Raw genomic sequence first — 57,671 nt, 5'->3', positions numbered from 1 at the left:
GTCGTCAAATGTACGGATTTCCGACTGGCGGCGATGGCGGTGAGCAGGGACTCATAGATGGCTGGATTGCCGTCGCGTGGCGATCCATCAATTGCCTGCACCCTCTCGTTTCCCACCGGCGCCACAGCGGGCTCGACCACTGGCAGCGGTGCGGGCCCTTTCTGCTCCTGCCATGTCTTCAGGAATAATCGTTCGAAGAGCTGCACCACAGGGCCGTCTATTTGGACGTCCGTATCCCGCCACGGTAGTTCGTCCGGCTTAGATGCGGTGATCCCACCGGGCCTCCGCCGGTTTTCATAGACGGGCGACACATTTACACCGCCGACGATCGCCGTTTTTCCATCGATGATCAGCATCTTCCGGTGATCTCGTTTGTTTAAATCCAGAGACGTCATTTTTAGTGGATCGAACGGACTGTATTCGAGAACGTGTACACCTGCCTTTCTCAATTCGCTAAATAGGCTTGCCGGCGTGTCCATCGCGCCCCAAGCGTCATAGATTAGAAATACCTGTACGCCTTGCGCTTGCTTCTGCAGAAGCAACGCACTGAATTGCCGAGCGGCTGCACCATTGAATTCATAGCTTTCCATCTCGATGCGATCCCGCGCCGTTTCGATCGCATTTTGCATTGCCAAGAAGCTTTGAGGACCGTTGATCAGAAGCTGAACCCTGTTCCCAGGTACGAATGACGTTCCTGTCAGAGTGACATTCTCTTTCTCCATGACGGAGAGGGCTGCCGGTTCGCTCGACGTGGGAATAGTGCAAGCTCGATCTGGATCAACATGCGGCAGTGAGACGCATCCCGTAAAACCGACCAACACCGCAACGGGCGCCCATTTCCTAAGCACTTCATTATCCCTTGCCGTAAGCTTGGGGACGTTTGCATGATAGCCGGCGGTTAATTATCGAGGCGCCAAGCTGGACTGCTGTCAAACCCCTCAAAGAAGAGTTAGCGCATGACGGTGCAGACTATGCGCTTGATAAACTGCTGTTCGATCTGAAGGCTGGCAAGGTGGTACTGCGGCATGGCGGTCACGTCAATCGTCGGTTTGCTTTGTGAGGTCAAAATCTCGACCTGGCGAAGCTTCGCAATGATCTCTTCGGGCTTATAAATCTTCCGCGGCATTCAACACCTCCACCTAAACAACTACGTCAAGGATGGCGTGCTTCTAAGGGGGCAGGCCACCACAACCGCAATGAGGGGTTCCGTACACGTGTGCGATCTCCGGTGCAGGAGGATGGTTATTCTCGCCTTCCCAATTGTCTACGGCATCTGCACATATGTTCCGGGCGCGTCGGCGAGCGGTGGCAATCCGGCATCCGGCTGGCCGATCGATGGGGGTGAAACTTGTGCAACGGCGCTTTCAGCGACCAGCCATCGTTGCCACTCGGACCACCAGGAGCCTGCCCGTCGGGATGCCTGAGCATACCAGCTGTAGGGGTCGATGTAACGTTCTCCTTCCTGCCTCGTTTGGATCCGGCAAGAGCCCTGATCTCGATCAGGTGGATTGACGATGCCGACATTATGTCCGCCGGTTGTCAGCGCGAAAGTCAGTGCGGTATCTGTGAAGAGGGCGATCTTGTAAACGGACCACCATGGCGCGATGTGGTCGCGCTCGGTTGCGACGACAAAGATCGGTATGCGGATGTCCCGCAACGCGATCACGCGCCCCTCGACCGCGAATCTCCCCGCGGTAAGACGGTTTTCTAGGAACAACCCGCGGAGGTATTCACTGTGCATTCGGGCTGGCATGCGTGTCTGGTCGCTATTCCAGGCCATGAGGTCGGTCATCTTTTCTCGGTCTCCAAGAATGTAGTCGCGCACCAGCCGAGACCAAACAAGCTCATTCGAGCGCAGAGCCTGGAACGCCGCCGCCATCTGGCGTGTGCTGAGGTACCCCTGATCCCACATCAGATCCTCAAGAACGCTGACCTGTCGCTCGTTGAGGAACAGCATCAGCTCGCCAGCCTCGGCAAAATCCGTCTGCGCCGCGAGCAACGTCATGCTGGCCAGTCGCTCATCATGATCACGTGCCATCGTCGCCGCAGCGATCGCGAGTATCGTGCCGCCGAGACAATAGCCGCAAGCGTGCACCCTCGCGTCTGGCACGATCTTGGTAACGGCGTTTAACGCGGCCATCACGCCGTCACGCCGATAATCGTCGAGGCCGATATTGCGGTCGCGCGCGTCCGGATTTTTCCACGAGATCATGAAAACCGTGTGGCCGTGCGCGACGAGCCAGCGTACCAGCGAGTCATCCCGGCTGAGGTCAAGGATGTAGTATTTCATGATCCATGCGGGAACGATCAGGACGGGCTCGGGAAATACCATCGTGGTTGTCGGCAGATACTGAATCAGCTCCATGAGGTCGTTGCGATAGACGACCTTGCCTGGCGTAATGGCCACGTCTCGGGCGATCTCGAATGCCTCGGCGCCGGCGGGTGGCGCACCGGCCAATTGCCGGCCGATATCTTCTCGCCAATTCTTCGCACCGCGAACAAGGTTGAACCCGCCTTCGCGCCCCGTCTGCAGGATGACCGTTGGGTTGAGCCAGGGTATATTCGCAGGTGAGATGCAATCGGCGGCCTGCCGCATCAAAAACCGCATCTCCTCCTCATTTCGTCGCGTCAGACCGGGCACATCGTGCACGGCCTCGAGCCACCACGCCTCGGTCATCACATGAAAGCGGGCGAACATGTTGAACGGCCAAATGGACCATGCAGGATCAGAAAAACGGCGATCTTCCGACGGCTCGCTCAGGCGGGGATCGGAGGAACCTCCCATTGACGCCGGAAATGAAAGGCAGAAACGAGCCGCCTCAAGCCAGGCGAGGATTGCAAGTTCAAGCTGTTTCCCAGGTGCTATTCCCAGTTGAGCGGCCCATTGCGACCACGCCTCGAAGATGACGCGCATGGAAATGCCTTGAGTGGCCCTCGCCGCGATTGCCCGAAGGATACGGTCGAAGGTTCGGAATTCGGGATGGCCAGGAGGTACGACAGTGGCCTGCGCGGGGGAAAAGGGGGGCGCAGATCGAGGAGGATTTTCGATTGGTGCCATTAATCCTCCATTTATGACGTTGGATCGCATCCGAGGCGTGCAGCGGAGCCCAATTCATACCAAGCCAGCCCACGGCCAAAAATGATCTCGGTCAACGCAGGCGCCCAACGCCCCCGGAAGCCGCGGTGCTTGGTCCCACGCTTCCCACTGGCACCAACCGCAGTCAGGCGACGCTGGAAGTCCGCGTTAAACCCCCGCACCCAGATCGCGGATCTTCACCTTGCGCGCGCGCGCTCGTGTGTGGTGACAAAAAAGCTTACTCCTGATGGCGCAATAAGACATTGAAATTTCTATGGAAGAAGAGTTCGGTTCAGAAATTAGTTTGCTCCTGAGGTGAACGAGAAGGGCCTATCGAGACTCTCATTCGTACAAAAATGTTTGCTCCTATCTTGGAGCCTGAAATATCACGCATTACGAATGAGAGCTAAAAGAGCCGCCAGGTTGCCTATGCTGGAAGGCGCAATGTCAGTAGCGGGCCCCTCAAGTCCAGGACCAGAAGCGAAAGCGCAGATGCGTCTCGGTGAAATTTCCCGCTCCAGGCGTATTGGTGTGGAAGGCTCCGCCTTCGTGTAGCATATTGTTTCCTAACGTTTTGCTGTTGGTGCCGTAGTTGACTTTTGCTGTCCAATACTGGCCGCCCCGCAGCGCCGGGATATTAGTTTGCGGGCTGTGGAAGCGCACTTCGAAATTGGTCGCTGATCCCGGCACCGATCGCGGGACACCGTTGGACCTGTACCCCAGGCCAAAGTTTATATTTGGCGTCGTTTTAAAGCGATTGGGTGTTCCTCGCGGTGCGAGTTGCATCACATCGCGCCATGTGACGAACGAGTTGGTCTGAATGGGCGTACCTGCGCCTGTGGGGGCCCGCGGACTCCTGACCATGCTGCCGGCGTTCATGAATTTGGCAGCGTATCGATCACCCCCCGCCTGATTGCCGACGCCCGGGCCGCGTGGCCCTGGAAAGTAGAATGCCGATGTGGCTCCGCCAAACAACGCGCCGATCCCGGCCCCTGCAAGCACGCTCCAGCCGACATTCTTGAACAGGTCGTCTTTTCCACGGATTGCATTATCGACCACTTGGCCCGAGGCGCCAGCAGCGGCCCCGCTGATGGCGCCACTGGCCACGCCGACGGCGATCCGTCCGGCCGTAGTTGCGGCAAAAGTCGCGACACGTCCGCCGACGGCAGCGGCAGCGGTGACGAGACCTGCGGTCGCCGCTCCGCCGGTCAGAACGCTGATGGGCCCCGTGACAAAACCGACGGCAGCGCCGATCCCGACTTCTTTCCAGAATCCTCCCCAATCCTTGACTTTCCAGTCGTTTTGCGCGGCATAGGTGAGCGCACTGACGCCGCCGCCCAAGACAGCGCCGACAACGGCGCCGATCGCAAGCGCCAAGAGAAATGCGATGAGCCCGGTTGGGTCGCTGGCTTGGAAGGGGATGTTGGAAACGTAGGGGTAGGGGCTCGCCGTTGAACGCAGCGGATCGGGCGAAAGAAAGCGTCGCGTGACCGGGTCGTAAAGTCGCGCATTGAGGTTGTAGAGTCCGGTCTCCGGATCGTATTCCTGGCCAATGAAGAGATAGCGCACGCGATCCGCCCACGGCCCTACTGGTGCTTGCGCCATGCTACCGAAGGGATCGTAAGCATAACCCGCGAGCAGTTTGCCGTCCTCCGCCATGACGAGGCGTGTCGAGTTCTGGCGGTCTCTAATGACGAAGCCTGGCGTTAGTTGGGGGTCGAGCACCGCGACAAAGCCGAACGGCCCCGGAATGTAGATCATGTTGCCGATATCTGAGCGAGTTTCGGCGAGGACTTTGCCGTCAGCTGAATGAAGATAATGCGTGTCAGCCCCGGGCGCGGTTCCCGCCGTGAACTGCGTTGTACGGACACGCTCGTCGCCCGTCCCATAGTCGATGGTAGAACGGGAGCCATCCGCTTTGAGGCTCTCGCTCACTAAACCGTCGACGAGATTGTAGGAGAGGGTTTCGTTGCGGCGGCCGGTGGCCGCTATCAGGTTGCCGCCAGGACTATACTGATAAGTCTCCTCTTCCGTCGCCGTCTTCATGCCGACTAGCTGATTGGTGCCAGGCTTGATGGTGAAGAGCCGCGTCTCGCCGCGCTCGGTGAGGGCGAGCATGTTATCATTGGCGTCGTAGCTAATCGGTGATCCGACGCTGCCCATCGAGCGCAGGGCGCCATCCTTATGGACCACTGCCGAGATATTACCGGCGGCGTCGTAGGCATTAGACCAATCATCCGTTGTGAGGCCGGCCGCGCTTGCTACGGGTCCCGGCGTGAAAACGGCCCTGGCAACCTGACCCTCGAAATATGTCGCGCCGTCTACCCCCGGTTTTTCCCAATAGCTTAGCGCTTCGGAAAAAGCCGCGCTCTCCGTTTCGGTCAAAAGATCGAGCGAATTATAGGAAAAGCGCCGTCGCAACGGCGCTTGGCCCGAGACGTTGAGTGTCTCCTCCGCCGGGAGTGCGGTGGCCGTGTAGCTGTAGGTTGCCCAGCGTGCGGGATCGTTGGCGTCGCCGACCGCGACCACTTTCCCCTGGAGGTTTCTCCGGTAGGTCACGACCACCGGCTGGGTGTCGGTCTCGAAAGTCAGGTTGGCGAGTTCACCCATGGCGTTGACGGCATAATGTTGGGTACGACGACGCTCCCCGACTCTCTGGGAGATGCTGATGATGTTGCCATCGGCGTCGTAGGCGTTCTGCTGCGTCCACACCGTTTCATCGATCTGCTGACGGCGGAACTCGACAGTGCGGCCGATCGTGTTCGTGGGATCGGTGCTCCAAGGTGGGATTGTCGCGAAGCAATCCCATGTGATGCGGGCCTCCCAGCGACCGTCAGTAGGCCAGTCGGTGTCAGCGAGCCGCTTTAGCAGGACGGGATCCCAGACGTGGTCGATCGTGCCCGATTCGAAAACGCGGCCGAGCGGGTCGTATCGCATATAGACGAGGCGATCGGCGCCATTGGCCCCTTTGCCGACGCCATCAGCGACAAGCGTGAAACGGGCGCGGCCAAGGCTATCGTAGATGCTTCGTATCTCGCCACAATCTGAGGAGTATGTGCGCAAGATGTTGCCGAGAGGATCGGCGGAGCGAGTCTGCGCATAGGCAGCATCTCCGGTCGTGAGGGCCATCGGCGGCAGCATCGTGGTAAGCTGCCCCCGCGCATTGAACCGGCGCGCGCTGTGACGCTCAGAAGGCCCGAAGCGAAGGGGCGCAATAAAGCGCCGATGAAACTCAGACAGGCGATCATCCATGAAGGCACGCGTACGCGAGCCGTCAGCATCACGTGTCTCGTTACCGATGAAAATTGCGGGTGGGACGCTCTCGCCAAGATCGTTGGGCAGGTTGGTAATGGTCGGCGTCTCGGTGAAATGCGCCGCTCCAGGGTAGATCGCATGAATGAGACCGGCCTGCCCCATGGCGCGCTGACGGTCGATCGGCGACATTTCGAGTAGCACACGCGTATAGGGGTATTCTTGGTCGTTGGATCGACCGTCGCGACCGTCATAATAGCGCGCGATCTCGCCGCTCATCGCGCCGCTTGACCAATCGAAGCCCGCAACGAGACCGGTGCGCAGTCCCGGAACGCCGTCGTCATAGCGCATTGGTTTGGTGGTGACCACTTGCCGCCCGAGGACGTCCTTGAGTGTAGCCTGCGCTGTCGCGCCGTTTTCGTCGAAGCTTTGACTTTGGAACGTCGTCGCAAGGCCATCACTGAAATCGAGGGTGATCGCCGTGGCGAGCAGAACGGCGGGACCGCTGAGGCTGAGCCCGGCGGCTGCGTCGCAGAAAAATTCAATCGGTCCCGGGGCGCTGCCGAGCACTGCCGCGATGATCGGTTGCCCGTCGAGGAACAGAGCAAGCGTCGTTCCGGTGCGCGTGAGGAGCCATTCCGCGGCTTCAAGTTTGGTCTGGGTGGTTCTTGCACGTTCAGCGCCGCCCACATCGAGGATGCGCCAGACACCTGCTGTGGGATCCCATTCGACGGCGCCGACGCCGGCGATGCGCAGGCCCGCGTGAGCACGCCAACCGGCAGAAGGTGGGGTAACCCGTAGGCGACAGACGATGCCGTTGGCAGCGATGCCGTTCGCCCAGGTGAGACTCGCCGGCCCGTCGGTGAGAAGCATGAGGCGGCCGCTCAGGGCTGTGGCAGGCTCAAGAGTCCACGCCGCAGCTGGCAGAGGCGTCCAGTTCTGGCGCCAACTGTTATCCTTAAGTGTATCGAAGGTCCCCCCGGTCGCTGAAGTGACGACCAGCGACGTGTTCGGGCGCGCCGGGTCGAAGGCACTACCGGCCGTAATCTGCCGCGAGTAGCCGCCGCTTGCCAGCTGAATCACCTGGCCGCGGGCATTGGTAGAAGCAAGCGCATGGTGACTTTCGTCGTAATAGGACAGGGTGGTCGCGGCATTGGCGTCGAGCTGCGCGGTGATGAGCAAGGTGTCGGCATCATAGACCCACGCCTCGGCGCTGCCGGGCAGTGGCAGAACCATGAGATCGTCGAGATATGCCGGGCTTTGCGCCCCGGCATTCGATACTTCGATGGTTAGGCTGCTCTCGCCTGCGGGCACCATTACGGTGCATTGGAAACGCTGCCAGCCGTCGCCAGTCGTATCGAACGGAATCTCGTGGGTCGCTCCGCCGGTGAAACGGATGATGAACCCACTCGAAGATCTCGTGCTGGAGTCATTCAAGAGCCAATAGTTGAGCGCAATTTGCTGTGTACCCGGCTGGATCGAAAGGCTCGCTCGGATGCCCAGCGCATTAAAGGAGGATGACAACTTCAGAGAGGCGCGGCCAGTATGCGCCCGTTCAGTCGTGATCAAACGCGTGATCGTCCCGCCATCGCCCGCCCGCCAGGGGCCATGTCTTTCATAATCCTCAAAGCCGACATAGGAGCATTCCGGATCTACGAGGTTGCCGTCGTTGCGCAGGCCAATATCGGCGTTCTGAAAGGTCGCGATTTGACGTACGCCGGAGACATCAAGGATCTGGCTCGTGGGAACGCCGAGCGCATCGCGCGAGACGCAGGCGATCCCGCTCGCTGCGCGACTGACCACCTCCGTGCTACGGACCCATTGCGTATTGGCGGAAGGATCGGCGAAGTTGAAGGCTGGCGCCAATTCACCCGCACCGTTCCAGGCATATTCGGCAATGGCATCGAAGGGCGCGCCGGGTGCGCCCCACTCATTACCCCAGGTAGTGATGCTTGAGGCGATCGTCGTGGCGTGCGTGACGTTGGTAAGCCTGGTTTCGGCCACGGCACCGAACTGCCGCGTCTGGAGCATCCCGGCATATTGCGGCAGCGTCCATGCGTAAGTGAGGCGACTTGTGATCGTCTCTGTCTTGCCGTCTGTGGTGCGATTTGTCGTGGACTGCTCGATCAGCGCTCCGGTTTGATCGTCATAGGCCTGGTCTCGCCGGCGCGACAGCTCGCTGGTGAGTTCGATGGCGCCGAGCGGCGTGAAGCGCGCAGCATAGACGTAATCGCCCGAGAAGATGCGCCAGGAGATGCTGGGCCGCACGACCGCCACCGTGGCACTTGGTTCAAGCGGCAATCCGGCCGCGGCGAACTCGGCCGCCACTGACGGCGGAATCCGCCCAACATCGAATGCCGCCGCGACAGAAGCCTCAATTGTGAACAGTCTGAGGAGGCCATTGGTCGCGACTACGGCGCGAATAACCGGCATCGCCGCCGGGAAAGGCACCCCAACCTTCGAGGCATCGCCATGCGCCAAGCTGAGCCCGCGCCACTCGGTCCTGCGGCGAAAAATCATCAACCCCTCAGCGGTAAATACGCTCACGCCGTATTCACGGCCTGTCATCAGGCTGTGATAATCGTTGAGGTCTGAGTTATCGGCGATGGGCAGGCCATTATAGTAGGTCGCCTCCGTCCATCCACCGACGGGGTTACCCCCAGCATCAACGAGGAACTCGGTAACGTGTGGATACTGCACCACTTGGCCCGTTGGGTCGAACAGCGCCGAGACCGTGTCGTAATCATAGGCCATATAGGTCTTCTGATAACCGTCATCGGTTGTCACAGTGCCGATAACATCATCGGTCTGGCTCTCTGCCAGACTGTTATCGAGGATTCGGTGAAGAACGAGCGAGGACGGTGCAAGCGGCGAGACATTCTTGGGATAAGTGGCGAAAGCGCGTAGGCCGGCGCAGGCAGCCGCCGAGAACCACTCTGCCCCACCGCCGAATTTCTGGTCGCCGAAACGGACTGTTTCGACCTTTTGTGCATCACCGAGCAGCAGAACGACGACCTGCTTGGCACCGTTTGGTAGGTTCTCGCCGTAGATCACGAAGTTGCCACGGTTCACCAGCGTTGCCGGGTCGCCCGAGGTCGAGAGGTCGGCGATATGCTGCCAGGTCTCGTCGGGTTGGCGCCGGTAGACCTTGGTGCCGCAAGTCATGACGTTACCTGCCAGCGTCGGCGGGAAGAGAGCGGCATTGGCGCCGGCGAGACCCTCGCCGATCCATGAGCCGTTCGTCGGCTGGTAACGGATCAGGGTGACCGCAGGCGCGCCAACCGGCATTGTGCGTAGCGCAAAATCTTCTCCGATCGCATAGGATGCCTCGGGACTCTCCGCGAATGTGAAGGCCTTCCAGGCGCCGGCGTCATAGCGGAAGACGCGCGGGCCATTCATGACCACCGACTGCGAAATGGAGGTATAGGCGGACGTTGCCGGATGCGTGCGCTCGCCAGCGAACTGGCCCGCAGCATTCCATTCGAGGAGCGTCAGCTTTCCGCCGGTGCCGTCGACGTAGGTAACCGCGGCAAAGTGCGGGCCGCAATTAAGCAAACTGCCGACATAATTATCGTTCCAGGCGACGCCGGGCTTGCTGATCGGGTCAGCGGTACGTGACCAGGAGCGATCGAGAGCACGAGAGTAGAGTGAGATCGAAAGACTTCTACTCGGTGCGGTGAACGCGCCAATCACGAGCCGGCTGCCATCGGTCGCCACGACCACGTTCTCGCCACCGGGAGTGAAACTCGTCTTTTTCCAGGTTAGTGCCGCCGGATCAAAGTCGAAGATGTGGAAATCGCCTTGGCCGGCGATCGCGAGAGCGATGAAATTATCGCCCGCGACCAAGCTGGCGCGGGCCTGGTCAACATTCGTCCTCAAACGAATGTTGATCTGCTCCATGCGCCAGGCATTGAGCTGGTAGGGATCACGCCGTAGAAGCAGTAAGAGCGCGGTTCCCACAGCGGTACCGGAGAGAGGCGGAACAAACAGTGCCAACAGATTCTGGGTCTGGGCATAGACAATGCCGTCGGCGTCGAAAGCCCCCTTGATTGGCTGTGATGGCATCCACGGCGCGCTCCAGGCACCGCCAAAGTTGTAGATCTGAAGTGCGAGCGTGCCGCGCACTTTGTCGAGCCACGTGAGCGCCATGTAAGAGTCAGATGGCATCACATAGGGCCGCGCACCTTGAAAGCCAACCGGCGGCTCGATCGTCAGTGATTTGTTGAAGTAGGCGTTATTGGACGAGTTGAGCGCAATCCTTTTGTATTGGTAGCGGAATTTCGCGCCGGCAGGATTGAGAATTTCGGCGAGGGCGCCGGGCGCTGCCGCATTGGCATCGGTGTTGTAGGCGAAGAGCGTCGGAGGTCCGTTGGCTATCCCATTGCTTGCCGAGTGGGCGGCTACCAGAAGGCGTTTTCTGTAGAATTTTTGGGCGGGATCGACAAAATTGACGAAGGCGTAATCAAACGTCAGCGTGCGTGCGATCGTGCGGGAAGCCCAGCTGCTGTATTCAACCACATGATCGAGGAATTTCGTTTCATAGCGGTCCTGATAGGCGGCGTCGGGTTGGCCGCCGTGGAGATGCGGGCACACCCACTCGTAATTTTCCTTATCGGCGTAGTGCAGCTCCACCGCTTGGCCGAGGTCGTCAATGATACTCGAGAGATAGGTGGCCCGCGTGTAGAAGCCGCTCGTGCCGACCGGCAGCGTGTCGGCGACATAGCCGTAGGCAAGTCCCACGCCCCAGGAATTTTCAATTCGCACCAGATTCCATGCCACAGCATAGGGGGCAGCATTGGGCGCCGTGCTGGCACCGATCCAGCCGTTCCAGGATAGCCCCCATTCGCAGGCTCCAGCGACCAGGCGCTCACCATAGCGGCGCCGGCCGCCATCCGGCATAGTAATTGTCCAAGTCTCGTTGCCTGGCTCATAGAGGAATTGCCATAATGGCAGGGCATTTGTGGCGAATAGGTAGGTCTCGCCCCGGTTCTCGATCAGGATCAGGGGAAAGAGCTTGCCGCTGTTCTCGACGCAGTAACTGCCACTCGCAATGTCGAGAGAGCGCTTGCCGAGCGCCAGGATGCGCTCTCTTGGAAGTGACCAACCTAAGCCGAGGATGGAAGCGGGCGCCTCCGCATTGTCGAGCTTCGCCGCGCGGAAGATGTTACTTTCATTGACTGCGGTTATAGTGATCGCGACATCCTGAAATCCGGGAAGACTCGCGATTGTTAGCGGCGCCATCACGTCACCGCGAAACATATTGACCGACGCGCCGCTGGCGTTGCTGCCGCCGATCTGTCCTTCAAGGCGATCAGGTTGGAGTAACGATCCCGTTTCGGTAACTGGATTCATGGTCATGTGTCGAACTCGCTGAAACGCTAAGCCCGCAGGGCATTTCCGATGATTTTTGGCCGACTGGGTGGACCTCAAGGGGGACCGCTACGGTCCCCCTAAGGACGTAGGCTGTTAGTCTTTTTCAACCGCAGCAACGCTACCGATGCCGGTGGCGATGAAAGAAAAATTGCGATCTTTGGCATTGCCATTGCTATCGCCGGTCTTGAGATAGAGCTCGCTAGGGGTTAACCGGATGATAACAACGTTGTCACGTGTGTTCCCGTCATCCGGAAAAATTTGCGTCGCAGACGCGCCGGAGACTTGTGCAAAGCCTGGACGAAAGGCGATAACATAGTGTCCTTCTGTGGTCCGGCTAACGCTGAACTCGCTCCCGTATTTGATGGTGCCGTCGCTATTGACCGTGCCGCCGATGATACGATCAGCCATGGTTATCTCCCTCTGGTTGAATATAACCGGATCGTATCAACTTTAAGTCGATTTGCAACCGTTGCAATTTTTTTGCCTATCAGCAAACATTTTGGTGATTATCCCCTTGACACACGTAAGCGGTTTGTTCTACTAATGGCGTATGGCAAGCAAACTCACAGTCCGTCAGTTCTTCGAAAAGTTCCCTTCGGATGACGCTTGCCTAGAGCACGTCATGAGCGTGCGTTACGGCCTTCGCCACGTCTGCCGGAAGTGCAACCAGGACGCCACGTTCCACCGCCTGGAAGGCCGCAAGGCTTATTCCTGCGCCCGTTGTGGTGACCATCTGTACCCATGCGCGGGTACTATCTTTCAGGATAGCCGTACCTCCCTGCAACTGTGGTTCTACGCGATGTATCTGTTCATCGCTACGCGTCACGGCGTGAGCGGAAAAGAGCTGGAGCGTACGCTGGGCGTCACCTACAAAACCGCCTACCGGATGGGCCAGCAAATTCGTGACCTGATGGCAAAGGCCAACGGCATCGAAATGCTCCAAGGCCATGTTGAAATTGATGAAGCCTATGTTGGCGGCTATCGCCCCGGCAAGCGTGGCCGTGGCGCTGCTGGCAAAACCATCGTGATGGGTCTGAAAGAGCGTGGCGGCAAGATGATTGCCGAGGTCATCCCAAACACTCAGACTACGACGCTGCGGAATGTGGTTCTGCGTAATGTTGAGGAAGGCTCGACCGTTTCGACAGATGAGCTGATCTCTTACAACTTACTGAAAGGCGCCGGATACACACACGGCGCTGTGAAGCACGGCGCGAAGCAGTGGGCAAAAACTGAGGATGGGGTGAAGTTCTCGACTAATTCGGTTGAAGGCTTCTGGCGGCTGTTCAAAGCCTCTGTTCGTTCGACCCATATCCACATTTCGGGCAAGCACATGGAACGCTACCTTGGCGAATTTACTTTCCGGTCGAACCATCGCCATATGGAGAATGCGATGCTTGATCTTCTGATAGGGGTGCTTTGAGTAATTGCTAGTCGGTCTTATTTCCCGCCAGCAATGGCGCGGCCTTGCTCGTAACCATCCTGATATGTTGCGTTTGGACTGATGTGGTGTGATGCAATGGCGATTTGGCGGTCGGTCGGTTTTTCCTGCGTGATCGCCAGCCATCCGTCAATGAAGCCGTCGATGTAGGTCTTCGGAGGCGCGGCAACCATCTTCACTAATTGGTCAAACTGATAGTGATCGGCTGGGCCTATCCCGCGCGCCTCTTCCTGAGCGATAAAGTCAGGCAATCGTCCGGCCACTAAAGCCTCACTCAGCGTCATTCTTTGCATCTTTAGCCTCCTTGGCGATGTACTTTTGACCTGGATGCTTCACCATTTCAGGATACAAATGAACGAGAACTCCGTCTCTCACCATTGAGTAGAGATATTTACTTGAGACGTAATTTGCCGTCTTCCCCAATACCGAGGCAATTTCTTCTGCCGATAATGGCTTCCAATGGCACAAATCAATAATAAACGCTTTCATATCCTCTGGTAGAACTCGCTTTCCAAACCTGCTCAATTTCAACCTAAGGGGGGCAGGTAAATCTGACGGCCCTAAAAGTCGGCGCTTTAATTCGCTAGTGATGATGTTGGCATCCATGTTAACATCATCACTAGCCGGTATGGAATGAAGTACGCCACCCGGAACATAATACGTGCGAGAGCCGCTGCCTTTGTCTTCTAAAATGTTCAGCTCACGTAGATGGCGCAAACTCTTGCTTGCGGATAACGTGTCTGCTTGCGTAACGCTCCTGTAGGACGAGTTATCAATAGCCCCCACTTCTCGAACAAAAATGAGGGCGCGCATTTGGTCTTCGGTTAGGCTGTAGCTCTTAAAGTGAGCCAGCCACTCCCAGTCCTTTTCTGACAAAAAGTGGTGGAAGAGGAAAATAGCAGAAAATTCATCTCCATCTCGATTGGAGCTAAATGTTGGTGCAGACAAGCCATGCTGCGCCATCACCTCCCTCATCACCTTTAAGCCGCTACCTTTTGTCTCGGCAAAGCGAGTTTCGTGAAGAATTTCAGCAATGTGAGGGTTGCGCAAAGCAGACCCTGGCTCACTAAAGCGTTCTTGTGATTTAAGGGAATAGCCCGGGTTTCTGATCTCAAGGCGGTTAGAATATCTAAGTATTTGAATGGGTTGTGCCGTTTGGTAGTTTCTGTGCATGACAGCGTTTACTACCGCCTCACGAATTACGCGGAGCGGAAGGACCGGCATGTCCGTTCTCATTCCTGATCTATCCTCTACGCGGAAGGTTTTCGGCAGATCATCCAGAATGGTAGCCATAATTCTCGGGATGAGAGAAACCAACGGCCCTCGTAGATCAAGGGAATCAAAGCGGTGCTCTGTATTAGAGACCCATTCTTTCCCCTGAACCCTGATGTAATCAACTCGATGGGCGGGGCTAATTCTCCTGAGAGCCGAGCTTTTCCCGAAAACTAACAAGCCTGTTTCGGTAACTTGATAGCCATCCGAGCGCTTGGCAACAGCACCCAGAGCATGAAGCATTTCGTCGTCAGGCCAGTTTAACTCTTCAGCAACAGGATTCGCTTCGGCCCTGGCCCGTCGATATGCAGAAAGCGCTTCTTGATCCATGTCTTCCAGAGAAGCCGAATCAATGATGGACGAATCGTACGAATCTTGCGCTTTAGATTGGAAGAAAGCAACGAGATCGTCGTCCGTGCAACGTTGGTCAGTCGGTCCAATCCGACGAAACGCGCCGCGTGGTAAACCTTGCCCCTTGAAATAAAGAGGCTTTTGGCTCGGGTTTAGCTCCGGGACATCTACTCTGACAACAATCTTGCTGCCTATTTTTTCCCTAGAGATATCGACACGAACCGGAATGTTGAACTTGGTGGCACATCCGCTCGCCAGATCAGAACTGACTTTGTCGGGATCATCACCAACACCCACCACGACATATTGAGGGAACAAGTTCATTTGTTCGCGTTCGACGCCAAGCAGAATGGTCCCGCCTTCTAACCCCGGCTCGTTGCTTAAGGCGCATACGGTCTCATAGACGGACGCCCCCAGGGTGCCAGACTCTATGCTTTTAGCCTCCAAATGCTCCGTTTCATCACCATCGTTTAGTTCGGCAATAAGGGAAGCAACCGGTTTGCTACTGATCATGCTTATGCCGATAGCATGGATGCTATCGATTTTCTAGAAAGTTATACTGCAAACCATCTGTAAAATTGCTTACCTGCGTCAAGGGGATAATCACCAACATTTTTATCTGCGAACAGCTCGACGCCGCGGCGCCCGTTCACTCCACGGTGACGGATTTGGCGAGGTTGCGCGGCTGGTCCACGTCCGTGCCCTTCAGCACCGCCACATGGTAAGCGAGCATCTGCACCGGGATGGCATAGAGGATCGGCGCGGCGAACGGATCGATTTCCGGCAGGATGATCGTCTCCGCGGCGATATTTTGCAGCTTGGCCGCGCCGGCCTGATCCGAGAACACCACGATCTGCCCGCCGCGCGCCGCCGCCTCCTGCAGGTTGGAGGCGGTTTTCTCGAAAAGCGGCCCTGAGGGGCAGATGGCGATGACCGGCACTGCCTTGTCGATCAGCGCGATCGGCCCGTGCTTCAGCTCGCCGGCGGCATAGCCCTCGGCATGGATGTAGCTGATCTCCTTCAGTTTGAGCGCGCCCTCGAGTGCGATGGGATAGCAGGTGCCGCGGCCCAGATATAAAACGTCCCGCGCCTCGGCGATGCGCATCGCCAGCCGCCGGATCGGCGCGTCATCGGCGAGAATTTCCGCCGCCTTGGCGGGAATTTCCAGCAGCACGCCGCACAGCCGGGCGATTTCCGCCTCGGGCAGTGCGCGGCGCGCCAGCGCCATTTTCAGCGCGAACACGGCCAGCACGGTGAGCTGCGCGGTGAACGCCTTGGTGCTGGCGACGCCGATTTCCGGCCCGGCGATGGTGTCCAGCACGGTGTCGCTCTCGCGTGCCATGGTGCTTTCCGGCACGTTGAGCACGGAGAGGATCTTTTGCCCCTCGGCGCGCATAAAGCGCAGCGCCGCCAGCGTGTCGGCGGTCTCGCCGGACTGGCTCACAAGCAGGCCGAGCCCGCCCTGGGTGAGCGGCGGCGCGCGGTAGCGGAATTCGCTCGCCACGTCCGCGTCCACCGGCAGCCGGGCCAGGCTTTCCAGCCAGAATTTGCCGGTCAGGCCGGCGTAATAGGCGGAGCCGCAGGCGCTCATGGTCAGGCGCGGCACGGCGGCAAGGTCGAAGGGCAGGTCGGGCAGCACCGGCAGTCGCGTGCCGGCGTCGATCATGCGGTGCACCACATCGCCGATCACCACCGGGTGCTCGTGCAGCTCCTTTTCCATGAAATGGCGGAAATTGCCCTTGCCGATCGAGGCGCCGGTGAGGTTGGTCAGCTTCACCGCGCGTTCCACGGCCGCATTGTCGCGGGTGAAGAAGGCAGCGCTCTCCCGCGTCACCACCACCCAGTCGCCGTCTTCGAGATAGGCGATCTTGCGGGTGAGGGGGGCGAGCGCCAGCGCGTCGGAGCCGAGATACATCGCCGCCTCGCCAAACCCCACCGCAAGCGGCGCGCCGCGCTGCGCGCCGATCATCAGCTCGGGGTGCCCGGTGAAAATCAGCGCCAGGGCATAGGCGCCCTCCAGCCGCGCGAAAGCGGCCTTGGCGGCGTCGACCGGGGCGAGCCCTTGGCTCAGCAGCAGGTCCAGCAGCTGGGCCACGGTCTCGGTGTCGGTTTCGGTCGAGAAAATCTGGCCGGCCGCCTCCAGCTCGGCGCGCAGCTCGGCATGGTTCTCGATGATGCCGTTATGCACCACGGCGACACGGGCGGTGCCGTGCGGATGCGCGTTCGATTCGGTGGGGGCGCCATGGGTGGCCCAGCGCGTATGGCCGATGCCGGTCACGCCCGGCAGCGGCCGCGTCTCCAGCGCCTCGGCCAGGTTGGCGAGCTTGCCCTCGGCGCGGCGGCGCTCGATATGGCCATTGACCAGCGTGGCGATGCCGGCGCTGTCGTAACCGCGATATTCCAACCGCCTGAGACCGTCGAGAAGCAGCGGCGCCGCCGGTCCGTTCCCCACCACGCCCACGATACCGCACATGGATTTGTACCCTCTCAATTGCGATCCGCCGGTAGCGTCCGGCGCCGCTCCGTGTCAAAGCCTAGAGCAACATCCGATCGCGTGGAGGTCGGATAAAGTTGCTCGTTTAAACAAAGACCTGGAGCAGGTTCCGTGAGCCAAAGCGAACCTGCTTTAGCAAATCAATTGATATGACGGAGTATTTCATGCGCGCTGTGGTGTTCGACCTGGATGGCACTCTCATCGATTCCGACCCGGACATAAGGGCCGCGCTCAACCGCGTGCTGGCCGCGGAAGGGCTGGAGAAGCTGAGCGTGGCCGATGTGCGGCGCATGATCGGCGACGGCGCCAAGGTGCTGGTGGAACGCGGCTTCGCGGCCCGGGGCCGCGTGGCGGAGGCCGTGCACGTCGCCGCCTTCATCGCCGATTACGAGGAGAATGTTGTGGTCGAGACGGCGCCCTATCCCGGCATCGTCGAGGCCCTGGAGGCGCTGAAGGATGCCGGCCATCCGCTCGCCGTGTGCACCAACAAGCCGGTGGTGGCCGCCCGCAACGTGCTGGCGCTGCTGGGGCTGGAGCCGTATTTCCGCGTCGTTGTGGGCGGCGATTCCACGCCCTACCGCAAGCCGGACCCCAAGCACCTGGAAGCGGTGCTGCAGGCGCTGGGCGCCACGCCGGAGCGCGCGGTCATGGTCGGGGACCACGCCAACGACATCGCCGCCGCCGCCGGGCTCGGCGTGCCGAGCGTGTTCGTGAGCTGGGGGTATGGGAAAGCGCAAGGCAGCCATACCATCGATAAAGCGGTTGAATTGCCGGGTCTGGTCGCGCAAATGGGTTGACGTTCCGAGGGCGGTGGCCCATTTGACAATCGGGACCAAACAGGTCCTGTATCGGAGCGCATATGCTGAGATTGTCCCGTCTGACCGATTATGCCGTGGTCGTCCTGGTACGGCTGAACGCCGTGCAAGGCGTCGCGACGTCGCCGGTGATCGCGGCGTCGGTGGGCATTCCCGAGCCGACCGTCGCCAAGGTGCTGAAAGCGTTGGCGGGGCAGGGGCTCGTCACCTCGATTCGCGGCGCGCATGGCGGCTACCGCCTGGGGCGTCCGCTGAACGAGATCGCCATTTCCGAGGTGATCGTGGCGGTCGACGGACCGATCGCGCTTACCTCCTGCGTCGACGGCGCGGTGGGCTGCGACAGCCTCGCGCTGTGCCCGATGGCCGGCCGCTGGGACCCGGTGAACGACGCGGTGCGCAATGCACTCGCGAACACCAGCCTTGCCGACATGGCCGCCGCGGTGCGCCGCGCGCCGCGCCCGCCCGTAACTGCATCCTTCAATGAGGTCGCCTGATGCCTGCTGTTGCCGAAACCCGTGAAACCGTCGAGGCGTTGACCGCCTCGAAATATAAATACGGTTTCACCACCGAAATCGCCATGGAAGAGTTCCCCAAGGGGCTCAACGAAGAGATTGTCCGGCTGATTTCTGCGAAGAAGCAGGAACCGGAATGGATGCTCGCCTGGCGCCTGAAGGCCTACGAGACCTGGAAGAGCATGGAGGAGCCGGTCTGGGCGCGCGTCTCCTACCCGAAGATCAACTATGACGATCTTTATTATTATGCCGCCCCGTCCGGGCCGGCACCGAAATCGCTCGACGAGGTCGATCCCGACCTGATCGCGATGTACGAGAAGCTCGGCATTCCGCTCAATGAGCGCGCGGCTTTGGCCGGCGTGGCGGTGGACGCGGTGTTCGACTCCGTGTCGGTCGCCACCACCTTCCGCGAGAGCCTGGCGAAAGCCGGCGTGATCTTCTGCCCGATCTCCGAGGCGGTGCGCGAGCATCCTGAACTGGTGCGCAAATATCTCGGCTCGGTGGTCCCGGTCGGCGACAATTTCTTCTCGGCGCTGAACTCCGCGGTGTTCTCTGACGGCAGCTTCGTGTTCATCCCCAAGGGGGTGCGGTGCCCGATGGAGCTATCCACCTATTTCCGCATCAATGCGCGCAATACCGGCCAGTTCGAGCGCACGCTGATCATCGCCGAGGAAGGTGCGAGTGTTTCCTATCTGGAAGGCTGCACCGCGCCGATGCGCGATGAGAACCAGTTGCATGCTGCCGTGGTCGAACTGGTGGCGCTGGATGACGCCAAGATCAAATATTCCACCGTGCAGAACTGGTATCCCGGCGATGCCGAGGGCAAAGGCGGGATCTATAATTTCGTGACCAAACGCGGCGCGTGCCGCGGCAAGAATTCGAAAATCTCCTGGACGCAGGTGGAAACCGGCTCCGCCGTCACCTGGAAATACCCGTCCTGCATCCTGCAGGGCGATGGCTCGGTGGGCGAGTTCTATTCGGTGGCGCTGACGCATAATCATCAGCAGGCCGATACCGGCACGAAGATGATCCATATCGGCAAGAACACCAGCTCGACGATCATCTCCAAGGGCATCTCGGCGGGCCATTCGAACAACACCTATCGCGGCCTGGTGAAGATCATGCCCGGCGCCACGAACGCGCGCAATTTCACGCAGTGCGACTCGCTACTGATCGGCGACCAGTGCGGCGCGCATACGGTGCCTTATATCGAAAACCGGAACCCCTCGGCGAAGGTTGAGCACGAGGCGACGACCTCGAAGATCGCCGACGACCAGCTCTTCTATTGCCGTTCGCGCGGCCTCTCGGAAGAAGATTCGGTGGGGCTGATCGTGAACGGGTTCTGCAAGGATGTATTGAAGGAATTGCCAATGGAATTTGCCGTCGAAGCACAGAAGCTTCTGGCAGTTTCGCTGGAAGGTTCCGTTGGCTAAAAAAATGCCGGCGCAGAAATTGCTGGCAGTATCGTTGGAAGGCTCGGTGGGCTAAAAATGCTTGAAATTAGAAATTTGACGGCGCGGATTGAAGACAAGGAAATTCTGCGCGGCGTGAATCTGGTGGTTCCCGATGGCGAGATCCACGCCATCATGGGCCCGAACGGCGCGGGTAAATCCACGCTGTCCTACGTGCTTTCGGGCCGCGAAGGTTATGAGGTCACGGGCGGCGAGGTGTTTTATAACGGCCAGGATCTGCTGGCCATGGAGCCGGAAGAGCGCGCTGCCGCCGGCGTGTTTCTCGCCTTCCAATATCCGGTGGAACTGCCCGGCGTGGGCAATGCCAACTTCATCCGCACCGCGCTGAACGCCGTGCGCCGCGCCCGTGGCGAGGACGAGCTGGACGCCGTGGCGTTCCTCAAACTCGCGCGCGCCGCGGTGAAATCGCTCTCGATGCCGGACGACATGCTCAAGCGCAACGTCAATGTCGGCTTCTCCGGCGGCGAGAAAAAGCGCAACGAGGTGCTACAGATGGCCCTGCTGCAGCCGGGCCTGGCGATCCTCGACGAGACCGATTCCGGCCTCGATATCGACGCGCTGAAGATCGTCGCCGATGGCGTGAACGCGCTGCGCGGGCCGAAATTCTCCGCGCTGGTCATCACCCATTACCAGCGCCTGCTCGACCATATCGTGCCCGACCATGTGCATGTGCTGGCGGCTGGCCGCATCGTGCGCTCCGGCGGCCCGGAGCTGGCGAAGGAGCTCGAGGCCCGCGGCTATGCCGGGCTGGAAGAAGCGGCCTGATCATGACCGCCCTTCCGACCCGTAAGCTGGAGGCGTTCCGCTATACCGATCTGCGGCCGCTTTCGGCCATTTCCTTCGCGCCTGCCGTGCCGTTCGCCGGTGTGGCGGCACTGCCGGAGCTCGGCCTGCCGCGCCTGGTGTTTCTGAACGGCGCGTTCAGCGCGGCGCATTCCTCCAGTTTTCCCTACATGCAGCCTTTCGCCGCCTTCGCGGAGGAGTCGGCCTTGCCGCTGCCGCAGATCAATGCGGCGCATGCGACGGACGGCGTTACGCTGACGGTGCCGGCCGGGGTTGATGCCGGCGCGGTCGTCCTGGTGTCCTACGCGTCCGGCGCGCAGCCTTTCGCGTTCCATCCGCGTCACCGCATCACGCTCGGTGCCGGGGCCAGGCTCACGATCATCGAGATCAACAAAGGCGAGGGCGTGTACTGGCACAATCCGGTCACCGACATCGTCGTGGGCGAGGGCGCCACGCTCGCGCATTTCCGCTTGCAGGCGGAGGGCACCGAGGCCTTCCACCTCGCCACCATGCGCGCCGAGATCGCCGGGAACGGCGCTTATGAGGCGTTCACCGCGGTGATCGGCGCGAAAATCTCGCGCGCGGAATTCCACGCCACCTTGACCGGGGTTCAGGCGCATACGCATCTCAACGCGGCGCAGCTGCTGCGCGGCACCCAGCACGGCGATTTCACGTCTGTGGTGCAGCACAGGGCGCCCAACTGCACCTCCCGCCAGACCGTCAAATCGGTGCTCGACGGGTCCGCGCGCGGCGTCTTCCAGGGCCGCATCGAAGTGGACCGGGTGGCGCAGAAGACCGACGGCTACCAGATGAACCAGGCGCTGCTGCTCTCGCCCACGGCGGAAATGGACATCAAGCCGGAGCTGCAGATTTTCGCCGACGACGTGAAATGCAGCCACGGCGCGACCATCGGCGCGCTCGATCCGGAGCAGATTTTCTATCTGCGTTCGCGCGGCATCGATGAAGCGGAAGCGCGTTCGATGCTGATCCGTGCCTTCCTGACCGAAGCGCTCGAGCCGGTCACGCATGACGTGGCGCTGGCGATGTTCGAGGCCGCGATTGATGAATGGTGGACCGTATGAGCGCTGCGCTGAAATCCATGCCCTTCGACATCGCGAAAATCCGCAAGGATTTTCCGATCCTCGACGCGCAGGTCCATGGCAAGAAACTGGTGTTTCTGGACTCGGCCGCCTCGGCGCAAAAGCCGCGCGCGGTGATCGACGCCATGACGCATGTGATGGAAGCGCAATACGCCAACGTGCATCGCGGTCTTCACTTCATGTCGGAGAAAACCTCCGACGCCTATGAGGCGGTGCGCGACAAGGTCGCTGCTTTGCTCAACGCCGCCTCGCGGGACGAAATCGTCTTCACGCGCAACGCCACGGAGGCGATCAATCTCGTCGCCTACAGCTATGGCCGCAGCGCCTTGCGGCCGGGCGATGCGATCGTGATCTCCGAGATGGAACACCATGCCAATCTGGTGCCGTGGCAGATCCTGCGGGACCAGCATGGCGTGGAGTTGCGCGTCGCGAAAATCACCGATGACGGCGAGCTGGATTTCGCGTCTCTGGAAGAGCAATTCGCCGACGGCAAAGTGAAGTTGCTGGCGATCACGCAGATGTCGAACGTGCTCGGCAGCTACACGCCGGCCGGACGGCTCGCGGCGTTCGCCCATGAACGCGGCGCCAAAATCCTGCTCGACGGCGCGCAGGCGGTGGTGCATCGCCGCATCGACGTGCAGGCCATCGACGCGGATTTCTACGTGTTCTCCGGGCATAAGCTTTACGGCCCCACAGGCATCGGCGTGCTCTACGCCAAGGCCGAGCTGCTGGAGGCGATGCCGCCTTTCCTGGCCGGTGGCGACATGATTTCCAGCGTCTCCTACGCGAGTTCGACGTGGGCGAGGCCGCCCGCGCGGTTCGAGGCCGGCACGCCGGCGATCATCGAGACCATCGGCCTGGGTGCTGCGATCGATTATGTGCAGGCGATCGGGTTCGATGCCATCTCCGAACATGAGCGCCGCCTCACCGATCACGCGCTGGCGGTGCTGTCGGACATCGAGGGCTTGAAAATTCTCGGCCAGGCGCAGGACCGGGGCGGCGTGATCTCCTTCACCATGGCCCAGGCGCATGCGCACGACATTGCCACGCTGCTGGACCGCCAGGGCATCGCCGTGCGCGCCGGACACCATTGCGCCGAGCCGCTGATGGGCCGCCTGGGCGTCAGCAGCACCGCGCGCGCGTCCTTCGGATTGTACACGCTGCCCGAGGAGATCGACGCGCTGGCGGCCGGGCTCAACCGCATCAAACAGGTATTTGGCGGATGACGGACCTCGCCGAACTTTATCAGAGCCTGATCATGGACCGCGCGCGCAAGCCGCGCTTTGCCGGGCGGCTCGAGACGTTCGATGCGGAGGCCACGGGCGACAACCCGATGTGCGGGGACCGCATCCATCTTTTTTTGCAGCGGGATGGCACGAAAGTGCTGCATGAATCGCGCGGTTGCGCCATCATGACCGCGAGCGCGGACCTGATGGCCGAAGCGGTGGCGAACAAAAGTGCGGCGGAAATCGAGCGGATGCGCGCCGCGTTTGAAGAGATGGTCAAAACCGGCAAGGCCGACCCGACCCTGGGAGACTTGAACGCGCTTTCCGGCGTGTCAGAATATCGCTCGCGCATACGCTGCGCGACATTGCCCTGGTCGGCTTTGGCCGATGCCGTGAAGGAGGAGCAGCCAACAAATGGATGACCAGAAACTGGTCCCGACCACGACCTGGACACCGGAAGGCGAAACCCAGCCTGCGGTGACCGAAGAGGCTGTGATCAACGCGATCTGCACGGTGTATGACCCGGAAATCCCGGTGAATATTTTCGAGCTGGGTCTGATCTACGCGATCGAGATCGCCGAAAGCGGCGACGTGAAGGTGGAGATGACCCTCACGGCGCCGGCCTGTCCCTCGGCGCAGGAACTGCCGGAGATGGTGCGTTCCGCCATCGCCGCCCTGAATGGTGTCGGAACCGTCACCGTTGACACGGTCTGGGACCCGCCATGGGACCCGACTCGCATGAGCGAAGAGGCGCGCCTCGCGCTGAACATGTTTCAGGATAGCTGAAATGAGCACAAGCACGACCCCGATGACCGCCAAACCCCGCCGCGAATTGCCGCCGCTGATGCAGCTGACGGAAGCCGCGGCCGACCGCCTGCGCAGCCTCTATGAAGGCGGTGAAGCCGGCAAGCTGCTGCGCATCTCGGTTTCGACCAAAGGCTGCTCGGGCATGTCCTACGACATGAACTGGGTCGCGGAAGCCGGCCCGCAGGATGAAACGGTGAAAAGCCACGGCCTGACCGTTCTGGTCGACCGCAAGGCCTCGTTGTTCCTGATCGGCACGACCATGGACTACAAGACCGATAAGCTCACCTCGGGTTTCACCTTCGAAAACCCGAACGAAAAGGGCCGCTGTGGCTGCGGCGAGAGTTTTCACGTTTAGGCAAGGCAAGCAAAAGTAAGGAAGTGCTACTTTTTGTGAACAAAAAGTAGCAAAAAAACTTTGTTTACTTTGGGCCCGTGCCGTTTCAACGTCTCAGGCCCAGTTTCAAGAAAGTTTTTGCGCCGCTTTTTTCAAAAAGCGGCTGCTTTCTTTCTTACTCTGCCGCCGCCCGCAGCGCTGCGCCGGCGCCCAGGGGCGCCAGCGGCAGCGCCAGGATGAGCATTGCCGCCAACATATAAAGAGGTGCCGCCGGGTGCGGCGAGGTCACGGCGGCGGTGCCGAAGATCAGCGTCGGGATCATCAGCGGCAAAGTGATCAGCGGCATCAGCGCCGCGGCGCGGCGCGCGCCCAGCGTCACCGAAGCCGCCAGCGTGCCGAGCAGCGAGAGCAGCATCGTGCCGGGCAGCAGCGTAAGTAACAAAAGTGGGATATGTCCCGCCGGCAGGCGCAGCATCACTGCCAGCGGCCCGGCGATCAGCAGCAGCGGCAGGCCGGTGGTCAGCCAGTGCACAACCGCCTTGGCGGCGGCCACCGCAGAGGCCGGCAAGCCGGAGAGCAGCAGCAGGTCCAGCGTGCCGTCCTCGAAATCCGCGCCGAACAGCCGGTCCAGCGGCAGCAGGGCGGCTAGCAGGGCGCAGACCCACACCACCCCGGCGGCGATCGCCACCAACACCGCCGGGTCCGGCCCCACGGAGAAGGCGAACAAAGTCCCCGCGATCACGAAAAACAGCAGTGCCGCCGCAGTGTCGGCGGCGTGGCGCAGCGCGAGCGTCAGCTCTCTCAGAATCAGGGCTCTCATAAATCCAACACCGCCGGGTCCTGCAAATCGAGCTTCATATGCGTGCTCGCGACGATCATCCCGCCTTGGGCGCGGTGCGTCTCGCACAGGCCGCAGAACTGCGCGACGGAGCGCGCATCCAGGCCCGTGGTCGGCTCGTCCAGCAGCCAAAGCGGTTTGTCCGCCGCCACCACGCGGGCGATCGCCAGCCGCCGCTTTTGCCCCGCCGAAAGCAGCCGTGCCGAAATCTCGGCATAGGCCCCGAGTCCCACCGCTTCGAGCGCGCGAAGCGGCACATGCTCGCCGGCGGTGAGCGCCGGTTTCACGGCATCCAGGTGGCCCAGCCAGCCAATCCGTTTTGCATGGCTGGGTAGATCTTCTAGCGCATCCTCGTCGCCCCAGCGCAGCGTCCCTGCGGCCAGCGGCGTGAGGCCGGCGAGGGCGCGCAGCAGCGAAGACTTTCCGGCCCCGTTGGCGCCTCGAAGAATCAGAATTTCGCTCGGGCGAAGGGTAAAGCTGATGTCGGAAAAGACCAGCCTGTCTCCCCTGAAGACCGACAGTTTGGACGCCGTGAACAGTGTTTTGGTATCCTATGACTGAATAGACGGGGCCTTATGGCTATGGTTTAACCCGTCGCAAATCACAAGCGGTCCAAAAGAAAGGGTTCCAACATGACAGCCGTTGGCCAAGATAGTCTGAAAACGCTGAAGTCCCTGTCGGTGGACGGCAAAGAGTATAAATATTACTCGCTCGCCGAAGCTGCCAAGACCCTGGGTGACATTTCCAAGCTGCCGAAAACCCTGAAAGTCCTCCTGGAAAACGTGCTGCGCTTTGAAAATGGCAGCAGCTACAAGGTTGAGGACGCCAAGGCCATCGCCGGCTGGCTGGAAAAAGCTTCGTCCACTAAGGAAGTGCCGTTCAGGCCCGCGCGCATTCTGATGCAGGACTTCACCGGCGTCCCCGGCGTGGTGGACCTGGCCGCGATGCGCGACGGCATCGTGCAATTGGGCGGCAAGCCCGAGAAGGTGAACCCGCTGGTTCCGGTCGACCTGGTCATCGACCATTCCGTGATGGTCGATTATTTCGGCACGTCGAGCGCGCTCGAGAAGAACATCGAGATGGAGTTCGACCGCAATGGCGAGCGCTATCGCTTCCTGCGCTGGGGCCAGGAAGCCTTCGACAATTTCCGCGTCGTTCCGCCCGATACCGGCATCTGCCACCAGGTGAACCTGGAATATCTCGCCCAGGTCGCCTGGACCTCGGGGAATGGCGGCGCCACTTACGTGTATCCCGACACGCTGTACGGCACTGACAGCCACACCACCATGGTGAACGGCCTGGGCGTGCTGGGCTGGGGCGTCGGCGGCATCGAGGCAGAGGCCGCCATGCTCGGCCAGCCGATCGCCATGCTCATCCCCGACGTGATCGGGTTCAAGCTCACCGGCAAGCTGCCGGAAGGTGCGACCGCCACCGACCTCGTGCTCACCGTCACGCAGATGCTGCGCGCCAAGAAGGTTGTGGGCAAGTTCGTCGAATTCTACGGCTCCGGCCTCGCCGAGATGGCGCTGGCCGACCGTGCCACCATCGCCAACATGGCCCCGGAATACGGCGCCACCTGCGGCTTCTTCCCGGTCGACAACGTCACGCTGGATTATCTGCGCCTGTCCGGCCGCGACGAATCGCGCATCAAGCTGGTCGAGGCCTATGCCAAGGCGCAGGGCCTGTGGGGCACGGACGCCGATACGGCGTTCACCGACACGCTGGAACTTGATCTCTCCACCGTGCAGCCTTCGCTCGCCGGTCCGAAGCGCCCGCAGGACCGCGTGCTGCTGAAGGACGCCGCCGGCGCCTTCAATGCCGAGCTCACCAAGGGGCTGGGCGTGCCGGCTTCTGACGCCGGCACCAAGGCCAAAGTGGCGGGCAAGGATTACGAGATCGGCCATGGCGACGTCGTCATCGCCGCCATCACCTCCTGCACCAACACCTCAAACCCCTATGTGCTGGTCGCCGCCGGCCTGGTCGCCCGCAAGGCCCACGCCCTCGGCCTGACGCCGAAGCCTTGGGTGAAGACCTCACTGGCCCCCGGTTCGCAGGTCGTCACCGAGTATCTGGACAAGTCCAAGCTGTCGGCGGATCTGAACGCCCTCGGCTTCCAGACGGTCGGCTATGGCTGCACCACCTGCATCGGCAATTCCGGCCCGCTGGACGATGCCATCGCCGAGACGATCGAGACCAACAAGCTGGTCGCCGTGTCGGTGCTCTCCGGCAACCGCAACTTCGAAGGCCGCGTGCATCCGAACGTGCGCGCCAACTACCTCGCCAGCCCGCCGCTGGTGGTCGCCTATTCGCTGCTCGGCAATATGCGCGAAGACATCACCACCGCCGTGATCGGCACGTCGAAGGACGGCAAGCCGGTTTATCTCAAGGATATCTGGCCGACCAACAAGGAGATCGGCGACATCGTCGGCTCCGTGGTCACCCGCGAGATGTTCCTCGATCGCTATGGCGACGTGTTCAAGGGGCCGAAGCAGTGGCAGGCGATCCAGGTCACCGGCGGCACCGACCGCTACACCTGGCCCGCTGGCTCCACCTACGTGAAGAACCCGCCTTATTTCGAAGGCATGACCATGGAGCCGAAGCCGGTCGCTGACATCAAGGGCGCGCGCATCCTGGCGCTGCTGGGTGACTCCATCACCACCGACCACATCTCTCCGGCCGGCAACATCAAGAAGTCCGGCCCGGCGGGCGAATTCCTCAGCCAGCACCAGGTGCTGCAGAAGGATTTCAACTCCTACGGCGCCCGCCGCGGCAATGACGACGTGATGGTGCGCGGCACGTTCGCCAACATCCGCATCAAGAACGAGATGCTGAGCGGTGTGGAAGGCGGCCTCACCAGGCATTTCCCGTCCGGCGACCAGCTTTCGATCTACGACGCGGCGATGCGCTACAAGAAGGAAGGCGTGCCGCTGGTCGTGTTCGGCGGCAAGGAATACGGCACCGGCTCCTCCCGTGACTGGGCGGCCAAGGGCACGTATCTGCTGGGCGTGAAGGCGGTCATCACCGAGAGCTTCGAGCGCATCCATCGCTCCAACCTGGTCGGCATGGGCGTGCTTCCGCTCACCTTCAAGGAAGGCATGGACCGCAAGACCCTCGGCCTGAAGGGCGACGAGATGATCGACATTCTCGGCCTGGAAAACCTCGCGCCGCGCATGGACATGAAGCTGGTGATCAAGCGCGCCAACGGCACCACCGACACGGTGGACGTGCTCTGCCGCGTCGATACCGCCGACGAGGTGAATTACTACCGCCACGGCGGCATCCTGCAGTACGTGCTGCGCGGCATGGCCAAGGCGGCTTAATACACGGAAAGTAAGGGCAGGGCTCTGCCCTGCACCCGCTGGGGCCGTAAGCCCTCCAGGGCCTTTCCATCGATGTTGTCACATCGATGGAACCTTGGGCCCTTCCGCCCCAGACCCCGGAATTTGAAACGGCGCCTTTTGGGCGCCGTTTCATTTTGCGAAGACAAACGGCGGTCGCCAGCCTTGGCTAGGGCACCGGTGTTTTCGGCACGACGACACCCGAATCAGATACGAACGCTAAGGCAGCGCCATACAGGCTGCCTGCAGAATTGGCCCTACAATAATTATCAACCCAGTCAAAAACACCGGCACTATCTGTGTTGATGGAATAAGGAACTCCTTTAGAGTTTGCTAACAGAACCTCTTCTCCGGTGACAAAGCCGGAAACAAACTCTTCGTCTTCCTGCGCAGAAAAACTGCTTTCCCCCTGGGCACGGTCGTGGATCCAGGTTCCACAACTGCTAAGCCCGGCCCCCATAACAAGTATTGTCCCTTGGCTGTATGCGGCCAGTGGTAGAGCCGCAAGACATAGGGCTAAAGCCAACCCCTTGATCAGAGGATAACGCACGGAGCTGACTCCTGTTTGTTGGACGATAGATTTTCTAACAGGAGTAAATTTAATTCGACAAGATAATCTGTGCGGATGGATTAAATGTAAAAAAGAATACGATCGATCAGCATCGGCGGTTTCCGATGCTGTCCTACAAAGAACAGAAAGAGAACAAATGGCGGGCGGCAAAACGATCCCGCCATTGGCAACGCCAGATCGTATATTTTGATTGTCGAACGGTTCAGGGCAATTCCAGCCCGCCTTTGGATTCTTAGGCTTGGATCCAGACCGAAGCGAAGCGGCTCAAGGGTGGGCCGGCGCGGTTCTCACGGCAGAGGGCGCAGATGGCACAACCTTGTGATCGTCGCGCCGGGGGCCTGAAAAGATGCCGGTAGCCCTTGCTACCCCTATGCTCCCCATTTTCAGAAACGGGGCATGGCAGGCTGACCTGATTTAGCCGCTAATCTATTGATTGAATTGGTGGGCGCGACAGGGATTGAACCTGTGACCCTTCGCGTGTGAAGCGAATGCTCTACCGCTGAGCTACGCGCCCGGTGAGGGACCCGATAAGGGGGGCGACGCGGGCTGTCAATTGGTTGTCATGTATTTTTTCAGGCGCGGCGCCCCCGGCGCGACCGGCTCCGCGGGCCGGTGCGATTTCGGCCGGGGCTTGCTTCCGGCGCACGCAGGAGGCTGCTAAACGACGGCAATGGCTGGACATTCCCAATTTAAGAACATCATGCATCGCAAGGGCGCGCAGGACGCGAAGCGCGCGCGCATTTTTGCGAAAATCATCCGTGAAATCACCGTTTCCGCCCGCGAGGGCCTGCCGGACCCTGCGGCCAATCCGCGTCTGCGTGCGGCCATCGCGGCGGCGCTGAAGGCCAACATGACGCGCGACACGATCGAGCGGGCGATCAAGAAGGCGACCGGTGCCGCCGGCGGGGAGAATTACGAGGCGGTACGCTATGAGGGCTACGGCCCGGCGGGCGTTGCCGTCATCGTCGAGGCGTTGACCGACAACCGCAACCGCACCGCCTCGGTGATTCGCTCCGCCTTCAACAAATATGGCGGGGCGCTCGGCGAAACCAACTCGGTTTCCTTCATGTTCAACCGCTTAGGCGCCGTGCGCTACCCCGCCTCCGCGGCCGATGCCGAGGCGATGCTGGAGGCGGCGATCGAGGCCGGGGCCGATGACGTGGCCAGCGACGCGGAATCGCACGAAGTGACTGTCGGCATCGAGGGGTTCTTCGCCGTGCGCGACGCATTGGAGCAGAAATTCGGCCAGCCGGCGGAGGCGCGCATCGAATGGCGCCCGAACATGACCGTCGCGCTGGACGAGGACAAGGCGGCGTCTGTGCTCAAGCTGCTGGACGTGCTGGAGGATGATGACGACGTCCAGAACGTCTATGCGAATTTCGAGATCTCGGAAGACATCATGCAGAAGCTCTCCGCCTGATGCCGTCCGGCGGGGCAGGGGCCGTTGCCACGACCGTCGATCGCCCGGCGCCGCCGGCGCCGGGCGCGGTGCGGCTGCTCGGCATCGATCCCGGCCTGCGCTTCACCGGCTGGGGCGTCGTGGATTCGGCGGGCAATCGGCTGCGCCATGTCGCCGACGGCGTGATTTCCACCGCGGACCTCTCCGATGTGCCGCTGCGCCTGAAACATCTGGACGATGCCCTGGCGGAGATATTGCTGCGCTACGCGCCCGATGAGGCGGCGGTGGAGGAAACCTATGTGAACCGCAACGCCACGGCGACGCTGAAACTGGGCTATGCGCGCGGCGTGGCGCTGCTGGCCCCGGCGCGGCACGGCATTCCGGTGTTCGAATATGGCGCGAAAACCGTGAAACTCGCGGTGGTCGGCACCGGCGGGGCCGACAAGGAGCAGGTCGGGCTGATGGTCCGCCGCCTGCTGCCAGGCGCCGTGCAAAAGCGTGCCGATGCGGCCGATGCCCTCGCCGTGGCCATCTGCCATGCGCACCACCGCGCCAGCCGCGCGGCTTGGACGGCCGGCGCATGATCGGCCGCCTGCGCGGTGCGGTGGACGCGATCGAGGACGGCAAATGCCTGATCGATGTGTCCGGCGTCGGCTATGTCGTATTCTGCTCCAGCCGGACCCTGGGCGAACTGCCGAACCCGCCCGCCACCGCCACGCTGCTGATCGAGACCCTGGTGCGCGAGGATGCCATTTCGCTCTACGGGTTCGCCAGTGCGGCGGAGCGTGAATGGTTCCGGTTGCTCACCATTGTACAGGGGGTTGGCGCGAAAGTGGCGCTTGGCCTGCTCTCGGCCCTGTCGCCGGATCAGCTGATCGCCGCCATCGCGTCGCAGGACAAGGCAGCACTCACCCGCGCGCCAGGTGTCGGCCCCAAGCTCGCCATCCGCATCCTCACCGAGTTGCGCGAAAAAGCCGGCGCCATGCCCGGCGGCGGAGCCCAGATTGCCAGTGCGCCGGTGGGCCAGGGGGCGATGGCGGACGCACTCTCGGCCCTCACCAATCTCGGTTATCGCCGCGCCGAGGCGGAAGCCGCGCTCGGCCGCGCCGCCGACGAACACGGGACGGAGGCCACGCTCGACGTGCTGATCCGCGCCGGGCTGAAGGCATTGGCAAAGTGAGGGGAAGGCAAGGAAGCGCTTCTTTTTGTGAACAAAAAGAAGCAAAAAAACTTTATGACTCTGGCCATGGGCGGTGTCATCGACACAGCCCATGGCCCAGCATAGTAAAAGTTTTTGCGCCGCTTTTTTCAAAAAGCGGCCTCTTTCTTGTTTCTGGCGAGCGGGCCTAGGTCATGACTGACGATCGCATCCTTTCCGGCGAGCGCGCCGTTGACGATTTCGCCGAAACCTCCCTGCGGCCGCAGACGCTTGAGGATTTCACGGGGCAGCAGGCGAGCCGGGAGAATTTGCGCATTTTTATCGAGGCGGCGAAGGCCCGCGGCGAGGCGCTGGACCATGTGCTGCTGCACGGCCCGCCGGGGCTGGGCAAGACCACGTTGGCGCAGATCGTCGCGCGGGAGCTGGGCGTCGGCTTTCGCGCCACGTCCGGCCCGGTGATCCAGAAATCCGGCGATCTTGCGGCGATTCTCACCAATCTGCAGCCGCGCGACGTGCTGTTCATCGACGAAATTCACCGCCTGCAGCCGGCGATCGAGGAAATTCTCTATCCGGCGATGGAGGATTTCCAGCTCGACCTGATCATCGGCGAGGGGCCCGGCGCGCGCACCGTGCGCATCGACCTGCCGCCTTTCACCCTGGTCGGCGCCACCACGCGCTCGGGCCTGCTGGCCACCCCCTTGCGTGACCGCTTCGGCATTCCGCTCCGCCTGATCTTTTACACCACTGAGGAGCTGAGCCGCATCGTCAGCCGCATGGCGGAGAAGCTGGAGATCGGCCTGACGCGGGAAGGGGCCACGGAAATCGCCCGCCGGGCGCGCGGCACGCCGCGCATCGCCGGGCGTCTGACGCGGCGCATCCGCGATTTCGCCGCCGTGGCCGGGGCGCGGACCATCGACCGCGACGTGGCGGATGCGGCGCTCACCCGCCTCGACGTCGATCATCTCGGCCTGGATGCGATGGACATACGCTATTTGCGCCGCCTCGCTGAACATCATAATGGCGGGCCGGTGGGCGTGGAAACGCTGGCGGCGGCCCTGGCCGAGGCGCGGGACACGTTGGAGGATGTGGTGGAACCCTATCTGATTCAGGAAGGGTTTCTGGTCCGCACCAGCCGCGGCCGCATGCTGGGGGATCCCGGTTGGCGGCATCTGGGGTTGAAGCCGCCGCAGACCCGTGGCACGCAACCCGACCTGTTGGGTGACGAGTTTTGATCCATCGCTACGAATTGCGCGTATATTATCAGGATACGGATGCCGGGGGCATCGTGTATCACGCGAATTATCTTGCCTTCGCGGAACGCGCGAGGGCCGAGGCGCTCCGCGCCCTGGGCGTTCCGCATGCGCAGATGGTGGCCGAGCATGGCGTGATGTTTGTGGTGCATCGCGTCAATTTGCATTATCAGCGCCCGGCGCGGCTGGATGAGGTGATTCGCATCGAAACGGAGATCACCAAGGTTGGCGGTGCGACTGTGACAATAAATCAACATTTCTGGCGAGACAGCGACTCGCTGGTTGTGCTGGAGGTTGCGCTGGGCTGCGCGCGCCTGGCGGATGGACGGCCAGCGAGAATCCCAGCGGATTGGGCACGCAGGTTGAAGAGTGAAGAGGGGCAGACATAGTGGATCAAGCGGTTAACTCGGCTGCGCTGGCAGCGCCTTCGGCGAATCTCTCGCTCTGGGGCCTGTTCCTGGAAGCCGATATCGTCGTCAAACTGGTGATGTTGATTCTGCTGCTCGCCAGCGTCTGGGTCTGGGCGATCATCATCGAGAAAGTGCTCTCTCTGCGCCGCGTGAACCGCGAAGCCTCGGAGTTCGAGGATTCCTTCTGGTCCGGCGGCAGCCTGGACGAGCTGTATGAGCGCGAGGGCGCCGACCCCACCAACCCGATCGCCGCCGTGTTCGGCGCGGCGATGAGCGAGTGGAAGCGCAGCGTGCGCATCTCCGGCATCGATATCGGCCACACCGGGGTGAAGGAGCGCGTGGACCGCGCCATGAACGTGACCATCATGCGGGAAATGGAGCGGCTGGAACGCTACATGATCTTCCTCGCCTCGGTCGGGTCCACCGCCCCCTTCGTCGGCCTGTTCGGCACGGTCTGGGGCATCATGCACTCTTTCTCGGCGATCGCCGCCATGCACAATACCGACCTCGCGGTGGTCGCCCCCGGCATTGCCGAGGCGCTGTTTGCCACGGCGATCGGCCTGGTCGCGGCGATCCCCGCGGTGCTGGCCTACAATAAATTGAGCAACGATCTGGCGCGCTTCGCCGCGCGGCTGGAAGGTTTCGGCGCGGAATTCGCAGCGATCCTGTCGCGGCAGTCCGAGGAGCGCAAATAAATGGCGGGCGGCCTCATGGGGCCCGGCAACGGCAACGGGCGGCGCCGCTACCGGCCGATGGCCGAGATCAACGTCACGCCGCTGGTCGACGTGATGCTGGTGCTGTTGATCGTGTTCATGGTGACGGCGCCGATGATCACCTCCGGCGTCAACGTCAACCTCCCTCAGGCCAACGCCAAGCCGGTGAATTCCGATTCGACGCCGATCACGATCACTGTGAATGCGCAGGACCAGATCTATCTGCAGAACAGCCAGGTGCAGTTGAGCAACCTGGTGGCAACGTTGCAGCAAATCTCGCAAAACAATCCCGACCGGCGCATTTTCGTGCGCGGCGACAAGGATGTGAGCTATGGCGATATGTTGCAGGTGATGGCGACCATCACCCAGGGTGGCTTCAGCCATGTTGCGCTTCTGGCCCAGCAGCCGAGCGCGGCTCACTGAGGCATGATGGCTTTCGGCCCATCATGCGCTCGTTATTTGGCATGAGCGCAGGCGCGGCTCGGCCGGCGCGCCGTGCCGCTCTGATGAGAGGTTAAAGGACAGGATACGTGGACCGGGGCATGCGCCGCAGCGCGCTCATCTCTTTCAGCATCCATCTGGCGGTCGTGCTGGCAGCGATTCTTTCGCTGCCGCCGCTCAAGCTCAACTCTTCGAACGATGAGGGGGTGAGCGTCGACCTGGTCGGCCCCTCCACGGCGTCGCAGGAGGCGAATGCCCCTGGCAAGGTGCCGGCGCCCACCAACACGCCCACCGTGACCAAGGCCCCGCTGGCGGTGAAACAGCCGCAACCGGCGCCGATCGTGCAGCCGCCACCGCCGCCCCCGCCGCCGCCGCCGGCACCTAAGGAAGCGCCGCCCTTGCCGACGCCGCCGGCCCCGGCTCCGCCGCCACCGCCGCCGACCGAGAGCCCGGTGCCGCTGCCTTCGCCCCCGCCGCCTCCGCCGCAGCCACCGCAGCCCAAGACCAGTACGTTGGTGCAGCCGAAGCTGCCGCTTCCGCCGGTGCCGCAACCGCCGGCGCCGACGCAGAGCCCGACGCATCAGCAGCACGTGGTGAAGACGCCGGTGCCGCTGAGCCAGAACGTGCTGAACACGCTGATGAAGCTGCAGGCGCTGCAGAAACAAACCCAGCCGCCCACCGCGCATTACAACCCCGCCCAGGGGGGCGCGCCCAATGGCGGCGGCAGCAATCAAAGCACTTCGAATTCCGGGCTTAACGGCGCCCAGCGCGACGCGATCGGCAACCATGTGCGGCCGTGCTGGACGATCGATGCCGGCGCGCCGGGCGTTTCCGGGTTCCGGGTGCAACTGACCGTGACCACAGACGCCTCCGGCACGGTCCGGGAAGCGACCGTGTCGTCAGCGGATCAGGGCCGGCTCAGCGATCCGCTCTTCGCCGCCTATGCGCAGCGCGCCATCGACGCGGTCGAGAATTATCAGTGCGCGACCCTGCCGCTGCCGTCCTATATGCTTGGTCATAACCAGACATTCACTTTTGAATTTTCACCGTAGATGAGAATAAGCTTGCAAGAGTCCCCGCTCATTTTCTAGCGGGCGTGTATCCCGATCGCATGCCGGGTGTCGCCCGGGCGAATGCCATTGTCAGGAGGTCTGTTTATGACGCGTTTCAGAATGCCCCCCTTTTCCCGTCGCGGCGTGATCGGCGCCGGTGCCGCCTCGCTGCTGGCGCCGACGCTGTTCAGCTCGCGCGCTCATGCGCAGGCCGCCCCGGGTGGCGCGCCGGCAGTGGGGGGCAACGGCCCGGCGATCAGCGTGTCCGGGGCGCAGAACGCGCCGATTCCCATCGCCATCGCGCCGTTCACCGACAGTTCCGGAGTCGGCGCGCAGATCACCGGCGTATTGAGCAATGATCTTGCCCATAGCGGCTTGTTCCGGGCCATCGATCCAGCGAGCTTCGTGCCGAACTCGGTGAATAACGGCACGCCGGTCTGGCAGAACTGGCACATTCTCGGCGCTCAGGCGCTGGTGACAGGCTCCGTGACCGACCAGGGCGGTGGCCAGCTGCGGGTGGAAGTCCGGCTCTGGAATGTCGGCAGCCAGCAGCAGTTGCAGGGCACCGCCTACACCACCACGGCCGGCAACTGGCGGCGCATCGCGCACATCATCGGCGACGTGGTGTACCAGCAATTGATCGGCGAGAAAGGCTATTTCGATTCACGGGTCGCCTATATTTCCGAAGCCGGTCCTGTGACGAGCCCGATCCGCCGCCTGGCGGTGATGGATTATGACGGCGCCAACAACCAGTTCCTGACCGATGGCCGGTCGATGGCGCTGTCGCCGCAATATAACCCGACGCGCCAGCAACTCGCTTTCGTAAGCTTCCAGAGCAACCGCCCGCAGGTCTATCTGTTCGATCTGCAAAACGGCGCGACCCGGTCGGTCGGCGCCTTCGGCGACATGACCATCGGCCCGCGCTTCTCGCCCGACGGCAACTCACTCCTGATGTCGGTGACGCGCAATGGCGGGGCGGCGATCGTGCGGGTCAATCTCGATGGCGGCGGCATGGTGCCGCTAACCGATTCCGCGTCGATCAATGTCACCCCGTGCTATTCGCCGGACGGGTCGCAGATCGTCTTCAATTCCGACCGCGACGGTGACCAGCAATTGTTCGTGATGAGCGCGAACGGCGGTCCCGCCAAGCGCATCAGCTATGGTCCCGGCCAATATGCCGAGCCGGCCTGGTCGCCGACCGGCGATTTGATCGCCTATACGTTCTGGGGGCAGGGGGGCTTCGGCATCGGCGTGATGCAGCCGGACGGCTCGGGCGAACGCGTCCTCAGCCAGGGCTTCTTAGTCGAAAGCGCAACTTTCTGTCCGAATGGAAGGGTGCTGATGTTCTATCGCCAGACGCCGCTCGCCTCCGGCCACAGTTCGCGCCTGGTCACGATCGGCGTCGACGGGTTCAATGAACGTCTGGTCGACACCCCGACCTACGCGACCGACCCGTCCTGGGGCCCGCTGCTGTCGTGATGTTTTCGCTCTCGGGGCGGTGTAACCGCCCCGAGAGCCCGTTGAATTTGCTTTGAATCAAAGCCGGGTTCGCTTCAAGCGCGTAGGCCCATGCTCGCGTAACGAGCATGGGAGACTTGGCGATGAAGTGCTTACCCGTAGCGGCGCTGGCCGGCCTGCTGGCTGCCGCGGCATTCAGACCTGCCTTGGCGCAGAATTATTTCAATGAGCCGACCGGCTACCAGGCGGGCGACGTGCTGGTCCATCTGCGCGCGATCGGCGTGATCCCCGAGAATTTCTCTTCCTCGGTTTCGGTCATTGGCGGTCATGTGAGCACCACCAACCAGGTGACCCCGGAAGTCGACCTTTCCTATTTCCTCACGCCGCATTGGTCGGTCGAGGCAATTGCCGCCACCTCGCGGCATGAAGTGTCGGCGACCGGCACGGCGCTGGGCAAGGTCGATGTCGGCAGCGTGTGGGTCCTGCCGCCAACCATCACGCTGCAATATCATATGCCGCAAATCGGCCCGTTCCGCCCTTATGCCGGCGTCGGCCTGAGCGTGATCTTCTTCTACGACAGCCATGCCGCCGGGCCGACGGTGGACAAGGTCGGCTACAATATCGGCGTCGGCCCGGCGCTGGACGCTGGCTTCGACGTGCCGCTGAAGGGGCGCTGGGTGGCGAATTTCGACGTCAAGCAGATGTTCGTGAGCACCGAGGCGCGTATCAACCACAGCGCCATCATTGCCAAAACCGCTTTGTCGCCGACCGTGATCGGCGCCGGCATCGGCTATGTGTTTTAAGAAAGAAAGCAGCCGCTTTTTGAAAAAAGCGGCGCAAAAACTTTCATTATGCTGGAGCATGGGCGTTGTCGCCGACACAGCCCATGGCCCAGCATAGCAAAGTTTTTTTGCTACTTTTTGTTCACAAAAAGTAGCCTTCCTTCCTTAATTCCCCCCTGCGCAAAAATTCACCGGGTGAAAACTTGCTTTTGCCGGTCATCTTTGCGATAGGGCGCGCGTCGGCATGTGCCGGCAAATTCACACGCAGGGTGCCTTTCCTTGGGGAAACCCTCGGTCCGGTGGCTTCGGCCCTGACCCTGCGGAGGTTCAACCGGATTTATAGGAAAGTACTGCCTCATGGCACTCCCTGACGTTTCTCTGCGTAACCTGCTCGAATCGGGCGTTCATTTCGGCCACCATACCCGCCGCTGGAACCCGCGCATGGCGCCGTATCTGTTCGGCGTGCGCAACCAGGTGCACATCATCGACCTGCAGCAGACCGTGCCGCTGCTCGAGCGCGCCCTCAAGGCCGTGCGCGACGTGACCGCCGCCGGTGGCCGCGTGCTGTTCGTCGGCACCAAGCGCGCCGCTGCTGACTATGTGGCCGAATCCGCCCAGCGCTGCGGCCAGTATTACGTCAACCACCGCTGGCTTGGTGGCATGCTGACCAACTGGAAGACCATCACCGGCTCGATCAAGCGCCTTCGCCAGATGGATGAGCTGCTCGCCGGCGAGACTCAGGGCCTGACAAAGAAAGAAGTGCTGAACCTGACGCGCGACCGCGAAAAGCTGGAACGCGCGCTGGGCGGCATCAAGGACATGGGCGGCCTGCCGGACATTCTGTTCATCATCGACACCAACAAGGAAAAGCTGGCGGTCGAGGAAGCGAACAAGCTCGGCATTCCGGTCATCGCCGTGCTCGACTCCAACTCCGACCCGGCCGGTGTGACCTATCCGGTGCCGGGTAACGATGACGCGATCCGCGCCATCACCCTGTATTGCGACCTCGTCGCCGGCGCCGTGCTGGACGGCATTTCCGCCGAGCTGGGCGCCTCCGGCGCCGACCTGGGCGCGGCCGCGGAGCCGATGGTCGAGGCGCTGCCGGAATCGGACGCCGAGACCGCCGCCTGAAATTCGAGCCGGCTCCCGCAAGGTGAGCCGGTTTTCGCCTGACTATGTTTTGTGATTGCCGGTATGGTCGGGATTCGCGGAATCCCGGTCAGGCCGGCATTGCCCTGAGCTGAAGGAGCAAGAGAATGGCTGAAATTACTGCCGCAATGGTGAAAGATCTGCGCGAGACGAGCGGCGCCGGCATGATGGACTGCAAGAAGGCGCTGACCGAGAGCAATGGCGACATTCAGGCCGCCATCGACTGGCTGCGCAAGAAGGGCCTCTCCGCTGCCGCCAAGAAATCCGGCCGCGTGGCCTCCGAGGGCCTGGTCGGCGTCGCGCTGGCGCCCGGCAAGGCGGCGATGGTCGAAATCAATGCCGAGACCGATTTCGTCGCCCGCAACGAGGCTTTCCAGAATTTCGTCCAGACGGTCGCGGGCGTCGCGCTGACCACCGGCGAGGATGTGGAGGCCCTGAAGGCCGCTGCTTATCCCGGTACCGGCCGTACCGTTGCCGAGGAGATCGTGCATCTGGTCGCGACGATCGGCGAGAACATGACCGTGCGCCGTGTCGCCGTGATCGATGTGCCGGGTGGCGTGGCCGCCGCCTACATCCATGGCGCGCTGAAGCCGGGCCTGGGCAAGATCGGCGTCATCGTCGGCCTGGACGGCAAGGCGGATGAGGCGATCGAGACGCTGGGCAAGCAGATCGGCATGCATGTGGCCGCGACCCGTCCGGACGCGCTCACCATCGCCGAGGTCGATCCCGCCACGCTGGAGCGCGAGAAAAACGTGCTCTCCGAGCAGGCCCGCGCCTCCGGCAAGCCCGAAGCCATCATCGAGAAGATGGTCGAAGGCCGTGTGAAGAAGTTCTATGAAGACGTCGTGCTGCTGGAACAGGTCTGGGTGCATGACGGCGAGAGCAAGGTGAAGGCCGTGGTCGAGAAGGCCGGCGCCAAGATCACCCGCTTCGTGCGGTTCCATCTCGGCGAGGGCATCGAAAAGGAAGTCACCGACTTCGCTGCCGAGGTCGCCGCCGCCGCCGGGGTTTAAGCCTCACCGATTGCTATGCTAAGCCGGGGCGGTTCAAGCGTTTGGCTTGGACCGCCCTTCCTGTACGGAGTCCCTTTATGTCGCCGATTCCCCCGTATAAGCGCGTCCTTCTGAAAGTTTCCGGCGAAGCCTTGATGGGAGTCGGCAATTATGGGCTGGACCCCGACACCGTGAACGCCATTGCCAACGATGTCAGAGACGTGGTGGCGATGGGTGTCCAGGTTTGCCTCGTGATCGGCGGCGGAAATATTTTCCGCGGCGTCGCAGGAGCGGCGGCCGGCATGGACCGCGCGCAGGCGGATTACATGGGCATGCTGGCGACCGTGATGAACGCGCTGGCCTTGCAGTCGGCGCTGGAGAAACGCGAGGTGCCGACCCGGGTGCAATCAGCCATTCCCATGGCCTCGGTTTGCGAGCCCTATATCCGTCGCCGCGCCGAACGGCACATGGAGAAGGGGCGCGTGGTGATTTTCGCCGCCGGCACCGGTAATCCGTTCTTCACGACCGATACGGCGGCGGCGCTGCGCGCCGCGGAAATGAACTGCGACGCGCTGCTCAAAGGCACGCAGGTCGACGGCGTGTACTCCGCCGACCCGCGCAAGGAGAGCAACGCCGTGCGTTATGAGGAACTGACCTATCTCGACGTTCTGGCGCGCGACCTCAACGTCATGGATGCCGCTGCGATCAGCCTGTCGCGCGAGAACAAGCTGCCGATCATCGTTTTCAACATTCATGCGCCGGGAGCCTTCGCCGCCGTCATGCGCGGGGAAGGGCGCTTCACCCGGATCACGGAACCCCGGAATTAAGGACGAATCAATGCCCGCCGATCTCGCTTCCCTGAAACAGGACCTCACCCGCCGCATGGACGGCGCGCTGGACGCGCTGAAGCGCGAGTTCGGCGGCCTGCGCACCGGCCGCGCCAGCCCGGCGCTGCTGGACCCGGTGAAGGTCGAAGCCTACGGCCAAATGATGCCGCTCAATCAGGTCGCCACTGTTGCGGTGCCCGAAGCGCGGATGCTGACCGTCCAGGTCTGGGACCGTTCGATGGTCAACTCCGTGGTCGCCGCGATTCGCGATTGTGGGCTGGGCTTGAACCCACAGCCGGATGGGCAGATGGTACGTGTTCCGCTGCCCATGCTCACCGAGGAGCGCCGCGCTGAACTGGCCAAGACGGCCGGCAAATATGCCGAAAACGCACGCATTGCCGTGCGTGGCGTGCGGCGTGACGGCATGGAGCAGATCAAGGCTTTGCAAAAGAAGCATGAGATCAGCGAGGACGACGAGCGCAACTGGTCGGACGAGGTGCAGAAACTCACCGACGGTTACATCAAGCGGCTCGACGAGAGCCTGGCTGAGAAAGAAAAGGACATCCGCCAGGTCTGATGGCTGATCTTTCGTCTCGCCCGATTCCCCTGCACATTGCCATCATCATGGATGGCAATGGCCGTTGGGCTGCAGCCCGTGGCGTACCGCGTGTCGCCGGCCATCGCGAAGGCGCTCGGGCGGTACGGCGGACGATCGAAGCGGCCGTTGCCCACGGTGTGCGCTATCTCACGCTGTTCGCGTTCTCGTCGGAGAACTGGCGGCGGCCGGCGGGGGAGGTGGCCGATCTCACGTTCCTGATGAAACATTATCTGCGCAGCGAGCTGGCTGAACTGCACGAGCAGGGCGTGTGCCTGAAGGTAATCGGCGAACGCGAGCGCTTCGGGCCGAATTTAACGGCTGAACTCGCCGCGGCGGAGGCGAAGACCGCCGGCAATACCAGACTCACGCTGGTGATGGCGCTCTCTTATGGCGGCCGGGCGGACATCGTGGCGGCGGCGCGGCGGGTCATCGGGGCCGGGCTGGCGCCGGAAGCGCTCAACGAGCAGATTTTCGCGCGCTACCTCTCGACCGATGGGATTCCCGATCCCGATCTGCTGATTCGCACCAGCGGTGAAGAGCGTATTTCCAATTTCCTGCTCTGGCAGCTCGCTTATGCCGAGATGTTCTTCACCGACGTGCTGTGGCCGGATTTCGGCGCGGACGAATTCGCCCGGGCGCTCGCTGAATACGCGACCAGGGAGCGGCGCTTCGGTGCGCGTCCTGCCTGACATGTCGGCCTCGACGGCGAATGGCCGCTGGTCGGATTTCGGCATTCGCCTGCTTTCGGCGGCAATCCTCGGTCCGGTGGTGCTGGCATGCGTGTGGTCCGGCGGCATTGCCTGGACCATTCTGGTCGAGCTGGGCTTGTTGGGGCTTGGGCTGGAATGGGCGCGGCTGATGAGAGGTGATCGCCGCCTCTTGGTGCTGTTGCCGCTTGCCTTGGTGCTGAGCGGCGTGGTCGCGATGGTGGCCGGCTACCCGGCCGCCCTGGCGGTGATGGCGCTGCTCACCGTCCTGATCGCGCTGCGCTTCGGCTTGTTCATGGCGATCGGCCTGCCTTATGCCGGGATTGGCGGGCTCGCGCTGCTATGGCTGCGCCTGCAACCGCATCGCGGCCTGCACGACACTCTGTTTCTGCTCATCGTCGTCTGGGGCACCGATATCGGTGCCTATCTGGTGGGCCGCGTGGTCGGCGGCGCCAGGCTGGCGCCGCGCATCTCGCCGGGCAAGACCTGGAGCGGCTCGCTCGGCGGGCTGGTCATTGGCGGGTTTTGCGGTGCTGTGGTGGCGAGCGGCCTGCATGGGCTGGACGCTTTGGCGCTGCTCACGGGCGGCTTGCTCAGCATCTTTGCCCAGGCCGGCGATTTGCTCGAAAGCGCGATCAAGCGCAAATTGGGGGTTAAGGACTCCGGACGAACGATCCCCGGCCATGGCGGCCTGTTCGACCGGCTCGATGGTTTTCTGGCGGCCGCTCCCGTGGCGGTGATTTTGGCGCTCAGCGTACATGGAGGCTTGCCGTTATGGGGCTAAAGACTTTGTCGGTGCTCGGTTCCACGGGGAGTGTCGGCACACAGACCCTTGATATTATAGCAGAAAACCAGAACGATTATCACGTTCGCGCCTTGATCGGCGGGCGCAACGTCGCCTTGCTGGCGGCGCAGGCGAAGCAGTTCCGCCCTGAACTGACGGTGATCGCCGAAGCCGGCCTCTTGAACGAGTTGCGTGACGCGCTGGCCGGCACCGGGCTCGCCTGCGCCGCCGGGCGGAGCGCGGTGCTGGAAGCATCGGCGCTGCCGGTGGACTGGACGATGTCCGCCATCACCGGCCTTGCCGGGCTGGAGCCGACGCTGGCGGCGATCAATCATGGCGGCACGATCGCCTTTGCCTGCAAGGAATCGCTGGTCTCGGCCGGCGATGTTTTTCTTCGCGCCGTGGCGCGGGCCAAGGCCACGCTGCTGCCTGTCGATTCCGAGCATAACGCCATCATGCAGGCGATGGCGGACGGCAACGCCAAGTCCGTGGACAAGATCATCCTCACCGCCTCGGGGGGGCCATTCCGCAACTTCGATCTCGAGGCAATGCGCGCCGTCACGCCGGAGGCGGCATTGCGCCACCCGGTCTGGTCGATGGGCGCGAAGATTTCCATCGACAGTGCGACCATGATGAACAAAGGCCTCGAAGTGATTGAGGCTGCGAGATTGTTCTCGTTGCCGTCGGAGAAGATCGAGGTACTTGTGCACCCGCAATCGGTGATCCACGGCATGGTCTGTTACGCCGACGGCAGTGTGCTGGCGCAACTCGGCTCGCCGGACATGCGGATCCCCATCGCCCATTCGCTGGCCTGGCCGCTGCGTCTTTCCACCGGCGCGCCGCGGCTCGATCTGGCTGCCGTGGCGCGGCTGGATTTCTCCCCGCCCGACGAGGCGCGGTTCCCGGCGCTGCGCCTGGCGCGCGAGGCCCTGGTGGCCGGGGCCGGCGCGCCGACGGTGCTGAATGCCGCCAACGAGGTCGCGGTTGCCGCGTTCCTGGCGCGGCAGATCGGCTTTCTCGACATCGCCGGCATCGCGGAGACATTGCTGCAGCAGTTCGGCGCCCCGCCTGTGCCGGATCTCGAGGCGGTTCTGGCGCTCGATCTCGCGGTGCGGAACGCCGCCCAGCAACTGGCAACGGCAAAGGCGGCCTGACCATGTTCGACCTGATCCGCGCCATTCTGTCCTACATCGTGGATCTCGGTGTCCTCGTGTTCGTTCACGAGCTTGGGCATTATCTCGCGGCGCGCAGCCAGGGCGTGGTGGTGGAAGCCTTTTCCATCGGGTTCGGCCCGACGCTAATGTCCTGGAAGGCGAAATCCGGCACGATCTGGAAGATTTCCGTGCTGCCGCTCGGCGGGTACGTGAAGATGCAGGGCTGGGGCGAGGCGAATCGCGACGCGCCGGCGCTGCCCGGCTCGTTTTCCGCCTGCTCGCTCGGGTCCAAGGCGCTGATCGTCGCCGCGGGGCCGTTGGCCAATATGCTCCTGGCCTTCGTGCTGTTCGCCGGCCTGTTCATGAGTGTGGGGCAGGTGGTGGTGCAGCCGGTGCTGAGCTCGATCCTGCCGCATTCACCGGCTTTCATGGCGGGCCTGCAGCCGGGCGACCGCGTGCTCGCCGTGGACGGGCGGAAGATCGATAATTTCACGCAGCTGCAGAATATCGTCATGGCGCATCCCAACGGGGCGGTGACGATGACGTTGGACCGGCACGGGCAGGTTGTGACGCAGCCGGTGAAACTCGGCACGGTCTCCGAGGACGGCACGAAAATCGGCCAGCTCGGCGTGGTCGGGACCGAATCTCAGCTCCGCCGTTATTCGCCGCCCGGCGCCGTGGTCGCGGCCGCACAGGAGACCTACAGCCAGACCACGACGATGTTGTCCGGGCTGTACCGGCTGTTCGTGCACCGCCAGGGGCTGAGCCAGTTGGCCGGCCCGCTCGGCATCGCGCAGATCAGCGGCAAGGTCGCCGCTATGGGCTTCATCAGCGTCGTCAATCTGATCGCGCTGCTGTCGATCAATCTCGGCCTGGTCAATCTCGTGCCGATCCCGGTGCTCGATGGCGGGCATTTGTTGTTTTATGCGGCGGAGGCGATTTATCGCCGGCCGCTTCCGCCTCGTGCCCAGGATATCGGGCTACGATTCGGCATTGCCGTCATTCTCTCTTTGTTCTTCGTGACCACGCTCAATGACCTCACGCGTCTCGGCGCGGTCAGTTGGGTTGTCCATCTGTTTGGATAAGACGACCGTATTTCAAGACAAGGTGCCCCATGCCCCGACGGGCCCCTTAAAATTTCCCTGACAGTGGGGCACAATGGACCAGAGACTCGGCGGTTCCGGCACGGCAAGGCTGGCCTTGCCGCGGGGTCCGGCGCGTGCCAAACGCCGCGAAGAGAAAATACTCCGGCATGCCGGGGGCTGTATTGGTTTGGGAGATTTTAATTGCTGAAGCCGCGCTCGGCCTTACTGGCCTCCGTTTGCCTATTGCCGGCCCTGCTGGTCCCAAGCCCGTACGAGACCGCAAGCGCGCAACCAGCGTCGCAGCACCGGCCCACTTCCGGCCATGGCAGCGTGGCACCCGGCGGCACGATCGCGGCGATCCATGTCAGCGGCAATCACCGCATCGAGTCCGATACCATCACGTCTTATATGGTGGTGCAGCCGGGTGGCCCCTTCGACCCGCAGGCCATCAATGAGTCGCTGAAGACGCTCTACGCGACCGGCCTGTTCAGCAGCGTGTCGATCCGCCGCGACGGCAACGATCTCGACGTCGTGGTCGCGGAAAACCCGACCGTCGACCAGATCTATTTTTCCGGCAACAGGGTTCTCACCAACAAGGAGGCTCAGGCCGCGATCAGCCTGAAATCACGTTCGGTCTTCACGCCGGCGGCCGCCGAGGCCGACCGCCGCGCGTTGCTCGATGCCTATGCCAAGAAGGGTTATTACAGCGCCACCGTCACGCCGAACATCATCCGCCTGCCGGACAACCGTGTGAACGTGGTGTTTCAATGCACCGAGGGCCAGCAAACCCTGATCGCGCGCATCATTTTCATCGGTAACCACCATTTCAGCCAGAGCCACCTGCGCGAAGTGGTCTCGTCGCGCCAGGCCGCCTGGTATCGGTTTTTCTCGAGCGCTGACCAGTATGATTCGCAGCGCGTCGAATATGACGAATATCTGCTGCACCAGTTCTACCTGCATAACGGCTACGCCGACTTCAACGTCGTCAGCGCCAATGCGGAGCTGAGCCCGGACCGCAAATCCTTCTATCTGACCTTCAATGTCTCCGAGGGGCCGCGCTACCGCGTCGCCAGCCTGAAAATCGTCTCGACCGTGCCGGGCCTGTCGGTGGACAAGCTTCGCGGCCTGATGCCGCTGGCCAAGGGCGACTGGTTCGACGGCGATGCGCTGCAGGAGGGGGTGACGGCGCTCACCACTCGGGCGCTCAATCTCGGCTATAGTTTCGCCCAGGTGAATCCGATGGTGCAGACCCATCCGGCCACCAAGACGATGGACATCACGCTGAACGTGGTCGATGGGCCGCATATCTACATTCAGCGCGTCGACATTACCGGCAACACCCGTACCGAAGACCAGGTGATCCGCCGTGAGCTGACCCTGGCCCCGGGCGATGCGTACAACCAGGCCAAGGCCGACCGCTCGACCACCAACCTCAAGAATCTCGGCTATTTCAAGGCTGAGAAAATCACCACCACGCCGGGCTCGACGCCGCAGCAGGTGATCATGAACACCGCCGTCACGGAACAGGCGACCGGCCAGTTCTCATTGGGCGGCGGCTACTCCACCGATCTCGGCGCGTTGCTCAATGCCGGGCTCAGCCAGAACAATTTCCTCGGCACCGGCGTCGATGCCTCGATCAACGCGCTGCTCGCGCAGCGCGGCTCGCAGATCAATCTGGGCGTCACCAACCCGTATTTCCTGGGCCGCAACCTGATCGCCGGCTTCGACCTGTTCCGTTCGGCTACCGACTCCTTCACGGCGGCGGCGCAGTCCCTCAGCTATGAGGAAAGCGATATCGGCGGCGACGTGCGGTTTGGCTACCGGTTCAACAGCCATGTCCGCCAGTCATTCACCTATACGCTCAGCCAGCGCGATCTGTTCGGCGTTCCCACGGGCTCCTCGATCTATATTACCAGTGAGGAAGGTCCCAATACGCTCAGCCAGATCAGCCAGACGCTGACCTTTGACTATCTCGACGACGAGATCTCGCCCACCAGCGGCCTGAATATCAATCTGACGACCGATTTCGCCGGCGTCGGCGGCTTTGCGCGTTATTTCCGCTTCAGCCCGGATATTGCCTATTATATCCCGCTGGAGCATGTCTTCGGCAACAAGGCCTGGGTCTTGCGTCTGCACGCCACGGGCGGTTACCTGCTTCCGGTGCTGGGTTACCAGGATCAGCTCGAGGACCGGTTCTTCCTCGGTGGCGACAATCTGCGTGGCTTTGCCGATGGCGGTGTCGGTCCGACCGACAACGCGACGGGCGATGAAATCGGCGGTAAATATATGTGGACGCAGTCCACCGAGCTGCATTTCCCGCTGCCGGTGTCGCCGGATCTCGGCGTCTCGGGCTTCGCCTTCGTCGATGTCGGCTCGCTCTGGGGGGCCAGGGAAATTCCCGGGCACCCGATCACCGACGATACCGCCCCGCGCGTCGGCGCTGGTGTCGGTATTTCCTGGAATACGCCTTTCGGCCTGATCAATCTTTCGCTTGCCCAGCCAGTGGTGAAGCGGCCCGGCGATCAGATTCAGCAATTCCGTGTTTCTTTTGGTTCGAGGTTCTAAGTGTCAGCATTCACCCGTTCACGTCCGGTCCTTTTCGCCGCGCTTGCGGCGCTCGCCGCGCCGGCGGCTTTCGCGCAAACCTCGTCGCCCGGCTATTTCATGCCGCCGGCCGCGCACCCCGCGCCTATGCCCGCGCCGCACGCGGCCCCGGCGATGGCGCCTGCGCCCGCGCAGCCCGCGCCGCAGCCGACGCCGGCGATTCCCCAGCTGCCCGCTCTGCCCAAGGAGTCCGCGCCGCCGGTCGCGGTGATCGGCGTGCTGAGCGTGCCGGAAGTGATGCAGAAATCCACCGCCGCGCAGGGCGTGCAGAAAGTGATCCAGGCGCGCCAGGCCGCGCTCGGCCACGATGCACAGAACGCCCGCGGCAAGATCCAGGCCGCGCAGGAACATATCCTGGCCGAGCGCGGGCATCTGAGCGATGCACAGCTCGAGGCCCGTGAGCAGGCGCTGCGCAACCAGATCGCTGCGACCCAGACCCAGTTCGAGGAACGCAACCAGGCGATCCAGAATTCCGGCCAGGCGGCGCTGAACGAGATCGAAGCCGAGCTGATCGCGATCATCCGGCAGGAAGCCGAGGCGCACGGCATGAATCTGGTGCTGCACCGCGAGCAGGTGGCGCTGAACGTCAATGCGTTCGATATCACCGGTGAAGTGGTCGACCAGCTCAATAAACTGCTCCCGTCGGTGAAGGTGCCGCCCAGCGTCGTGACGCCGGGCATGACCGTGAGCGCGCCCGGGGGACAGGACGATCAGGTCGGGCAGGGTGACGGCCAATAGGATCGGGTGATGGTTGATGTCGTAAAACCCGGTGACGCCCAGTTCTTCACGCGCACCGGCCCCCATTCCCTGGCGAGCCTCGCCGCGCTGATCGGCGCGGCGACGGACCAGCCGGAGCGGGTGATCAGCGGCGTCGCGCCGCTGCAGTCCGCCGGGCCTGACGATGTGAGTTTCCTAGACAACAGGCGCTACGCGGATCAGCTCCCCGGCACCAAAGCCGGGGCGGTTATTTTACACCCCGACTTCGCCGCGCGCGTGCCGGCCGGCACGGTGGCGCTGGTCACGCCCGAGCCTTACATGGGCTGGGCGAAAGTCGCGGCGCTGTTTCATCCGGCGCCTGCGGCCAAGGCCGGCATCCATCCGAGCGCGGTGGTCGATCCGACCGCCGAGATCGACGCCGGCGCTGAAATCGCCGCAAATGCGGTGATCGGCGCGCGCGTGAAGATCGGCGCCGGGACGGTAATCGGTCCCCTGACCTCGATCGGGGACGGGGTGAGCATCGGGCGGGACTGCCGGATCGGCGCGCAGGTGACGGTGTCGCACGCCATCATCGGCAACCGGGTGGTGCTGTTTCCCGGCGTGCGTATCGGCCAGGATGGATTCGGTTTCGCCATGGGCAAGGAAGGGTTCCTGGCGGTGCCGCAGCTCGGCCGCGTGCTGGTCGGCGACGGCGCGGAGATCGGCGCCAACGCCACGATCGACCGCGGCTCGGCGCAGGACACCGTGATCGGCCCCGGCGTGCATATCGATAACTTGGTGCAGATCGGGCATAATGTGAACATCGGCGCTTACAGCGTTATCGTCGCCCAGGCCGGCGTGTCCGGGTCGACGACGATCGGGCCGCAGGTGATGATCGCGGCACAGGCCGGGCTCACCGGACACTTGAATATCGGCCGTGGCGCGCGCATTGGTGCGCAGTCCGGCGTGATGAGCGATGTCGGTCCCGGCGAGGAAGTGCTCGGCGCTCCGGCGCAGAATGCCAAGGCATTTTTCCGGGAGGTCGTGACCCTCCGCAAACTCGCCCAGACCGGGCGGAAATCCAATAAGGCAGGTGGCTGAAACCCATGGACGACGCGACGCAAACAGTGCTTCCCCCGGTGGACATCGCCGTGATCGATGTGAAGCAGCTGCAGCAAATGATTCCGCATCGCTACCCGTTCCTGCTGGTCGACCGCATGGTCGAGGTGCGGCACGGCCATTCTGCGGTCGGCATCAAGAATGTTACGGTGAACGAGCCGTTCTTTCAGGGGCATTTCCCCGGTCATCCGGTCATGCCGGGCGTGCTGGTCATCGAGAGCATGGCGCAGACCGCGGCGGCTTTGGTGATCTCGACCCTGGGGCCGTCGACCGGCGCGCCCATCGTCTATTTCATGTCCATCGAGAACGCGAAATTCCGCAAGCCGGTGGTGCCGGGCGATCAGTTGCGCCTGACCATGACCAAGGACCGCCGCCGCGGCAATGTCTGGCGCTTCAACGGGGTGGGGCATGTCGACGGCGTGGTGGTCGCGGAGGCCACCGTCACGGCCATGATCATGGACGAGGTGAAGCCCGCCTAGTGCGCGGGCGGATAAGAGCGCATTGCGCCGCAAGTCGCGTGAGCGATGGCGCGTGCGACACAGAGGTGAGCATGAGGGTGGCTGAGCCCTCATGCTTTCCAGGCGACGTCCGGTCTTTCAGAGCCGCAGACATACGCTGTAACAATGATTGACTAGCTGCATTGCCGCCGCGCCCTTACAGCACTGGCGGTTCATGAATCGGAAGACCTGATGTTGAAGTCGCTGCACGATATGATCCATCCCACCGCCATCGTCGCCCCGAGCGCCAGTCTTGGCGCCAATGTCAAAATCGGTCCGTTCTGCACGATCGGGCCGGACGTGGTGCTGGAGGACGGGGTCGAACTGGTCTCGCACGTGGCGGTCGAGGGCCGGACGCGCATCGGCGCCGGCGCCAAGCTCTTTCCGTTCTGCACCGTCGGGCTCGAGCCCCAGGATCTGAAATACAAGGGCGAGCCGACCGAGACCGTGATCGGGCCGCGCACGCAGATCCGCGAACATTGCTCCATCCATCGCGGCACCGTGACCGGCACCGGCATCACCCGCATCGGCGCCGACTGCCTGCTGATGGCGGTGGTCCATGTCGCGCATGATTGCGACATCGGAGACGGGGTGATCGTCTCCAACAACGTGGTCATGGGCGGGCATGTCGAGATCGGCGCGCGCGCGGTGATCGGCGGGGCGGCGGCGCTCCTGCAGTTCGTGCGCGTCGGCGCGGGCGCCATGGTCGGCGGCCTGACCGGGGTGCCGAGCGACATCACGCCCTATTGCTTCGCGTTCGGCTCACGCGCCGAGCTGGTGGGCCTCAACATGATCGGCCTGCGCCGGCGCGGCCTCGACAAGACGCAACTGCACCATATCCGCGCTGCCTACCGCTACATTTTCTCCGGCCCCGGGGTGTTCGCCGACCGCGTCCAGGCCGCGCGCGCCGAATATGGCGACAACCCCTTCGTGGCCGAGATGCTCGGCTTCATAGACACGCCGAGCCGCCATGGTCTGCTGACCAACGTGGCCCGGGCTTCCGGCGCGAACGAGGACTAAATTTCCATGAGCGCTCTGGGCATCATCGCCGGGGGCGGCAGGCTACCCGGCGATGTGGCCGCCGCCGCGCAGGCGGCGGGGCGTGAGGTCTTTATCGTCGCGCTGGAAGGCTATGCCGAGCCTGAGGTGGTGGCGCCCTATCCGCACCAATCATTCCGCATCGATGCCGTCGGCGCCATGCGCCAGGCGTTGCAGGCGCATGGCTGCCGGGAGCTGGTGATCATCGGCCCGGTCAAGCGGCCGTCGATTTTCTCGCTGCGGCCGGACGCGGAGGGCATCAAAATGCTGGCCCGGATCGGCCGCGCCGCTTTTGGCGGGGATGACGGGCTGCTGGGTGCGGTGCTGCGCGTGCTGGGCGAGGACGGGTTCGCGGTGGTCGGCGCCCATGAAATTCTCGGGGGCGCCCTGGGCAAAGCCGGCCTGCTCAGCGCCAATGCGCCCGATGAGACGGCGCTGGCCGATATCGGCCGTGGCGTCGAGGTCCTGAAAATCATCGGTGCGGCGGATATCGGCCAGGCCTGCGTGGTGCAGCAAGGCATCGTGCTGGCGGTGGAAACGGTCGAGGGGACCGATGCGATGCTCGCCCGGGTTGCCGCCGTGGCCCGGCCGGGCCCGGCCGGGGTGCTGGTGAAGCTTGCCAAGCCCGGCCAGGAACGGCGCGCGGATCTGCCGACCATCGGCGTGGAAACCATCCGTCAGGTGCAAAATGCCGGTCTGCGCGGTGTGGCATTTGAAGCGGGAAGCACTATCTTGGCAAACAGATCGTTAATGATCGAAGCTGCCAATGCCGGTGGGATCTTCCTGCTTGGCGTTGAACCGTAACGGAGAGACGAAAGAATGAGCGAATTTACCTTCCTTCATACGATGTTGCGCGTTCGCAACCTTGAAGAGAGTGTTGCGTTCTATACCAATTTGCTCGGGATGAAAGAGCTCCGCCGCACCGAGGTGCCGGACGGTAAATATACGCTGGTGTTTGTTGGCTACGGCCCCGAAACGAACAATACCGTGCTCGAGCTCACCTATAACTGGGGCGTGGACAGCTACGAGATGGGCAGCTTTTTCGGCCATCTGGCGCTCGGCGTTCCCGACATTTACGCCACCTGCGAGACCCTGCGCAAAGCCGGCGTGAAAATTTCCCGTGAGCCGGGGCCGGTGAAGTTCGGCACCACGGTGATCGCGTTCATCGAGGACCCGAACGGCTATAAGATCGAGCTCATCGAGCGCAAGCCGCATTGAGATGCGCTGGCCGTATCGGGCGCTGAGCGCGGCCTTCGGAATCGCCGATGCGGTGGTTCCGAAGGCGTGGCTGCCGAGCACGCAGCCCGACGCGCTCATCGAAGCCGCCGGTGCCAACCCCGCGCCCGCGGCGCGGGAAGGGCTGCGGCACCTGATCACGGCCATCGATGCCGATTCGAAACTGACCTTTTTCGGCAAGGTCTCGCTCCGCTGGGACATGATCCGGCTGTTGCGCAACGCGCAGCATGTCGAGGATGCCCAGCGGGACCCCGCCATCGCCTCGGCGCCGGTACAGGCGCCGATTTTCGTTCTGGGCCTGCCGCGCAGCGGTACCACGTTCCTGCATTCGCTGCTGGCCGAGGACCGCGACAATCAGGTGCCGCGCAACTGGCAGATGATCTATCCCGGGAAGCGGCCGGATGATTTCAACCCGCAAACCGACCGGCGCGCGCGCGCGGTGGACAAGCAGCTGAAATTATTCGCCGGACTCGCGCCGGGCTTTGCCGGCATGCACCCGATCACCGCCGACAGCCCGCAGGAATGCAGCGAGATCACCGCGCATGTGTTCCAGAGCCTGCGCTTCGACACGACCTTCCGCGTGCCGACCTATCTGCGATGGGTCGAGGCGCACGGGCATCATGAGGCTTTCGCGTTTCATAAGCGGTTTTTGCAGTATCTGCAGGCGGGGGTGCCTGCGCGCTGGGTGCTGAAATGTCCGGACCATACATTCTCGCTCGATGCGATTTTGGCGGTCTATCCGGATGCGCGTTTCGTCGTGGTGCATCGTGACCCGATCGCCGTGCTCGGCTCGGTGGCGCATCTCACCGAAGTGCTGCGGCGGCCGTTTCTCAGCAATATCGACCCGGCCGAAATCGGCGCCCAGGTCGGCGCGCGCTGGATCGAGGGCGCGAATCTGCTGCTGGCATTCGACCGCCGGCCCGATGTCGAGCCGGTGCGGAAAATCCATGTGCATTACGAGGAACTGACCGGTTCGCCGCTGACGGTGATCGAACGGATCTACAACCAGTTCAGCCTGAAGCTGCGCGCGCAGGCGGTGGCGGCGATCTCCGAGAAAATTGCCGCCAGGCCGCGCGGCGGTTACGGCAATCACGCGCCGTATTCGCTGGAGAGTTTCAAGCTCAGCCCGCAGGCGTTGCAGACGCAGTTCGCGCCTTATGTGAGCCAGTATTGCCGCTAGAGCGCGATGACTTTAAGTCGAACCATTTCATGGTTCGACTTAAAGTCTGAATCGCCCTCTAGCTTATATCTAGAGGCGGATTCAGATTTTAGAGCGGATCATCGCTACGCGATTCGTTCTAAAATCATCCGGCTCTAGGGCGTATCGCTTTCACAGGACCGTGACGGATACGGCAAAACACGCGCAAGCGTTCGTCGTGCCGGCGTTGGCCCATGTAAAATCTTTGTGATTCCGCGGTTTGCCGGTGCACGGCAAACCGCGCGAGGCGCAAATTGCGCAACGCGCGATCAGCGGCGCCGACCGCTTTGCCGCAGCTCTCATCGTCAAAATACGAGGATATACCGGCATGAAACGCATCATGCTCGTGGTGACGATGGCCGCCTCCATTGCGATCACCGGCTGCGCCGCGCCGCCGCCGGATCTGGTCGAGAAAATCAACGCGGCCTACCATACGCGTTTTCCCGTCGCCGAGCAGACTGGCGCCGCCCAGGCGCCGGGGCCACCTTAGGAAAGCGTCTTTCCCGGAGCGCGGCGGGTCGCGCCGACGATAAAAGCGAAAAAATCGCAGCACGGGCAGCGCCTTGTTGACGCCGTCACTTCCCCCGGGCCGTTCGGCCGCGGGCGGAAAAGACTTAAGGGAAATGCTGGAGAAAATGGCTCCCGAAGTTGGACTCGAACCAACGACCGAGCGATTAACAGTCGCTTGCTCTACCAGCTGAGCTATTCGGGATCGTGAGCGGCCGTATAGCCAATCCGAAGAGGCGACGCAAGCGGGGCAGGTTGATTTTATATGGCCACTTGCGTACTAGGGTGACCGTATGCGGGCGTGGTGGAACTGGTAGACGCGCCGGACTCAAAATCCGGTTCTGGTGACAGAGTGTCGGTTCGATTCCGACCGCCCGCACCACCCTCTATTTTACAATACGGTCGCTTCTTTTCCTTCGAACGTGAGGCGTGATTGCGCGGCTCGCTTGCGGTGCGCGGCGAGGGCAGGGCGCGCGCGGGCCTGTGGCCGCAGAGATTCACGTAACTGTGATGGCCAGTTTGTCCAAAAATCCCGACGTGAATAATATTAATAAAATTTAATCGCGTCGCGAGCCGCCGCAAAGTTTTGCGCGAGTTCGTATAATTAAAGTTTTTAATTCTAAAAATTATGAATAATTTATCGTGTTTTTTCGTTTTTTGGTCCGACGCTTATTGCGGTTTGTTATCAGATTACCAAAATAATCTAACGTTTTTCTCGCGCGATACGCGAGCAGCGCTTTTGAATATTTGACTAAACCCCTGTATTTCCATGTATTGGAGCCAACCTCAACGCGGGTTGGCGTCATGGATGCCTGATTAGCTTTTTGTTACCTTTTGGGACTTTGGTCATTTCCGACTCTGCCGCGCGGTTGCTCTCTCACTGAAAAGGACTCGCTATGCTGGTAAATTACGTTCGCACGGCTATCGCTCTCAAGTTGCACTCCCTCAAAATGGACCGCCGTGCGGTCACTGCGATTGAATACGCGCTGATCGCCGCGCTGATTGCGGTGGTGATCATCGGCGCTGTGAGCACGCTCGGCAACAATGTAACGAGTACCTTCAATAAGGTCTCTTCCGAGCTCTAAGCCGCTGGCGCCGCGCTCCCGAATCGCAGCGACGGCCGTGGGACGCCACGGCCGTTTTTGTCTCAAGGTGCGGCGGCGGCTGCAATTTCAGGTGGTTTTTGTATGCCTCCGGCAGGGGCGCGGCCGGCGCAACGCCAGGGCGGGCGCTTTCATGCAAATTTAACAACCTCAAGATGAAGGCGCGCATCCGGAACGACACATTGCCCCCCAGCGGCCGGGTCATGCCGGGTCTTGTTAGATCAAAGCGCGCCATGCGTCGTTTGAACTATCGCAGGTTGAATCGCAGCGAGATCAAAACGTTTTGACGGCACGTTCAGCAAAAGCTCTTAAGACGGCTGCGAATTGGATGACGGTCGGATTTAGGATAGGTAATACAAGCTGGTTACATCCGCGGAAATGGAGATTGGAGACGACATTGGTGTGGCAGGGCCAATTTACGGTGCGCACGTGCTGATGCTGGTCTTCGCGATCCTCGCGGCGCTGCTGCTGGTCTATGCGGCCTTGCACGACATCGCGGCGCGCACGGTGCCGAACTGGCTGCCGCTTTGCCTGGCGGCACTCGGCTGCGGCGCGCGCCTTGCCGATCATTCCCTGCTCGCCGGCGCGGTGGTCGCGCTGGTGACGTTTGGCGTCTTGTTCGGCCTGTGGCTCGCCGGCGCGATGGGCGGTGGCGACGTTAAGCTTTGGGCGGCGACCGCCTTGATAATCCCGCCATTCCTCCGGCCTCAACTCGGCTTTTTGCTGAATGTGCTGCTGCTGGGCGGGGCGCTGGCAATTCTCTACCTGCTGCTGCGGGTCTGCGTGCCGCGGCCGCGCGCCTCGCGTCGGGGCACCCTGCTGCGCCGCATCGTCCGTGCCGAGGCCTGGCGGATCGGCCGCCGCGCGCCGCTGCCATACGCCTGCGCCATCGCCGGCGGGGCGCTTGCGACCCTCTTGCCCCTTTCTTTCAGCGTTAGGTAGAACATGGTTTTTCGGCTTGGGATTTTCCTGGTTCTGATCGTCGCGCTGATCGTGGTCTCGGTGTTCGGCCTGTCGATCCTCAACCATTCCAAGCACCAGGCGGCGGCCCCGGCGCCCACGGCGCGCATCCTGGTGGCCACCACCAATTTGCAGGGCGGCAGCTTGCTGCAACCGGCCGACATGGCCAGCGCCACGGTGCTGGCGGCGGCGCTCCCGGTCGGCGCCAGCCTCGACACGCCGGAGAATCGCGCCGCCCTGGTCGGCGCAATGGTGCGCACAGCGATCAGCGACGGGGCGCCGATCCTCGACAGCGCCATCATTCATCCCGGCGATCACGGCTTCCTGGCTGCGGTACTGGCGCCGGGCATGCGTGCGGTCACGGTCGGGGTCGACGCGATCTCCGGCGCCAACGGGTTGATCTGGCCGGGCGACAATGTCGATGTGCTGCTGACCGAGACGATCCCCGGCGCGCCGGGCGCCAAGAGCATCGCCGCCGAGATCGTGCTGGACGACGTGCGCGTGATCGCCACCGGCCAGGAGGTGGTGAAAGACGCCACGCCGGGCCCCAATCCGCAGCCTCCGGCGCAGACGGTGACGCTGGAAGTCACGCCGGACCAGGCGGCGCGCTGCCTGGTGGCCTCCAGCCTCGGCAAATTATCCCTCATCGTGCATTCGGCCGAGATGCAGACCGGGCAGTTGCCGGCGCAGGACCTGCCGCCTTCGCAGCCGGTCTGGGCCGGCCAGGTGTCCCCGGCGCTCGCCAACACCCAGCCGAGCTCGCCGCAGATCTCCACGGTTCACGTCTTCCAGGGCTCACCCGAAGAACAGGATTACAGCTTCTGATGTCCCGCCTTTACGTTACTCTTCTACTCGCCGCCGCCGGCTTCGGCCTTTCTGCAGGCCTGGCGCAGGCGCAGCCGCTTGCATCGAACCGGCCGGGCATGGCGAGCGCGCCGGTCTATGTCCGCAGCATCTACATCGCCAAGGGCTCGGGTCAGCTGGTCCAGTTGCCGCAGCCGATGGCCGATCTGTTCGCCGCCGACCCGGCCGTGGTTGAGGTGCGGCCGGCCAGCCCGAACACGATGTTCGTGTTCGGCAAGGATCTCGGCCAGACCACGATCGTCGCGACCGATTCGGCCGGCACGCCGGTCGCGCGGCTCACCGTGGTGGTCTCTCCGTCGGCGTTCGCGAAGAGCCGGCTGCAGGCGCAAGCCCAGGTCACCGCACCCGGCGCGGATGTGACGGCCGAGAGCGAGGCCGGCGGCATGATCGTGCGCGGCACGGTGCAGACGCCCGAGGACGCCGACAATGTGATGAGTCAGGCGCGGCTGATTTCGCCGGGCGGCACGGTGGTCAACCAGCTCCAGGTGCGTGAGCCGATCCAGGTCGAGCTGAAGGTCCGCATCGCCACGATGTCGCGCACCATCACGCGCCAGCTCGGCATCGATTGGGGACAGGCCACCATGGCCGGCATCATGATCGGCAAGTTCACCATCACCGGCAATACCGGCACCAGCGCGCCCTCCATTTCCGGCACCACGCCCGGCACCCTCGGCGTGACTTTCCCCGGCGGCACGTTCCAGGGCGTCATCGATGCGCTGGCCTCGGACAATCTCGCCCATGTGCTCGCGGAGCCGACCCTGACCACGCTGAGCGGCACGCAGGCGAGCTTCCAGGTCGGCGGGGAGTTTCCGATTCCGATCAGCCAGACCAATGGCG

53 protein-coding genes and 3 tRNA genes (1 of these 56 running past the window's edge) are annotated in these 57,671 nt (G+C 62.4%); 43 read left to right on the top strand and 13 right to left on the bottom strand.

Annotation, left to right across the window (positions count from 1 at the left end; translation table 11 throughout):
• From VNC39_RS00350 to VNC39_RS00330, 5 genes are all read right to left on the bottom strand, one after another.
• The coding region annotated (locus VNC39_RS00350) for a phospholipase D-like domain-containing protein (protein ID WP_325395034.1) crosses the window boundary (this coding region is incomplete at its 3' end): on the bottom strand, window positions 1–722 show 722 of its 902 nt. Its footprint begins 180 nt before the window's first position.
• Window positions 723–949: 227 nt separating this feature from the next.
• Entirely contained in the window at window positions 950–1,126 is a 177-nt protein-coding gene (locus VNC39_RS00345) for a hypothetical protein (protein WP_325395032.1), read from the bottom strand.
• Between the two features lie 138 nt (window positions 1,127–1,264).
• Window positions 1,265–3,058: a PHA/PHB synthase family protein gene (locus VNC39_RS00340; protein WP_325395030.1), complete on the bottom strand. Its 1,794-nt coding sequence runs from the start codon at window positions 3,056–3,058 to the stop codon at window positions 1,265–1,267.
• Window positions 3,059–3,538: 480 nt separating this feature from the next.
• Window positions 3,539–11,686: an RHS repeat domain-containing protein gene (locus VNC39_RS00335; RefSeq protein WP_325395028.1), complete on the bottom strand. Its 8,148-nt coding sequence runs from the start codon at window positions 11,684–11,686 to the stop codon at window positions 3,539–3,541.
• A 108-nt stretch (window positions 11,687–11,794) separates the two neighbouring features.
• Entirely contained in the window at window positions 11,795–12,109 is a 315-nt protein-coding gene (locus tag VNC39_RS00330) for a hypothetical protein (RefSeq protein ID WP_325395026.1), read from the bottom strand.
• Window positions 12,110–12,251: 142 nt separating this feature from the next.
• On the opposite strand from VNC39_RS00330, the gene VNC39_RS00325 reads away from it, so the two are divergent.
• Complete coding sequence (locus VNC39_RS00325) at window positions 12,252–13,121, top strand: IS1595 family transposase (protein ID WP_325395024.1); 870 nt, start codon at window positions 12,252–12,254, stop codon at window positions 13,119–13,121.
• A gap of 17 nt (window positions 13,122–13,138) precedes the next feature.
• Here the strand turns inward: VNC39_RS00325 and VNC39_RS00320 are convergent, their stop codons facing one another.
• From VNC39_RS00320 to glmS, 3 genes are all read right to left on the bottom strand, one after another.
• A complete protein-coding gene (locus tag VNC39_RS00320; protein WP_325395022.1) occupies window positions 13,139–13,423 on the bottom strand; it encodes a hypothetical protein in 285 nt (94 codons plus the stop codon).
• Window positions 13,410–15,275 carry an ATP-binding protein gene (locus VNC39_RS00315; protein ID WP_325395020.1) on the bottom strand — a complete coding sequence of 622 codons (1,866 nt, stop codon included), beginning with the start codon at window positions 15,273–15,275 and terminating at the stop codon, window positions 13,410–13,412. The genes VNC39_RS00320 and VNC39_RS00315 overlap by 14 nt, the downstream gene beginning before the upstream one ends.
• Window positions 15,276–15,411: 136 nt before the next feature.
• On the bottom strand, window positions 15,412–17,235 hold the full coding sequence (glmS, locus tag VNC39_RS00310; protein ID WP_325395018.1) for a glutamine--fructose-6-phosphate transaminase (isomerizing): 1,824 nt from the start codon (window positions 17,233–17,235) through the stop codon (window positions 15,412–15,414).
• A 185-nt stretch (window positions 17,236–17,420) separates the two neighbouring features.
• Here glmS and gph point away from each other — a divergent pair, with 185 nt between their 5' ends.
• The 9 genes from gph (at window position 17,421) to VNC39_RS00265 (ending at window position 24,326) form a co-directional block, all read left to right on the top strand.
• Window positions 17,421–18,053: a phosphoglycolate phosphatase gene (gene gph, locus VNC39_RS00305; protein ID WP_325395016.1), complete on the top strand. Its 633-nt coding sequence runs from the start codon at window positions 17,421–17,423 to the stop codon at window positions 18,051–18,053.
• A 62-nt stretch (window positions 18,054–18,115) separates the two neighbouring features.
• A complete protein-coding gene (locus VNC39_RS00300) occupies window positions 18,116–18,565 on the top strand; it encodes an SUF system Fe-S cluster assembly regulator (protein WP_325395014.1) in 450 nt (149 codons plus the stop codon).
• On the top strand, window positions 18,565–20,016 hold the full coding sequence (gene sufB / locus VNC39_RS00295; RefSeq protein WP_325395012.1) for a Fe-S cluster assembly protein SufB: 1,452 nt from the start codon (window positions 18,565–18,567) through the stop codon (window positions 20,014–20,016). Before VNC39_RS00300 ends, sufB begins: the two co-directional genes overlap by 1 nt.
• Before the next feature lie 57 nt (window positions 20,017–20,073).
• On the top strand, window positions 20,074–20,820 hold the full coding sequence (sufC, locus tag VNC39_RS00290; protein WP_325395010.1) for a Fe-S cluster assembly ATPase SufC: 747 nt from the start codon (window positions 20,074–20,076) through the stop codon (window positions 20,818–20,820).
• Between the two features lie 2 nt (window positions 20,821–20,822).
• Entirely contained in the window at window positions 20,823–21,920 is a 1,098-nt protein-coding gene (sufD, locus tag VNC39_RS00285; protein WP_325395008.1) for a Fe-S cluster assembly protein SufD, read from the top strand.
• The gene (locus VNC39_RS00280) at window positions 21,917–23,164 is read left to right on the top strand and encodes an aminotransferase class V-fold PLP-dependent enzyme (RefSeq protein WP_325395006.1); all 1,248 of its coding nucleotides are present in this window, start codon (window positions 21,917–21,919) and stop codon (window positions 23,162–23,164) included. The genes sufD and VNC39_RS00280 overlap by 4 nt, the downstream gene beginning before the upstream one ends.
• A complete protein-coding gene (gene sufU, locus VNC39_RS00275; RefSeq protein WP_325395004.1) occupies window positions 23,161–23,586 on the top strand; it encodes a Fe-S cluster assembly sulfur transfer protein SufU in 426 nt (141 codons plus the stop codon). Before VNC39_RS00280 ends, sufU begins: the two co-directional genes overlap by 4 nt.
• Window positions 23,579–23,950 carry an SUF system Fe-S cluster assembly protein gene (locus VNC39_RS00270; RefSeq protein ID WP_325395002.1) on the top strand — a complete coding sequence of 124 codons (372 nt, stop codon included), beginning with the start codon at window positions 23,579–23,581 and terminating at the stop codon, window positions 23,948–23,950. The genes sufU and VNC39_RS00270 overlap by 8 nt, the downstream gene beginning before the upstream one ends.
• A 1-nt stretch (window position 23,951) precedes the next feature.
• Window positions 23,952–24,326 carry a HesB/IscA family protein gene (locus VNC39_RS00265; protein ID WP_325395000.1) on the top strand — a complete coding sequence of 125 codons (375 nt, stop codon included), beginning with the start codon at window positions 23,952–23,954 and terminating at the stop codon, window positions 24,324–24,326.
• A 154-nt stretch (window positions 24,327–24,480) separates the two neighbouring features.
• On the opposite strand, the gene ccmB is transcribed toward VNC39_RS00265, so the two are convergent.
• A complete protein-coding gene (ccmB, locus tag VNC39_RS00260) occupies window positions 24,481–25,125 on the bottom strand; it encodes a heme exporter protein CcmB (protein WP_325394998.1) in 645 nt (214 codons plus the stop codon).
• The gene (gene ccmA, locus VNC39_RS00255; protein WP_408839925.1) at window positions 25,122–25,625 is read right to left on the bottom strand and encodes a heme ABC exporter ATP-binding protein CcmA; all 504 of its coding nucleotides are present in this window, start codon (window positions 25,623–25,625) and stop codon (window positions 25,122–25,124) included. The genes ccmB and ccmA overlap by 4 nt, the downstream gene beginning before the upstream one ends.
• 150 nt (window positions 25,626–25,775) lie before the next feature.
• On the opposite strand from ccmA, the gene acnA reads away from it, so the two are divergent.
• Window positions 25,776–28,463, top strand: a complete 2,688-nt coding sequence (acnA, locus tag VNC39_RS00250) for an aconitate hydratase AcnA (RefSeq protein WP_325394996.1) — start codon at window positions 25,776–25,778, stop codon at window positions 28,461–28,463.
• Window positions 28,464–28,650: 187 nt separating this feature from the next.
• Here acnA and VNC39_RS00245 read toward each other — a convergent pair whose 3' ends face one another.
• Entirely contained in the window at window positions 28,651–29,031 is a 381-nt protein-coding gene (locus VNC39_RS00245; protein ID WP_325394995.1) for a hypothetical protein, read from the bottom strand.
• A 460-nt stretch (window positions 29,032–29,491) separates the two neighbouring features.
• Window positions 29,492–29,566, bottom strand: a tRNA-Val gene (locus VNC39_RS00240).
• Window positions 29,567–29,722: 156 nt separating this feature from the next.
• On the opposite strand from VNC39_RS00240, the gene VNC39_RS00235 reads away from it, so the two are divergent.
• The 27 genes from VNC39_RS00235 to VNC39_RS00105 all read left to right on the top strand — a co-directional run bounded on the left by VNC39_RS00235 (window position 29,723) and on the right by VNC39_RS00105 (window position 53,890).
• Window positions 29,723–30,472: a YebC/PmpR family DNA-binding transcriptional regulator gene (locus tag VNC39_RS00235; RefSeq protein WP_325394993.1), complete on the top strand. Its 750-nt coding sequence runs from the start codon at window positions 29,723–29,725 to the stop codon at window positions 30,470–30,472.
• Window positions 30,472–31,035: a crossover junction endodeoxyribonuclease RuvC gene (ruvC, locus tag VNC39_RS00230; RefSeq protein WP_325394991.1), complete on the top strand. Its 564-nt coding sequence runs from the start codon at window positions 30,472–30,474 to the stop codon at window positions 31,033–31,035. Before VNC39_RS00235 ends, ruvC begins: the two co-directional genes overlap by 1 nt.
• Complete coding sequence (gene ruvA / locus VNC39_RS00225) at window positions 31,032–31,631, top strand: Holliday junction branch migration protein RuvA (protein WP_325394989.1); 600 nt, start codon at window positions 31,032–31,034, stop codon at window positions 31,629–31,631. The genes ruvC and ruvA overlap by 4 nt, the downstream gene beginning before the upstream one ends.
• A 173-nt stretch (window positions 31,632–31,804) precedes the next feature.
• Complete coding sequence (gene ruvB / locus VNC39_RS00220; protein ID WP_325394987.1) at window positions 31,805–32,842, top strand: Holliday junction branch migration DNA helicase RuvB; 1,038 nt, start codon at window positions 31,805–31,807, stop codon at window positions 32,840–32,842.
• Window positions 32,839–33,249 (top strand): tol-pal system-associated acyl-CoA thioesterase, encoded by a 411-nt coding sequence (ybgC, locus tag VNC39_RS00215; protein ID WP_325394985.1) that lies wholly within the window; start codon window positions 32,839–32,841, stop codon window positions 33,247–33,249. The genes ruvB and ybgC overlap by 4 nt, the downstream gene beginning before the upstream one ends.
• Window positions 33,249–33,965 carry a protein TolQ gene (gene tolQ, locus VNC39_RS00210; RefSeq protein WP_325394983.1) on the top strand — a complete coding sequence of 239 codons (717 nt, stop codon included), beginning with the start codon at window positions 33,249–33,251 and terminating at the stop codon, window positions 33,963–33,965. The genes ybgC and tolQ overlap by 1 nt, the downstream gene beginning before the upstream one ends.
• A complete protein-coding gene (gene tolR / locus VNC39_RS00205; RefSeq protein WP_325394981.1) occupies window positions 33,966–34,406 on the top strand; it encodes a protein TolR in 441 nt (146 codons plus the stop codon).
• 107 nt (window positions 34,407–34,513) lie between these two features.
• The gene (locus VNC39_RS00200; RefSeq protein WP_325394979.1) at window positions 34,514–35,476 is read left to right on the top strand and encodes a cell envelope integrity protein TolA; all 963 of its coding nucleotides are present in this window, start codon (window positions 34,514–34,516) and stop codon (window positions 35,474–35,476) included.
• Window positions 35,477–35,581: 105 nt separating this feature from the next.
• Window positions 35,582–36,955 (top strand): Tol-Pal system beta propeller repeat protein TolB, encoded by a 1,374-nt coding sequence (tolB, locus tag VNC39_RS00195; protein ID WP_325394977.1) that lies wholly within the window; start codon window positions 35,582–35,584, stop codon window positions 36,953–36,955.
• Between the two features lie 122 nt (window positions 36,956–37,077).
• On the top strand, window positions 37,078–37,737 hold the full coding sequence (locus VNC39_RS00190) for an OmpW/AlkL family protein (protein ID WP_325394975.1): 660 nt from the start codon (window positions 37,078–37,080) through the stop codon (window positions 37,735–37,737).
• A gap of 336 nt (window positions 37,738–38,073) precedes the next feature.
• Window positions 38,074–38,847 carry a 30S ribosomal protein S2 gene (gene rpsB / locus VNC39_RS00185; protein ID WP_325394973.1) on the top strand — a complete coding sequence of 258 codons (774 nt, stop codon included), beginning with the start codon at window positions 38,074–38,076 and terminating at the stop codon, window positions 38,845–38,847.
• 125 nt (window positions 38,848–38,972) lie between these two features.
• On the top strand, window positions 38,973–39,878 hold the full coding sequence (gene tsf, locus VNC39_RS00180; protein WP_325394971.1) for a translation elongation factor Ts: 906 nt from the start codon (window positions 38,973–38,975) through the stop codon (window positions 39,876–39,878).
• Between the two features lie 77 nt (window positions 39,879–39,955).
• On the top strand, window positions 39,956–40,684 hold the full coding sequence (pyrH, locus tag VNC39_RS00175; protein WP_325394969.1) for a UMP kinase: 729 nt from the start codon (window positions 39,956–39,958) through the stop codon (window positions 40,682–40,684).
• Between the two features lie 10 nt (window positions 40,685–40,694).
• A complete protein-coding gene (gene frr, locus VNC39_RS00170; protein ID WP_325394967.1) occupies window positions 40,695–41,261 on the top strand; it encodes a ribosome recycling factor in 567 nt (188 codons plus the stop codon).
• Window positions 41,261–41,971 carry a polyprenyl diphosphate synthase gene (uppS, locus tag VNC39_RS00165; RefSeq protein WP_325394965.1) on the top strand — a complete coding sequence of 237 codons (711 nt, stop codon included), beginning with the start codon at window positions 41,261–41,263 and terminating at the stop codon, window positions 41,969–41,971. Before frr ends, uppS begins: the two co-directional genes overlap by 1 nt.
• Window positions 41,955–42,773 carry a phosphatidate cytidylyltransferase gene (locus VNC39_RS00160; protein ID WP_325394963.1) on the top strand — a complete coding sequence of 273 codons (819 nt, stop codon included), beginning with the start codon at window positions 41,955–41,957 and terminating at the stop codon, window positions 42,771–42,773. Before uppS ends, VNC39_RS00160 begins: the two co-directional genes overlap by 17 nt.
• On the top strand, window positions 42,764–43,927 hold the full coding sequence (gene dxr / locus VNC39_RS00155) for a 1-deoxy-D-xylulose-5-phosphate reductoisomerase (protein ID WP_325394961.1): 1,164 nt from the start codon (window positions 42,764–42,766) through the stop codon (window positions 43,925–43,927). The genes VNC39_RS00160 and dxr overlap by 10 nt, the downstream gene beginning before the upstream one ends.
• A gap of 2 nt (window positions 43,928–43,929) precedes the next feature.
• Window positions 43,930–45,012, top strand: a complete 1,083-nt coding sequence (gene rseP, locus VNC39_RS00150) for an RIP metalloprotease RseP (protein ID WP_325394959.1) — start codon at window positions 43,930–43,932, stop codon at window positions 45,010–45,012.
• A 201-nt stretch (window positions 45,013–45,213) separates the two neighbouring features.
• A complete protein-coding gene (gene bamA / locus VNC39_RS00145) occupies window positions 45,214–47,577 on the top strand; it encodes an outer membrane protein assembly factor BamA (protein ID WP_325394957.1) in 2,364 nt (787 codons plus the stop codon).
• Window positions 47,578–48,354, top strand: coding sequence for an OmpH family outer membrane protein (locus VNC39_RS00140; RefSeq protein ID WP_325394955.1), 777 nt, complete (start codon window positions 47,578–47,580; stop codon window positions 48,352–48,354).
• A gap of 9 nt (window positions 48,355–48,363) precedes the next feature.
• Complete coding sequence (lpxD, locus tag VNC39_RS00135) at window positions 48,364–49,413, top strand: UDP-3-O-(3-hydroxymyristoyl)glucosamine N-acyltransferase (protein ID WP_325394953.1); 1,050 nt, start codon at window positions 48,364–48,366, stop codon at window positions 49,411–49,413.
• A 5-nt stretch (window positions 49,414–49,418) separates the two neighbouring features.
• Entirely contained in the window at window positions 49,419–49,910 is a 492-nt protein-coding gene (fabZ, locus tag VNC39_RS00130) for a 3-hydroxyacyl-ACP dehydratase FabZ (protein ID WP_325394951.1), read from the top strand.
• A gap of 210 nt (window positions 49,911–50,120) precedes the next feature.
• The gene (gene lpxA, locus VNC39_RS00125) at window positions 50,121–50,948 is read left to right on the top strand and encodes an acyl-ACP--UDP-N-acetylglucosamine O-acyltransferase (protein WP_325394949.1); all 828 of its coding nucleotides are present in this window, start codon (window positions 50,121–50,123) and stop codon (window positions 50,946–50,948) included.
• A 6-nt stretch (window positions 50,949–50,954) separates the two neighbouring features.
• The gene (locus VNC39_RS00120) at window positions 50,955–51,770 is read left to right on the top strand and encodes an LpxI family protein (protein ID WP_325394947.1); all 816 of its coding nucleotides are present in this window, start codon (window positions 50,955–50,957) and stop codon (window positions 51,768–51,770) included.
• Between the two features lie 15 nt (window positions 51,771–51,785).
• Complete coding sequence (gene gloA, locus VNC39_RS00115) at window positions 51,786–52,184, top strand: lactoylglutathione lyase (RefSeq protein WP_325394945.1); 399 nt, start codon at window positions 51,786–51,788, stop codon at window positions 52,182–52,184.
• 1 nt (window position 52,185) lies between these two features.
• Window positions 52,186–53,382, top strand: coding sequence for a sulfotransferase family protein (locus VNC39_RS00110; protein ID WP_325394944.1), 1,197 nt, complete (start codon window positions 52,186–52,188; stop codon window positions 53,380–53,382).
• A gap of 346 nt (window positions 53,383–53,728) precedes the next feature.
• Complete coding sequence (locus tag VNC39_RS00105; RefSeq protein ID WP_325394942.1) at window positions 53,729–53,890, top strand: hypothetical protein; 162 nt, start codon at window positions 53,729–53,731, stop codon at window positions 53,888–53,890.
• 146 nt (window positions 53,891–54,036) lie between these two features.
• On the opposite strand, the gene VNC39_RS00100 is transcribed toward VNC39_RS00105, so the two are convergent.
• A tRNA-Asn gene (locus tag VNC39_RS00100) sits at window positions 54,037–54,112 on the bottom strand.
• Window positions 54,113–54,202: 90 nt separating this feature from the next.
• Between VNC39_RS00100 and VNC39_RS00095 the strand changes: the two genes are divergently transcribed.
• From VNC39_RS00095 to VNC39_RS00075, 5 genes are all read left to right on the top strand, one after another.
• A tRNA-Leu gene (locus VNC39_RS00095) sits at window positions 54,203–54,289 on the top strand.
• Window positions 54,290–54,803: 514 nt separating this feature from the next.
• Window positions 54,804–54,992: a Flp family type IVb pilin gene (locus tag VNC39_RS00090; protein ID WP_349255469.1), complete on the top strand. Its 189-nt coding sequence runs from the start codon at window positions 54,804–54,806 to the stop codon at window positions 54,990–54,992.
• A 420-nt stretch (window positions 54,993–55,412) separates the two neighbouring features.
• Window positions 55,413–55,952: an A24 family peptidase gene (locus tag VNC39_RS00085; RefSeq protein ID WP_325394940.1), complete on the top strand. Its 540-nt coding sequence runs from the start codon at window positions 55,413–55,415 to the stop codon at window positions 55,950–55,952.
• 3 nt (window positions 55,953–55,955) lie between these two features.
• Window positions 55,956–56,795: a Flp pilus assembly protein CpaB gene (cpaB, locus tag VNC39_RS00080; protein ID WP_325394938.1), complete on the top strand. Its 840-nt coding sequence runs from the start codon at window positions 55,956–55,958 to the stop codon at window positions 56,793–56,795.
• On the top strand, window positions 56,795–57,671 hold an 877-nt coding region (locus VNC39_RS00075), incomplete at its 3' end, for a pilus assembly protein N-terminal domain-containing protein (RefSeq protein WP_325394936.1). The genes cpaB and VNC39_RS00075, both read left to right, overlap by 1 nt.

The sequence above is a fragment of the Acidocella sp. genome (assembly GCF_035535915.1).
In the GTDB taxonomy this organism is placed as follows: Bacteria; Pseudomonadota; Alphaproteobacteria; order Acetobacterales; family Acetobacteraceae; genus Acidocella.
Note: the sequence above shows the minus strand (reverse complement) of the source record. Positions and strands in the feature narration are given on the sequence as shown.

Bases quoted from the DNA above. Each gene is read 5' to 3' on its own strand.
- VNC39_RS00345 (WP_325395032.1), bottom strand. From the start codon at position 1,126: ATGCCGCGGAAGATTTATAAGCCCGAAGAGATCATTGCGAAGCTTCGC.
- VNC39_RS00340 (WP_325395030.1), bottom strand. From the start codon at position 3,058: ATGGCACCAATCGAAAATCCTCCTCGATCTGCGCCCCCCTTTTCCCCC.
- VNC39_RS00335 (WP_325395028.1), bottom strand. From the start codon at position 11,686: ATGACCATGAATCCAGTTACCGAAACGGGATCGTTACTCCAACCTGAT.
- VNC39_RS00330 (WP_325395026.1), bottom strand. From the start codon at position 12,109: ATGGCTGATCGTATCATCGGCGGCACGGTCAATAGCGACGGCACCATC.
- VNC39_RS00325 (WP_325395024.1), top strand. From the start codon at position 12,252: ATGGCAAGCAAACTCACAGTCCGTCAGTTCTTCGAAAAGTTCCCTTCG.
- VNC39_RS00320 (WP_325395022.1), bottom strand. From the start codon at position 13,423: ATGACGCTGAGTGAGGCTTTAGTGGCCGGACGATTGCCTGACTTTATC.
- VNC39_RS00315 (WP_325395020.1), bottom strand. From the start codon at position 15,275: ATGATCAGTAGCAAACCGGTTGCTTCCCTTATTGCCGAACTAAACGAT.
- glmS (WP_325395018.1), bottom strand. From the start codon at position 17,235: ATGTGCGGTATCGTGGGCGTGGTGGGGAACGGACCGGCGGCGCCGCTG.
- gph (WP_325395016.1), top strand. From the start codon at position 17,421: ATGCGCGCTGTGGTGTTCGACCTGGATGGCACTCTCATCGATTCCGAC.
- VNC39_RS00300 (WP_325395014.1), top strand. From the start codon at position 18,116: ATGCTGAGATTGTCCCGTCTGACCGATTATGCCGTGGTCGTCCTGGTA.
- sufB (WP_325395012.1), top strand. From the start codon at position 18,565: ATGCCTGCTGTTGCCGAAACCCGTGAAACCGTCGAGGCGTTGACCGCC.
- sufC (WP_325395010.1), top strand. From the start codon at position 20,074: ATGCTTGAAATTAGAAATTTGACGGCGCGGATTGAAGACAAGGAAATT.
- sufD (WP_325395008.1), top strand. From the start codon at position 20,823: ATGACCGCCCTTCCGACCCGTAAGCTGGAGGCGTTCCGCTATACCGAT.
- VNC39_RS00280 (WP_325395006.1), top strand. From the start codon at position 21,917: ATGAGCGCTGCGCTGAAATCCATGCCCTTCGACATCGCGAAAATCCGC.
- sufU (WP_325395004.1), top strand. From the start codon at position 23,161: ATGACGGACCTCGCCGAACTTTATCAGAGCCTGATCATGGACCGCGCG.
- VNC39_RS00270 (WP_325395002.1), top strand. From the start codon at position 23,579: ATGGATGACCAGAAACTGGTCCCGACCACGACCTGGACACCGGAAGGC.
- VNC39_RS00265 (WP_325395000.1), top strand. From the start codon at position 23,952: ATGAGCACAAGCACGACCCCGATGACCGCCAAACCCCGCCGCGAATTG.
- ccmB (WP_325394998.1), bottom strand. From the start codon at position 25,125: ATGAGAGCCCTGATTCTGAGAGAGCTGACGCTCGCGCTGCGCCACGCC.
- acnA (WP_325394996.1), top strand. From the start codon at position 25,776: ATGACAGCCGTTGGCCAAGATAGTCTGAAAACGCTGAAGTCCCTGTCG.
- VNC39_RS00235 (WP_325394993.1), top strand. From the start codon at position 29,723: ATGGCTGGACATTCCCAATTTAAGAACATCATGCATCGCAAGGGCGCG.
- ruvC (WP_325394991.1), top strand. From the start codon at position 30,472: ATGCCGTCCGGCGGGGCAGGGGCCGTTGCCACGACCGTCGATCGCCCG.
- ruvA (WP_325394989.1), top strand. From the start codon at position 31,032: ATGATCGGCCGCCTGCGCGGTGCGGTGGACGCGATCGAGGACGGCAAA.
- ruvB (WP_325394987.1), top strand. From the start codon at position 31,805: ATGACTGACGATCGCATCCTTTCCGGCGAGCGCGCCGTTGACGATTTC.
- tolR (WP_325394981.1), top strand. From the start codon at position 33,966: ATGGCGGGCGGCCTCATGGGGCCCGGCAACGGCAACGGGCGGCGCCGC.
- tolB (WP_325394977.1), top strand. From the start codon at position 35,582: ATGACGCGTTTCAGAATGCCCCCCTTTTCCCGTCGCGGCGTGATCGGC.
- VNC39_RS00190 (WP_325394975.1), top strand. From the start codon at position 37,078: ATGAAGTGCTTACCCGTAGCGGCGCTGGCCGGCCTGCTGGCTGCCGCG.
- rpsB (WP_325394973.1), top strand. From the start codon at position 38,074: ATGGCACTCCCTGACGTTTCTCTGCGTAACCTGCTCGAATCGGGCGTT.
- tsf (WP_325394971.1), top strand. From the start codon at position 38,973: ATGGCTGAAATTACTGCCGCAATGGTGAAAGATCTGCGCGAGACGAGC.
- pyrH (WP_325394969.1), top strand. From the start codon at position 39,956: ATGTCGCCGATTCCCCCGTATAAGCGCGTCCTTCTGAAAGTTTCCGGC.
- frr (WP_325394967.1), top strand. From the start codon at position 40,695: ATGCCCGCCGATCTCGCTTCCCTGAAACAGGACCTCACCCGCCGCATG.
- uppS (WP_325394965.1), top strand. From the start codon at position 41,261: ATGGCTGATCTTTCGTCTCGCCCGATTCCCCTGCACATTGCCATCATC.
- dxr (WP_325394961.1), top strand. From the start codon at position 42,764: ATGGGGCTAAAGACTTTGTCGGTGCTCGGTTCCACGGGGAGTGTCGGC.
- rseP (WP_325394959.1), top strand. From the start codon at position 43,930: ATGTTCGACCTGATCCGCGCCATTCTGTCCTACATCGTGGATCTCGGT.
- lpxD (WP_325394953.1), top strand. From the start codon at position 48,364: ATGGTTGATGTCGTAAAACCCGGTGACGCCCAGTTCTTCACGCGCACC.
- fabZ (WP_325394951.1), top strand. From the start codon at position 49,419: ATGGACGACGCGACGCAAACAGTGCTTCCCCCGGTGGACATCGCCGTG.
- lpxA (WP_325394949.1), top strand. From the start codon at position 50,121: ATGTTGAAGTCGCTGCACGATATGATCCATCCCACCGCCATCGTCGCC.
- VNC39_RS00120 (WP_325394947.1), top strand. From the start codon at position 50,955: ATGAGCGCTCTGGGCATCATCGCCGGGGGCGGCAGGCTACCCGGCGAT.
- gloA (WP_325394945.1), top strand. From the start codon at position 51,786: ATGAGCGAATTTACCTTCCTTCATACGATGTTGCGCGTTCGCAACCTT.
- VNC39_RS00110 (WP_325394944.1), top strand. From the start codon at position 52,186: ATGCGCTGGCCGTATCGGGCGCTGAGCGCGGCCTTCGGAATCGCCGAT.
- VNC39_RS00105 (WP_325394942.1), top strand. From the start codon at position 53,729: ATGAAACGCATCATGCTCGTGGTGACGATGGCCGCCTCCATTGCGATC.
- VNC39_RS00090 (WP_349255469.1), top strand. From the start codon at position 54,804: ATGCTGGTAAATTACGTTCGCACGGCTATCGCTCTCAAGTTGCACTCC.
- cpaB (WP_325394938.1), top strand. From the start codon at position 55,956: ATGGTTTTTCGGCTTGGGATTTTCCTGGTTCTGATCGTCGCGCTGATC.